The organism is Staphylococcus marylandisciuri (genome assembly GCF_025519785.1).
Lineage (GTDB): Bacteria > Bacillota > Bacilli > Staphylococcales > Staphylococcaceae > Staphylococcus > Staphylococcus marylandisciuri.
In genome coordinates, this window is record NZ_JAOPKZ010000016.1 from 1 (window position 1) to 57671 (window position 57671).

Annotated in this window: 59 protein-coding genes (1 of these 59 running past the window's edge); 41 read left to right on the forward strand and 18 right to left on the reverse strand. The window is 36.8% G+C overall.

The window, feature by feature from the left end:
* Nucleotides 1-354 precede the first annotated feature (354 nt).
* From N9R04_RS09640 to N9R04_RS09665, 6 genes are all read left to right on the forward strand, one after another.
* Nucleotides 355-1014, forward strand: a complete 660-nt coding sequence (locus N9R04_RS09640; RefSeq protein ID WP_262856551.1) for a uracil-DNA glycosylase — start codon at nucleotides 355-357, stop codon at nucleotides 1012-1014.
* Between the two features lie 2 nt (nucleotides 1015-1016).
* Nucleotides 1017-1412, forward strand: coding sequence for a DUF5327 family protein (locus N9R04_RS09645; RefSeq protein ID WP_262856552.1), 396 nt, complete (start codon nucleotides 1017-1019; stop codon nucleotides 1410-1412).
* A gap of 23 nt (nucleotides 1413-1435) precedes the next feature.
* A complete protein-coding gene (locus N9R04_RS09650) occupies nucleotides 1436-1798 on the forward strand; it encodes a DUF423 domain-containing protein (protein ID WP_262856622.1) in 363 nt (120 codons plus the stop codon).
* A gap of 68 nt (nucleotides 1799-1866) precedes the next feature.
* Complete coding sequence (locus N9R04_RS09655) at nucleotides 1867-3354, forward strand: APC family permease (RefSeq protein WP_262856553.1); 1488 nt, start codon at nucleotides 1867-1869, stop codon at nucleotides 3352-3354.
* Nucleotides 3355-3534: 180 nt separating this feature from the next.
* The gene (locus tag N9R04_RS09660) at nucleotides 3535-3999 is read left to right on the forward strand and encodes a MarR family winged helix-turn-helix transcriptional regulator (protein WP_262856554.1); all 465 of its coding nucleotides are present in this window, start codon (nucleotides 3535-3537) and stop codon (nucleotides 3997-3999) included.
* A 212-nt stretch (nucleotides 4000-4211) separates the two neighbouring features.
* Nucleotides 4212-5606, forward strand: a complete 1395-nt coding sequence (locus N9R04_RS09665) for a DHA2 family efflux MFS transporter permease subunit (RefSeq protein ID WP_262856555.1) — start codon at nucleotides 4212-4214, stop codon at nucleotides 5604-5606.
* Between the two features lie 808 nt (nucleotides 5607-6414).
* On the opposite strand, the gene N9R04_RS09670 is transcribed toward N9R04_RS09665, so the two are convergent.
* The 3 genes from N9R04_RS09670 to hemQ form a co-directional block, all read right to left on the reverse strand.
* Nucleotides 6415-6867, reverse strand: a complete 453-nt coding sequence (locus N9R04_RS09670) for a threonine/serine exporter family protein (protein WP_262856556.1) — start codon at nucleotides 6865-6867, stop codon at nucleotides 6415-6417.
* Nucleotides 6868-6882: 15 nt separating this feature from the next.
* Nucleotides 6883-7653: a threonine/serine exporter family protein gene (locus N9R04_RS09675; RefSeq protein ID WP_262856557.1), complete on the reverse strand. Its 771-nt coding sequence runs from the start codon at nucleotides 7651-7653 to the stop codon at nucleotides 6883-6885.
* 596 nt (nucleotides 7654-8249) lie between these two features.
* Nucleotides 8250-8999: a hydrogen peroxide-dependent heme synthase gene (hemQ, locus tag N9R04_RS09680; protein WP_262856558.1), complete on the reverse strand. Its 750-nt coding sequence runs from the start codon at nucleotides 8997-8999 to the stop codon at nucleotides 8250-8252.
* A gap of 195 nt (nucleotides 9000-9194) precedes the next feature.
* On the opposite strand from hemQ, the gene pta reads away from it, so the two are divergent.
* The 15 genes from pta to N9R04_RS09755 all read left to right on the forward strand — a co-directional run bounded on the left by pta (nucleotide 9195) and on the right by N9R04_RS09755 (nucleotide 24086).
* Nucleotides 9195-10181, forward strand: a complete 987-nt coding sequence (pta, locus tag N9R04_RS09685) for a phosphate acetyltransferase (protein ID WP_262856559.1) — start codon at nucleotides 9195-9197, stop codon at nucleotides 10179-10181.
* Nucleotides 10181-11014, forward strand: a complete 834-nt coding sequence (locus N9R04_RS09690) for a lipoate--protein ligase family protein (protein ID WP_262856560.1) — start codon at nucleotides 10181-10183, stop codon at nucleotides 11012-11014. Before pta ends, N9R04_RS09690 begins: the two co-directional genes overlap by 1 nt.
* 624 nt (nucleotides 11015-11638) lie before the next feature.
* Nucleotides 11639-12562: a mevalonate kinase gene (gene mvk / locus N9R04_RS09695; protein WP_262856561.1), complete on the forward strand. Its 924-nt coding sequence runs from the start codon at nucleotides 11639-11641 to the stop codon at nucleotides 12560-12562.
* Between the two features lie 3 nt (nucleotides 12563-12565).
* Nucleotides 12566-13549 (forward strand): diphosphomevalonate decarboxylase, encoded by a 984-nt coding sequence (gene mvaD / locus N9R04_RS09700; RefSeq protein WP_262856562.1) that lies wholly within the window; start codon nucleotides 12566-12568, stop codon nucleotides 13547-13549.
* A gap of 12 nt (nucleotides 13550-13561) precedes the next feature.
* Nucleotides 13562-14638, forward strand: coding sequence for a phosphomevalonate kinase (locus N9R04_RS09705; protein ID WP_262856563.1), 1077 nt, complete (start codon nucleotides 13562-13564; stop codon nucleotides 14636-14638).
* A 184-nt stretch (nucleotides 14639-14822) separates the two neighbouring features.
* A complete protein-coding gene (locus N9R04_RS09710) occupies nucleotides 14823-15170 on the forward strand; it encodes a YuzB family protein (RefSeq protein ID WP_262856564.1) in 348 nt (115 codons plus the stop codon).
* Nucleotides 15171-15501: 331 nt separating this feature from the next.
* Nucleotides 15502-16440 carry an aldo/keto reductase gene (locus N9R04_RS09715; RefSeq protein ID WP_262856565.1) on the forward strand — a complete coding sequence of 313 codons (939 nt, stop codon included), beginning with the start codon at nucleotides 15502-15504 and terminating at the stop codon, nucleotides 16438-16440.
* A 98-nt stretch (nucleotides 16441-16538) separates the two neighbouring features.
* Entirely contained in the window at nucleotides 16539-17084 is a 546-nt protein-coding gene (locus N9R04_RS09720; RefSeq protein WP_262856566.1) for a flavodoxin family protein, read from the forward strand.
* A 417-nt stretch (nucleotides 17085-17501) separates the two neighbouring features.
* Nucleotides 17502-17978, forward strand: coding sequence for a GNAT family N-acetyltransferase (locus tag N9R04_RS09725; RefSeq protein ID WP_262856567.1), 477 nt, complete (start codon nucleotides 17502-17504; stop codon nucleotides 17976-17978).
* A gap of 22 nt (nucleotides 17979-18000) precedes the next feature.
* Nucleotides 18001-19299, forward strand: a complete 1299-nt coding sequence (locus N9R04_RS09730) for an HD domain-containing protein (RefSeq protein ID WP_262856568.1) — start codon at nucleotides 18001-18003, stop codon at nucleotides 19297-19299.
* 215 nt (nucleotides 19300-19514) lie between these two features.
* Nucleotides 19515-20030, forward strand: coding sequence for a YwhD family protein (locus N9R04_RS09735; protein WP_262856569.1), 516 nt, complete (start codon nucleotides 19515-19517; stop codon nucleotides 20028-20030).
* Between the two features lie 155 nt (nucleotides 20031-20185).
* On the forward strand, nucleotides 20186-20599 hold the full coding sequence (locus tag N9R04_RS09740; RefSeq protein ID WP_262856570.1) for a YwiB family protein: 414 nt from the start codon (nucleotides 20186-20188) through the stop codon (nucleotides 20597-20599).
* A complete protein-coding gene (gene argS / locus N9R04_RS09745; RefSeq protein WP_262856571.1) occupies nucleotides 20600-22261 on the forward strand; it encodes an arginine--tRNA ligase in 1662 nt (553 codons plus the stop codon).
* Nucleotides 22262-22503: 242 nt separating this feature from the next.
* Nucleotides 22504-23139, forward strand: coding sequence for an endonuclease III domain-containing protein (locus N9R04_RS09750; protein WP_262856572.1), 636 nt, complete (start codon nucleotides 22504-22506; stop codon nucleotides 23137-23139).
* Between the two features lie 62 nt (nucleotides 23140-23201).
* Nucleotides 23202-24086: an ABC transporter substrate-binding protein gene (locus N9R04_RS09755; RefSeq protein WP_262856573.1), complete on the forward strand. Its 885-nt coding sequence runs from the start codon at nucleotides 23202-23204 to the stop codon at nucleotides 24084-24086.
* A 618-nt stretch (nucleotides 24087-24704) separates the two neighbouring features.
* On the opposite strand, the gene N9R04_RS09760 is transcribed toward N9R04_RS09755, so the two are convergent.
* Both N9R04_RS09760 and N9R04_RS09765 read right to left on the reverse strand, forming a co-directional pair.
* Nucleotides 24705-24875 carry a helix-turn-helix transcriptional regulator gene (locus N9R04_RS09760; protein ID WP_306439864.1) on the reverse strand — a complete coding sequence of 57 codons (171 nt, stop codon included), beginning with the start codon at nucleotides 24873-24875 and terminating at the stop codon, nucleotides 24705-24707.
* Nucleotides 24876-24897: 22 nt separating this feature from the next.
* On the reverse strand, nucleotides 24898-25242 hold the full coding sequence (locus N9R04_RS09765) for a hypothetical protein (RefSeq protein ID WP_262856576.1): 345 nt from the start codon (nucleotides 25240-25242) through the stop codon (nucleotides 24898-24900).
* Nucleotides 25243-25457: 215 nt separating this feature from the next.
* On the opposite strand from N9R04_RS09765, the gene N9R04_RS09770 reads away from it, so the two are divergent.
* The 5 genes from N9R04_RS09770 to N9R04_RS09790 all read left to right on the forward strand — a co-directional run bounded on the left by N9R04_RS09770 (nucleotide 25458) and on the right by N9R04_RS09790 (nucleotide 29974).
* Nucleotides 25458-26417, forward strand: coding sequence for a FecCD family ABC transporter permease (locus N9R04_RS09770; RefSeq protein WP_262856577.1), 960 nt, complete (start codon nucleotides 25458-25460; stop codon nucleotides 26415-26417).
* Between the two features lie 145 nt (nucleotides 26418-26562).
* The gene (locus N9R04_RS09775) at nucleotides 26563-27255 is read left to right on the forward strand and encodes an HAD family hydrolase (protein WP_262856578.1); all 693 of its coding nucleotides are present in this window, start codon (nucleotides 26563-26565) and stop codon (nucleotides 27253-27255) included.
* A gap of 6 nt (nucleotides 27256-27261) precedes the next feature.
* A complete protein-coding gene (locus tag N9R04_RS09780; RefSeq protein ID WP_262856579.1) occupies nucleotides 27262-28062 on the forward strand; it encodes an alpha/beta fold hydrolase in 801 nt (266 codons plus the stop codon).
* 290 nt (nucleotides 28063-28352) lie between these two features.
* Nucleotides 28353-28859 carry an SA0570 family protein gene (locus tag N9R04_RS09785; RefSeq protein WP_262856580.1) on the forward strand — a complete coding sequence of 169 codons (507 nt, stop codon included), beginning with the start codon at nucleotides 28353-28355 and terminating at the stop codon, nucleotides 28857-28859.
* A gap of 404 nt (nucleotides 28860-29263) precedes the next feature.
* On the forward strand, nucleotides 29264-29974 hold the full coding sequence (locus N9R04_RS09790) for a hypothetical protein (RefSeq protein ID WP_262856581.1): 711 nt from the start codon (nucleotides 29264-29266) through the stop codon (nucleotides 29972-29974).
* 474 nt (nucleotides 29975-30448) lie between these two features.
* On the opposite strand, the gene sarA is transcribed toward N9R04_RS09790, so the two are convergent.
* From sarA to sroA, 5 genes are all read right to left on the reverse strand, one after another.
* The gene (gene sarA, locus N9R04_RS09795) at nucleotides 30449-30823 is read right to left on the reverse strand and encodes a global transcriptional regulator SarA (RefSeq protein WP_262856582.1); all 375 of its coding nucleotides are present in this window, start codon (nucleotides 30821-30823) and stop codon (nucleotides 30449-30451) included.
* Between the two features lie 356 nt (nucleotides 30824-31179).
* Nucleotides 31180-32112 carry an efflux RND transporter periplasmic adaptor subunit gene (locus N9R04_RS09800; RefSeq protein WP_262856584.1) on the reverse strand — a complete coding sequence of 311 codons (933 nt, stop codon included), beginning with the start codon at nucleotides 32110-32112 and terminating at the stop codon, nucleotides 31180-31182.
* 278 nt (nucleotides 32113-32390) lie between these two features.
* Nucleotides 32391-33320: a DMT family transporter gene (locus N9R04_RS09805; protein WP_262856585.1), complete on the reverse strand. Its 930-nt coding sequence runs from the start codon at nucleotides 33318-33320 to the stop codon at nucleotides 32391-32393.
* Between the two features lie 408 nt (nucleotides 33321-33728).
* The gene (locus N9R04_RS09810; RefSeq protein ID WP_262856586.1) at nucleotides 33729-33953 is read right to left on the reverse strand and encodes a DUF2922 family protein; all 225 of its coding nucleotides are present in this window, start codon (nucleotides 33951-33953) and stop codon (nucleotides 33729-33731) included.
* Between the two features lie 12 nt (nucleotides 33954-33965).
* Nucleotides 33966-34163, reverse strand: coding sequence for a sigS mRNA-stabilizing protein SroA (gene sroA / locus N9R04_RS09815; protein ID WP_262856587.1), 198 nt, complete (start codon nucleotides 34161-34163; stop codon nucleotides 33966-33968).
* Between the two features lie 141 nt (nucleotides 34164-34304).
* On the opposite strand from sroA, the gene N9R04_RS09820 reads away from it, so the two are divergent.
* The 9 genes from N9R04_RS09820 (at nucleotide 34305) to N9R04_RS09860 (ending at nucleotide 43338) form a co-directional block, all read left to right on the forward strand.
* Complete coding sequence (locus N9R04_RS09820) at nucleotides 34305-34862, forward strand: tyrosine-type recombinase/integrase (RefSeq protein ID WP_262856588.1); 558 nt, start codon at nucleotides 34305-34307, stop codon at nucleotides 34860-34862.
* Between the two features lie 19 nt (nucleotides 34863-34881).
* On the forward strand, nucleotides 34882-37278 hold the full coding sequence (locus N9R04_RS09825; protein ID WP_262856589.1) for a DUF4040 family protein: 2397 nt from the start codon (nucleotides 34882-34884) through the stop codon (nucleotides 37276-37278).
* The gene (mnhB2, locus tag N9R04_RS09830; RefSeq protein WP_262856590.1) at nucleotides 37265-37690 is read left to right on the forward strand and encodes a Na+/H+ antiporter Mnh2 subunit B; all 426 of its coding nucleotides are present in this window, start codon (nucleotides 37265-37267) and stop codon (nucleotides 37688-37690) included. The genes N9R04_RS09825 and mnhB2 overlap by 14 nt, the downstream gene beginning before the upstream one ends.
* A complete protein-coding gene (gene mnhC2, locus N9R04_RS09835) occupies nucleotides 37687-38037 on the forward strand; it encodes a Na+/H+ antiporter Mnh2 subunit C (protein WP_262856591.1) in 351 nt (116 codons plus the stop codon). The genes mnhB2 and mnhC2 overlap by 4 nt, the downstream gene beginning before the upstream one ends.
* Nucleotides 38030-39532 carry a Na+/H+ antiporter Mnh2 subunit D gene (gene mnhD2 / locus N9R04_RS09840; RefSeq protein ID WP_262856592.1) on the forward strand — a complete coding sequence of 501 codons (1503 nt, stop codon included), beginning with the start codon at nucleotides 38030-38032 and terminating at the stop codon, nucleotides 39530-39532. The genes mnhC2 and mnhD2 overlap by 8 nt, the downstream gene beginning before the upstream one ends.
* Nucleotides 39529-40011, forward strand: coding sequence for a Na+/H+ antiporter Mnh2 subunit E (gene mnhE2, locus N9R04_RS09845; protein WP_262856593.1), 483 nt, complete (start codon nucleotides 39529-39531; stop codon nucleotides 40009-40011). The genes mnhD2 and mnhE2 overlap by 4 nt, the downstream gene beginning before the upstream one ends.
* Nucleotides 40008-40310, forward strand: a complete 303-nt coding sequence (locus N9R04_RS09850; protein WP_262856595.1) for a monovalent cation/H+ antiporter complex subunit F — start codon at nucleotides 40008-40010, stop codon at nucleotides 40308-40310. Before mnhE2 ends, N9R04_RS09850 begins: the two co-directional genes overlap by 4 nt.
* On the forward strand, nucleotides 40285-40743 hold the full coding sequence (locus N9R04_RS09855; RefSeq protein WP_262856596.1) for a Na+/H+ antiporter subunit G: 459 nt from the start codon (nucleotides 40285-40287) through the stop codon (nucleotides 40741-40743). The genes N9R04_RS09850 and N9R04_RS09855 overlap by 26 nt, the downstream gene beginning before the upstream one ends.
* 546 nt (nucleotides 40744-41289) lie before the next feature.
* Nucleotides 41290-43338, forward strand: a complete 2049-nt coding sequence (locus N9R04_RS09860) for a cation:proton antiporter (protein WP_262856598.1) — start codon at nucleotides 41290-41292, stop codon at nucleotides 43336-43338.
* Between the two features lie 383 nt (nucleotides 43339-43721).
* Here N9R04_RS09860 and mntC read toward each other — a convergent pair whose 3' ends face one another.
* Genes mntC through N9R04_RS09875 form a run of 3 tightly spaced genes read right to left on the reverse strand, consistent with a single transcriptional unit; the run spans nucleotide 43722 to nucleotide 46215 of the window.
* Nucleotides 43722-44663: a manganese ABC transporter substrate-binding lipoprotein MntC gene (mntC, locus tag N9R04_RS09865; protein ID WP_262856599.1), complete on the reverse strand. Its 942-nt coding sequence runs from the start codon at nucleotides 44661-44663 to the stop codon at nucleotides 43722-43724.
* The gene (locus N9R04_RS09870) at nucleotides 44660-45493 is read right to left on the reverse strand and encodes a metal ABC transporter permease (protein ID WP_262856600.1); all 834 of its coding nucleotides are present in this window, start codon (nucleotides 45491-45493) and stop codon (nucleotides 44660-44662) included. Before N9R04_RS09870 ends, mntC begins: the two co-directional genes overlap by 4 nt.
* A gap of 14 nt (nucleotides 45494-45507) precedes the next feature.
* Nucleotides 45508-46215: a metal ABC transporter ATP-binding protein gene (locus N9R04_RS09875; protein ID WP_262856601.1), complete on the reverse strand. Its 708-nt coding sequence runs from the start codon at nucleotides 46213-46215 to the stop codon at nucleotides 45508-45510.
* Between the two features lie 120 nt (nucleotides 46216-46335).
* Here N9R04_RS09875 and N9R04_RS09880 point away from each other — a divergent pair, with 120 nt between their 5' ends.
* The gene (locus N9R04_RS09880; protein WP_262856602.1) at nucleotides 46336-46980 is read left to right on the forward strand and encodes a metal-dependent transcriptional regulator; all 645 of its coding nucleotides are present in this window, start codon (nucleotides 46336-46338) and stop codon (nucleotides 46978-46980) included.
* 73 nt (nucleotides 46981-47053) lie between these two features.
* Here the strand turns inward: N9R04_RS09880 and N9R04_RS09885 are convergent, their stop codons facing one another.
* Complete coding sequence (locus N9R04_RS09885) at nucleotides 47054-47797, reverse strand: M50 family metallopeptidase (RefSeq protein WP_262856603.1); 744 nt, start codon at nucleotides 47795-47797, stop codon at nucleotides 47054-47056.
* 608 nt (nucleotides 47798-48405) lie between these two features.
* On the opposite strand from N9R04_RS09885, the gene tarA reads away from it, so the two are divergent.
* Nucleotides 48406-49155 (forward strand): N-acetylglucosaminyldiphosphoundecaprenol N-acetyl-beta-D-mannosaminyltransferase TarA, encoded by a 750-nt coding sequence (tarA, locus tag N9R04_RS09890; RefSeq protein ID WP_262856604.1) that lies wholly within the window; start codon nucleotides 48406-48408, stop codon nucleotides 49153-49155.
* Nucleotides 49156-49436: 281 nt separating this feature from the next.
* Here tarA and N9R04_RS09895 read toward each other — a convergent pair whose 3' ends face one another.
* The 3 genes from N9R04_RS09895 to tagH all read right to left on the reverse strand — a co-directional run bounded on the left by N9R04_RS09895 (nucleotide 49437) and on the right by tagH (nucleotide 52326).
* Complete coding sequence (locus N9R04_RS09895; protein WP_262856605.1) at nucleotides 49437-50471, reverse strand: NAD-dependent formate dehydrogenase; 1035 nt, start codon at nucleotides 50469-50471, stop codon at nucleotides 49437-49439.
* 271 nt (nucleotides 50472-50742) lie between these two features.
* A complete protein-coding gene (locus tag N9R04_RS09900) occupies nucleotides 50743-51111 on the reverse strand; it encodes a Na-translocating system protein MpsC family protein (protein WP_262856606.1) in 369 nt (122 codons plus the stop codon).
* 420 nt (nucleotides 51112-51531) lie between these two features.
* A complete protein-coding gene (gene tagH, locus N9R04_RS09905; protein WP_262856607.1) occupies nucleotides 51532-52326 on the reverse strand; it encodes a teichoic acids export ABC transporter ATP-binding subunit TagH in 795 nt (264 codons plus the stop codon).
* Nucleotides 52327-52962: 636 nt separating this feature from the next.
* On the opposite strand from tagH, the gene N9R04_RS09910 reads away from it, so the two are divergent.
* The 4 genes from N9R04_RS09910 (at nucleotide 52963) to tagD (ending at nucleotide 57178) form a co-directional block, all read left to right on the forward strand.
* Nucleotides 52963-53763 carry an ABC transporter permease gene (locus N9R04_RS09910; RefSeq protein WP_262856608.1) on the forward strand — a complete coding sequence of 267 codons (801 nt, stop codon included), beginning with the start codon at nucleotides 52963-52965 and terminating at the stop codon, nucleotides 53761-53763.
* Between the two features lie 106 nt (nucleotides 53764-53869).
* Complete coding sequence (tarB, locus tag N9R04_RS09915; protein WP_262856609.1) at nucleotides 53870-54961, forward strand: teichoic acid glycerol-phosphate primase TarB; 1092 nt, start codon at nucleotides 53870-53872, stop codon at nucleotides 54959-54961.
* Nucleotides 54961-56019, forward strand: coding sequence for a glycosyltransferase family 2 protein (locus N9R04_RS09920; protein ID WP_262856610.1), 1059 nt, complete (start codon nucleotides 54961-54963; stop codon nucleotides 56017-56019). Before tarB ends, N9R04_RS09920 begins: the two co-directional genes overlap by 1 nt.
* Nucleotides 56020-56779: 760 nt before the next feature.
* Nucleotides 56780-57178 (forward strand): glycerol-3-phosphate cytidylyltransferase, encoded by a 399-nt coding sequence (tagD, locus tag N9R04_RS09925; protein ID WP_262856611.1) that lies wholly within the window; start codon nucleotides 56780-56782, stop codon nucleotides 57176-57178.
* A gap of 82 nt (nucleotides 57179-57260) precedes the next feature.
* Here tagD and pbp4 read toward each other — a convergent pair whose 3' ends face one another.
* A protein-coding gene (gene pbp4, locus N9R04_RS09930; protein ID WP_262856612.1) for a penicillin-binding protein PBP4 crosses the window boundary here: on the reverse strand, nucleotides 57261-57671 show its end. 882 nt of this gene lie beyond the right edge of the window; 411 of the gene's 1293 nt are visible here — the last part of the coding sequence; the start codon falls outside the window, past its right edge; its stop codon occupies nucleotides 57261-57263.

Sequence of the window (57671 nt, forward strand, 5' to 3'; positions counted from 1 at the left end):
TTGACTACGGATTTAAAATCCAAGAGACCGCACGATCTACTTCTCTCTTTAACTATAAAAAATAGCTATGAAAAAATCTATCGTCATAGATTTCTTCATAGCTAATCTTAGTATGTTTTCTCTCTAGTTAAAGACCATTATGTCCCAGTTTCTCTGTGTTGGGGCCCCTCCTCAACCCTAAACGCTTGTGTCTCCGATCTTAGGGAGGAAGCTAAATTCTAAGCGTTTAGGTCTTTAGAATTGTGTTAACTACACTGGTAGCAATGGCCTATATAAATGTTACATAGTTCCTATAGTGATGAGTAACGTTAAAGTTATGGATGTGTTACGATAATGCTTGAGGTGAATATACTTATGGAATGGGCAGATGTATTTCATAACATTACGTCGCGACATGATTTTAAAGCTATGCATGACTTTTTAGAGAAAGAATATACTACAGAAATCGTCTATCCTGATAGGAAGAATATATATCAAGCATTTGAATTAACGCCATTTAACAACGTGAAGGTTGTTATACTAGGCCAGGATCCATACCATGGCCCGAATCAAGCACACGGTTTAGCGTTCTCAGTCCAACCTCATGCTAAATTTCCACCTTCATTACGGAATATGTACCAAGAATTAGAGACAGATATTGGTTGTAAAAGGCAGTCGCCTCATCTACAAGATTGGGCAAGAGAAGGCGTCTTATTACTCAATACGGTATTGACAGTAAGGAAGGGCGAGGCACACTCCCATAAAGATATTGGATGGGAGACCTTTACCAATGAAATTATAAAAGCTGTTTCAGACCATCTAGAGAATGTAGTGTTTATACTTTGGGGTAAGCCTGCACAACAGAAGATCAAATTGATAGATACTGCGAAGCATCTTATAATTAAATCACCACACCCTAGTCCGCTCTCGGCGTATAGAGGTTTCTTTGGTTCGAAACCTTATTCGAAAGCAAATGAGTACTTACAGGCACATGGCATAGAACCTGTTAATTGGTGTGAAAGTAAAGGAAGTTAAATATGAACAAAGATAAGTTAATTCAATTGATTGAAGACGAATTGTTAGAAGCGGAAGAAGCAGAGGCTGAGCATGAATTTGAGAAGCACATGTATGCCATACATGCATTGACTTCGTTGTATGCGAATGAGAAAACGAGACACTATAAAATGCAGAACCATCAGCACTCTCAATATAATGATAAGCAACCTATATACCAGACATCATTAGATGACAAACATCACTTTACGCTTTCACAACGATCTTCAACAACAAACGATGTGACTATAGATGAAATTAAAGCTATGGGAGGTAAAGTGCCTGAACAAATGAAGTCAACTTCAGATACAGGTTTACCCTCTAATAAAATGGTTACTGATGATGAAATAGGAAATGGTGACTCTATATTTGATTTTTAATTCAATGAGGTGAGAGAAAAATGATGAAAGTTTTTATTATATTGGGTGCGTTGAATACATTGATTGCTGTTGCGACAGGTGCATTTGGCGCGCATGGTTTAGAAGGCAAGCTATCAGATAAATATATGTCAGTATGGGAAAAGGCCACTACTTACCAGATGTATCACGGTCTAGGTTTAATTGCCATCGGGATCATTAGTGGTACCACGAATATTCACGTTAATTGGGCTGGATGGTTAATGTTCTTTGGTATCGTGTTCTTTAGTGGATCGCTTTATGTGTTAGCGCTAACTCAAATTCGCATTTTGGGAGCGATTACTCCACTTGGAGGTATACTATTCATTTTAGGTTGGTTATTGTTAGTTGTAGCTACTTTTAAACTATAAAATAATTTTATTCGTGTTAGAAAAGCTTGCCTTTTGGGTATAATACATCTCATGAGGTGAGTTTTTTTATGTCTGAGAGAAACAATAAAGTTGATAGAGGTAACTTAAAGCAAAATTTAACGGAGCGATTCGTTTGGGCAATTGCTTACGGTTCTTGTATCGGTTGGGGCGCCTTTATCTTACCTGGTGATTGGATTAAACAATCAGGCGCTATACCTGCTGCTATCGGTATAGTTATCGGAGCTTTACTCTTGATTATAATTGGAGTGAGCTATGGCGCTCTTGTAGAACGTTTTCCAGTTTCCGGGGGTGCATTTGCCTTCAGTTTCCTAGGATTTGGAAGATATGTGAGTTTCTTCTCTTCTTGGTTTCTAACGCTCGGCTATATATGTGTAGCTGCATTGAATGCAACCGCATTTAGCCTGTTGATCAAGTTTTTATTTCCAAATGCTTTGAAAACGGGTAAATTGTATACGATTGCTGGGTGGAATGTTTACATAACGGAAATCATCATCGCTTCCGTTCTACTTATTATATTTATGTTTATAGCCATTTTTGGTGCAAGTGTTTCCGGGTCTTTACAATATTATTTTTGTGTCGCATTAGTTGTAACAGTGATTCTGCTTTTTGTAGGGTCATTTTTCAGTAATAACTTTTCATTAGAGAATTTAAAACCTATTGCAAATACACATAAAGGTTGGTTCTGGTCTATCATAAGTATTGTAGCGATTTCTCCTTGGGCTTATGTTGGTTTTGATAACATCCCTCAAACTGCTGAGGAGTTTAGTTTTTCACCTAAAAAATCGTTTAAATTAATTACTTTTAGCTTACTTGCGGCAGCTTTAACTTATGTAGTCATGTTGCTATATACTGGTTGGTTAAGTACGACTAACAATGGTGTAAATGGACAATTATGGGTAACGGGTGCTGAGACGCAAGAAGCATTTGGCTATATCGGATTAGCTATACTCTCAATTGCTATAATAATGGGTATATTTACTGGACTTAACGGTTTCTTAATGAGTTCAAGTCGTCTATTGTTCTCTATGGGTCGCTCTGGGATTATGCCGGAAGTATTTAGCAAGATCCATCCTAAATACAAGACCCCATATGTTGCTATCATATTCCTAGTGCTGATGACACTTATTACTCCGTGGCTTGGACGTACAGCTTTACAGTGGATTGTCGATATGTCTTCAACAGGAGTTTCAATCGCATATTTTGTGACTTGTCTTTCAGCAGCTAGGCTTTTTAGTTATGACGAACAGAGTAAGACGTATTCACCAGTTTATAAGACTATAGCGATCATCGGTACAGTCATATCCTTTATATTCTTGGGATTATTACTTATACCAGGTACGCCAGCTTCACTATCAATGCCATCTTATATTGCGCTTTTAGCTTGGTTAATCCTAGGACTTATCTTCTTCTTTGTACGGCTACCTAAGTTGAGACGAATCGATAATGATACATTAAGTCGTCTCATTTTAAATAAGAGTGAAGATGAAGTTGCAGACTTAGTGAATGAAAGTAGTACTAATAAATCTAGTAAATAGAGATAAAGTTAAAGAGGCGTGGAGCAGTTCGTATATAGCTTCATGTCTCTTTTTTTTACAATTTGGTAGAGGCTGTTCAAATCTGTAGTTGAGATGTGCTGGTTCTGTTATTATTTGAGTTGGTAATCTAGTAAAATGAATGACGATAAATGATACAGGAAAATTTGGGAGGGTTAAATGATGCTTCAAGGTCAGAAATTAATGAGAGATTTACGCGTTGTGTTTAATAAACTCGCCTGGTTAAACAAACAAGAAATGGAAGAGCAGCTGAAAGGTTATTCCCCTTCTGAAGTACACTGCTTAGAAGCTATCAAGGATGTCAATAATCCTAACGTTCGTAAACTTTCTCAAAGGTTATTTATGACACGCGGCGCAGTGAGTAAACTGACGAAAAAGTTATTGCACAAGCAGTTGATCGAGCGTTATCGTGACCCTAACAATAAGAAAGAGATCTATTACACATTGACGGAAGCAGGAGAAAGGGTTGAAGCTATCCACAGCCAACTCCATGAAAAGTATCAAGCACGTGATTTAAAGGTTTTTGAAGAAATGTCAGAGGCTGAACTTGAAGCTATTTTTCGGTTTATAGAGAGGTATAATGCCCATTTAGATACTGAAATTAAAAAAGAAGGGGTTGAGACATAAAGTTTCTGGACTCTGGGAAACCGCTTAACGGCGTCCTAAAAACAGGGTTGTAGACAAAAACGTTCACGGTTCGGGAGCGGGACAGAAATCTAATTTGAATAAAAAGATTTCTGTCCCACTCCCAATTTATTAACTAAATATTGTTGACAAGGAAACAATATTTACGTAATATCATTTCCTGGAAAATATTTTTGTCAATATGGGGGTCTACAATGAGTTCAAACCATACACATATTCCTCGTCAAACGATGCTTGCTGCTTGGGCTATTGCATTCGCAGCTATTGCGCCGATGTTGGATTCTACGATGATCAATATAGCAGTTAACCAACTTACTCGTACGTTTAATACTCAATTATCTACGATTCAATGGGGGATAACTGGTTACGTTCTTGCATTGGCTATCGGCGTCCCATTAGCTGGGTGGTTGATGAATCGTTTCAACAGTAAATGTGTCTTTATAAGTAATGTTATTCTTTTTGGCGTAACTTCACTTCTGGCTGGAATAAGTTGGAATGTCATAAGTTTTATAATTTTTCGAGCCTTTCAAGGATTCACAGCGGGTATTATTACTACACTTATGACCACTTTACTAGTTAAAGTAGCTGGTAAAGAACATATTGGTAAGGTAATGGCAATCGTCAGTACTCCGATGATACTAGGACCTATTTTAGGCCCTGTGCTAGGGGGTATAGTTATCCACTTACTCAATTGGCACTATCTATTCTTCATTAACATCCTTATCACCATTATTGTAGTTCCTATTATGATTAAAGTACTACCTCGTTTCGCACCGTTCAAGCCCGACAGTCAGTTTGATTGGCTTGGTATAAGCTTGATTGCGGTGATAAGTTTATTGTTTATTTACGGTATCTCAACTGCATCTCATCACGGGTCGATATTAAATCCTATAACGATGGCTTGTCTTATCTTAGACTTAATATGTATTCTTGTTTACTATCTTTACAGCCGCTATAAAGGTGAGGAAGTAATAATTCCATTGAGTCTATTTCATAATAAGCAATTTTCTTTAGCAGGGATAGGGTTGTTTTTAGCGAACATAGCTATTTTAGGACCGATGATAATCTTTCCACTCTTCTTCCAACATTTTAAATACTATACAGAAATTGAAGCAGCCTTAGCTCTAATGCCTCAAGGTATAGGGATGCTAGTTACACGACCTCTGATAGGTAAATGGATAGATCAATTTGGCGCTAAACCTATCATACTATTGAGTACGTTATTTACCTTTATTGCTACGTTACCATTCGTTTTTGTAGGTCCGACTACCTCGATAGCTTGGCTTAGCCTTTTTCTCTTTGTAAGAGGGTTATTCGTAGGAGGGTTAATGCTGCCGTTGACTACTCATGCTTATACTGATTTAGACGAGGCGCAATTACCTCAAGCAGGTGTAGGTATCAATATCATTGAAAATATCGGTTCTAGTTTTGGTTCTGCAATTATGGCAACCACTGTTGCAACTGTTATAACACATTTTGGAACTACAATAACCTCTCAATTAGCGGCATACCATATGGCTTTTTTAACATCAATTATCATACTCTTAATTATATTCCTACCAAGCTTGTTTTTAGAAGTAAAAAAGTAGGGATAAGTTAGCGGAAAGAGGTTGATTTACCACGAGTCTAGTCATTTAAGCAAGTAGGAAAGTTTAAAAAATGAACCGACTCGAAAGAGAGGAATACTCAAAGATAAAAAGGGGTTAAACGGATTGGATAGATTCAAAATTTAAGACAGAAAGACGTCTATTTGTATTTCAAAAAATTAAAATTAAAGAGAGCATTTGAGACATAATTACCTCTGCAACGAAAAAGGGAGCGAGACATAATGGTCTTTGACTAGAGAGAAAGAGGCTGGGACATAAATCCCAGCCTCTTTCAGCATCTTGGCAGTAGATGACTGATTTGAAAAAGCGCTTGTATCAAGCTTTTTTCAATTCTAGTCATCTTTGCCGGGGCGAAACTCCGAAATCTTTTTTATTCAAATTAGATTTCTGTCCCGCTCCCAAATGAGTAGCCTAATGTGCTATTTGTGTTCTTATATTTACTGCTATAAGGGTGAAACTCATTTCTCATTTACCTTATACTGTCCTCGATTCGCCATTCGATTGAACCTGAACACAGTCTTCATTAGTACGACAACAGGTGCTACTGCAACATTGTCGTCTTTGAATTAAACTTCATACACTGATTTCGAAGTAGACAATGTAGTCACTTCGATAGGCATTCTTTTCAACACAAGTCGCTTACGGGTTTGATGGAATAAATTCTTTTTATTGATATTTTTCAACTATAATATTCACTTATCGTGATAAATCACTGCTGAACTGTAGAGAGTGAAATAGCCAAAAACGAATTGATTCTAGTCGTACACTCAACCAACAAGTCGGTTGTAGATTATATCTTTTTACGAGTACGAACGAATCCTGAAACGACCAATTTCGATATTTGGTCAGCAAATAACAAACCTAATGCGATAGCGCCAGCAATTAAAGTAACCTCAAGCATAGTGTTAATAGCTTTGCCGAAATTGACCAATATAAGATTCTTAGTCGCATCATACGCTAAGCCACCAGGTACGAGAGGAATAATACCTGGTACCATAAATATAATGACAGGTTCTTTTTTATAACGTGCCATCACATGACTGACTAGACCGAGCACTAGGCTTCCAAAGAAACTTGCATAAATCGTATGAAGTTCAAAGCCATTATAGAGAATTACATAAACCATCCATCCGCATGCACCCACAAAGCCAGCCGTAAAGTATAGACGTCTCGGAGCATCGAAGATAACACAGAAAAAAAGTGATGCTAAATAACTAAAGATAAAATTTAATAACCAAAACATATCTACACTCCTAACTTAGAAAATAATTAGTACCGAACCGACGCCTGCACCGATACCAAAAGCGGTAACGAGTGCTTCCAATGATTTAGTCGTAAAGGTCAACATGTGGCCACCAAATAAATCTTGAATTGCATTAGTGATGAGCACTCCTGGAACAATAGGCATGACCGCGGCGATGATGATCTCGGGTATTGAGCCTCCTGGCATCAAATAGTGACCAAAGACAGCGACTAATCCAATCACCAGTGAACCTATAAATTCCGGTATGAATTTAGAATGCAGTTTGCGATCAAGTATTTCTACGACAAAGTAGCCCACAGCGCCCGCTACTAGAGCTGTAATAACATCGATAAAGTGTCCTCCTTGTAGATAGAGAAAGCTTACAGCGATGATAGCTGCTGCAATAAACTTGAATATTAAATCATGTGGGATACTTTGTTCGTTATAGATATATTTTAATTCTTTATATGCTTCTTCAAGAGAGAGATCGCCTTGAGTAATTCGTCGAGACACTTCGTTCGTGCGCGAAATTCGAAATAGGTTGGTATCTCTTGATTTAATTCGAAATATCCTTGGATATGTTTCGTTGTGTAACATAAAGTTGATAACTGTGTTTGTAACGAAACTGTTGCTTTCTGTATAACCAGCACTTGCCGCAATACGGCTCATCGTATCTTCTACCCGCGTACCCTCAGCGCCTGATTCTAGAAGGATTTGACCTGCTAATACTGCAACGTCTTTGACTAAGGATTCCTCTTTATTTGAATTGGGTTGTTTAATATCCATTTGCATCACCATTATTTATGTAATGTCAGAGATGTGTAGTTTAAAAAGATTACTAAGTTGAATTAAAGATATAACATACGCATCTCATTTAATTGTAGCTACACTATGACTTATAGAGTTCACTTTAAATTATTCTTATTGTAACACGTAATAAACATTTATCGTTATATTGTGTAACAACTTTTTTATACTAGGTAAAAGTGTTTATAAGGAATGGTTGCCTATAGTATTAGTTTTAAAATGTTTTGAAAATTTCAAAGGGGTTATTATATTATTAGTTAACTGTTTGGGATATTGGGTAGCGACAATATTAAGCAGTTAATCGCTGAATTAGTAGTGGGTAAAGTTCTCCTAAACACTACAAATCGGTGTGCTATACATCATAGTACACCGATTTTTTTATTATAGGTTAAAGAGACTCTACAAGGGCAGGACAAATTGAAGGCAGCCTTGCAGAGTCTCTCAACACTATACTAAGAGGGAGCGGGACTCCGAAATCTTTTTATTCAAATTAGATTTCTGTCCCGCTCCCTGTTTTCTAATATAATACTACGTATGATATGACTTCTAGGAAAATTGTTCGAATTTAATTGAACCTATAGCGATAAGAAATTGGTAAGATCTTCTTTTTTGATGATGGTACCTACAAAGAAGCTTCCGAAATCCCCGTATCGTGCTGTCGTTTCGTCAAAACGCATTTCGTAGACAATCTTTTTAAACTCTAATGGGTCATCAGCGAATAACGTTACGCCCCATTCATGATCGTCGAAACCAACTGAACCAGTAATGAATTGTTTGATCTTACCTGCATATTTACGACCAATCTTACCATGGGCGTACATTAATTCTTGGCGTTTCTCTAGAGGTAACATATACCAGTTATATGTCTCATTTCGACGCTTATCCATTGGATAGAAACAAATATAATCTGCATGTGGTAACTCTGGGTATAAGCGCGGTTTAATATGAGGGTTCTCATACGGATCTTCATCTGATTTGCCATGCAGATAATTCCCTAGTTCAATTACAGAGACGTAAGAATACGTTGGAATGAGATAATCAGCAATCTTGAGCTTATTGAATTCGTTTTCCACTTCGTTTAAATCTTTCATTTCTGGGCGAAGAACCCATAAAAGAATATCTGCTTTCTGACCAGTGATGTTATAGAAAGCATGGTCACCAGCTTTTTGTTCTCTAGCAGATTCATGTTTAGTTAAAAAAGATTGAAGTTCTTGAATGAGTTCAATTCGGTCTTCCTCTTGTACTAAGCGAAATGTAGTCCAATCTATTGCATAGAATAAGTGTAAGCTATACCAACCATCTAGTGTTTCTGGTGCTTGAGGCATAGATGATCACTCCTTTAATAATGTTATCCGTTTCATCCACAAATTCTACCATATATTAATGCTTATACATAAATAACTGTATAGATTAATTCTGACAATCATATGAACAAATAAGTAACGTGGCATTTTAATAATAACTTGAGTATAATAGTATACAAAGATATATGTGATTAATTCACGAAGGGGGATATTCTTATGAGTTTATTAAATGTATTACAAGATAAGTTAACTGGAAAGAATGTGAAGATTGTATTACCTGAAGGTAGTGATGAGCGTGTGTTAACGGCTGCGGTTAAACTACAAGAAACTGACTATGTAACGCCTATTGTATTAGGCAATGTTGACGAAGTTAAAAGTTTAGCTGCTGATAAAGGTTTTGACATTTCAAATATCGAACTTATCGACCCAGAAACAAGTGAATTAAGAGATGAGCTAGTGGAAGCATTTGTTGAACGTCGTAATGGCAAAGCGACTAGAGAAGATGCAGAACAACAATTAAATGATGTAAATTACTTTGGTACGATGCTTGTTTATACAGGTAAAGCGGCTGGACTTGTTAGTGGTGCAGCACATTCTACAGGAGATACAGTGCGACCTGCATTACAAATTATTAAAACTAAAGAAGGCGTCTCAAAAACGTCTGGTATCTTCTTTATGATTAAAGACGATAAGCAGTATATCTTCGGTGATTGCGCGATAAATCCAACTTTAGAAGCTCAAGATTTAGCAGAAATTGCAATAGAAAGTGCGAAATCTGCGAAATCGTTTGGCATGGAGCCTCGGATTGCAATGTTAAGTTTCTCAACTAAGGGTTCAGCGAAGTCAGACGAGGTTGAAAAGGTATCAAAAGCGGTGGAATTAGCTCAAGCCAAACTGAAATCTGAAAACTTAGAAGACGTGATAATTGATGGTGAATTCCAATTTGATGCTGCCATCTTACCAGAGGTGGCTAAGAAGAAAGCGCCCGATGCACAATTACAAGGGGATGCCAACGTGTTTGTGTTCCCAAGCCTTGAAGCTGGAAATATAGGTTACAAGATCGCCCAACGTCTAGGGGGATACGATGCAGTTGGACCGGTATTACAAGGGCTTAATTCACCGGTAAATGACTTGTCTCGTGGTTGCTCTACTGAAGACGTTTACAACCTTTCAATTATCACTGCAGCTCAGTCCTTGCAATAATGGATTTAGCTAGTAAATACTTTAATGAGGTTGAGTGGCGCTATATTGATCATTCCACCGGATTAGCACCTATGCAGTCCTTCGCTTTTGACGATACTTTTTCAGAAAGCGTAGGAAAGGGTTTATCTTGTAACGTAGTTCGTACTTGGATTCATCAACACACTGTTATTCTCGGGATCCATGATTCACGCTTGCCTTTTCTTCACGAAGGTATACGTTTCTTAACTGATGAACAAGGGTTTAATGCTATCGTCCGTAATTCTGGAGGGCTAGGCGTTGTTCTTGATCAAGGTATCCTTAACATTTCGCTCATTTTCAAAGGTAAGACAGAAACGACGATTGATGAAGCTTTCACGGTGATGTTTCTGTTAATAGCTAAAATGTTTGAGGATGAAGATGTAGAGATTGAAACACATGAAATTAAGCACTCTTATTGTCCTGGCAAGTTCGATTTAAGCATCGGAGGTAGAAAGTTTGCAGGCATCTCTCAACGTCGTGTACGAGGTGGGATTGCTGTACAAGTCTATCTATGCGTGGAAGGCTCTGGTAGTGAACGGGCAGAAATGATGCGCCAATTCTATCAACGCGCATTACAAGGACAATCAACTAAATTTGTATATCCTGAGATTTATCCTGAATGTATGGCATCACTCGAGGAGTTATTTGGGCATGCGTTAACTGTACAGGATGTGATGTTTCAATTGTTATATGCCTTGAAAGATCTAGGGAGTACGCTTAATATGAACCCGATTACTGATGAAGAGTGGCAACGTTATGACGGTTACTTCGAGAAGATGGTTCAACGGAATGATAAGATGAATCGACGTGTTTAAAGTTAAGTATGTTAAATGGCAAGTTCTAACACCCGTAAATACTTTGAGGCTAAGTGTTTACGGGCTTTTTGTAATGATGTGATATCAAACTTTGAAACCTTAAGTTGAATATTTAATCAGCGCCTTCGTATGTATTCTATCATCTCTTAGACGAAATCTATTTTAGCAAAAAGTTTGCCAGAAACTTACTTAAGATACCGTCATCTTATGATGAATTTAGCAATTTAAACTTTTTCGCTTTGCTTAAATTTAAATCGCGTTTTATAATGATTACGTAATATCGATATTTAGTAGCTGGTCTTAAATTTTTGCAAAATACGTATAGATTTGTATGCTATTTGGGTAATTAAGACTTAAGACGGATAAAATTGTTGCAGAATTGTGAAATACTTAAATTTCATTTATACAACTAATCATAGACGCGTTAAGTTAAATATATAAAGGATACGCTCTGTCTTAAACATACATACCAAAGTTATTTTACATATTATTAGTAGGAATGAGGAAATAACATATAAGGCATTCTACTGCTGCTAATATGTGGGATACACACTTAAATTGAACACAATTAGGCGTTGTAACTCGTACATAGGGATTAATTGTGAAAGTTAAAGGTGATTAATTATGGCACAATATGGACGTGGGGAAGCGAATGGTAAGGTAATCTTGATCGGAGAACATGCGGTAACATTTGGGCAGCCTGCCATCGCTATGCCATTTACTACTGGAAAAGTTAAAGCAACGATAGAGACATTAGATGAGAATTCGCCTTCTTATATTGTTAGTGAGGTATATGAGGGAGACTTAGACTATGCACCCGAACACATTAAAGCAGTTGTAACGCGTTTTATTGAAAAATATAATGTTAAACACTCTATCAAGGTTTCATTTGAAACAAATTTGCCTCCCTCTCGCGGATTAGGTTCGAGCGCTGCTATGGCGGTAGCATTTGTACGCGCGAGTTATGATTACTTAAAGCGACCTCTATCTGATGAGTTGCTCATTGAAGAAGCTAATTGGGCAGAACGTATTGCACATGGGAAACCAAGTGGTATTGATACCCAAACGATTGTTTCAAATCAACCTGTGTGGTTTAAACAAGGAAAGGTCACACGTTTAAAACCACTAGAAATCGATGCTTATCTAACAGTTATTGATACTGGTGTTAAAGGCTCAACTAAGCAAGCTGTTGAAGATGTACATCGGCTTTGCGAGAGAGATTCATATTATATGGAATGTGTGAAGTCGTTAGGTGAGTTGACGTACCAAGCTTCAGAGGCGATAGAACATCATGATTTCAAAAGTTTAGCCCATGTTTTTAACGCTGGACAAGAATATCTTCGTGAACTCACTGTGAGTCATGATAAGATAGAAATGTTGTTAGAAGCGAGTCGCCAACACGGCGCCACTGCTGGTAAATTAACTGGAGGTGGTCGCGGTGGGAGTATGATAATACTTTCAGAAAGCAGAGAAATTGCCGAAAAAATTGCTAAAAGTGCGGAGCGATTAGGCGCACATCACACGTGGGTTGAGTACTTAGGGGGTTAAATTTTGAGTAAAAGTGGTAAAGCACGCGCACATACAAATATTGCACTAATCAAATATTGGGGTAAAAGAAACGAAGAATATATTATCCCTATGAACAATAGTTTATCTGTGGCGTTAGATCGTTTTTACACAGAAACTCAAGTTACCTTCAGTACTGAGTATCAACGCGATCGTTTAGTACTTAATGGTAATGAGGTAGACGAGAAAGAAACTGCTAAAGTTAATAAATTTATGGATGTCGTTCGGCAGCTAGCAGAAACTAACTTGTACGCTTTGATCGAAAGTGAGAATTTTGTCCCGACAGCAGCGGGCTTAGCTTCTTCGGCGAGCGCATACTCGGCTTTGGCGGCTGCATGTAATGAAGCTTTAGACCTAGGTCTGTCTTCTAAAGATCTTTCTCGTTTAGCGCGACGTGGGTCAGGGTCTGCTTCTCGAAGTGTATTTGGTGGTTTCGTTGAATGGGAAAGAGGAGAAGATGATGCTACCTCTTATAGTCATCCAGTAGAGGCAGATGACTGGGAAGATGAGCTAGCAATGATCTTTGTCGTTATCAATGACCAATCTAAAAGTGTTTCTAGTCGAGCAGGTATGTCATTAACTCGCGAGACTTCAAGGTTTTATCAATACTGGTTAGACCATGTTGAAGAAGATATCAACGAAGTGAAAAAAGCGATATCAACGAAAGACTTTCAACATTTAGGAGAAGTCATTGAAGCAAATGGATTGCGCATGCACGCTACTAATTTAGGCGCCCAACCTCCATTCTCATACCTCGTGCCTGAAAGCTACGAGGCAATGCGTATTGTCCATGAGTGCCGCGAGCTAGGTTACCCATGTTATTTTACTATGGATGCAGGTCCCAATGTGAAGATACTCGTCGAAAAACTTAACGCTGATAAGGTAATAGAACAACTGAGGAAACACTTTAATGAGAGCCAAATTATTATGAGTGAGATTACGCGTTCTGGAGTTGAAATTATTGAGTAAGGAAGAGATGTTATGATTCAAACGAAAGCCCCAGGTAAACTTTATATTGCAGGTGAGTATGCAGTTACTGAACCTGGTTATAAATCGATACTTATAGCGGTAGATCGCTTCGTCACAGCTACAATTGAAGACTCTGCAACTGCTCAAGGCTCTATTCATTCCAAAGCGCTACATCATGAACCAGTTAACTTTAAAAGGAATGAAGATCAAATCATTGTTTCCGACCTTAATGCTGCACATCAGCTAAAGTATGTGATTACAGCAATCGAAGTATTCGAACAATACGCGCGTAGTAAAAATATGAACTTAAAGCACTTTCATCTAACTATCGATAGTAATCTCGATGATGCTTCTGGCCACAAATATGGTTTAGGCTCTAGTGCAGCAGTGTTAGTATCGGTCGTTAAAGCATTAAATGAGTTCTATCAACTTAATTTATCAAACCTATTTATTTATAAGCTTGCTGTAATAGCCAATATGAAATTACAAAGCCTTAGTTCTTGTGGTGACATTGCGGTAAGCGTTTATACAGGTTGGTTAGCATATAGTACCTTTGACCATGAATGGGTTAAGCAACAAATAGAAGAAACTTCAGTAAACGAAGTCTTGAAGAAGAATTGGCCAGGGCTACACATAGAGCCACTCCAAGCACCTGAAAATATGGAAATTCTAATTGGTTGGACAGGATCACCTGCTTCGTCACCCCATCTGGTCAGTGAGGTGAAAAGATTAAAGTCTGATCCATCATTCTATGGTCGTTTTCTGGAACAATCGCATTCTTGCGTTGAGAAATTAATTCATGCTTTCAAGACCAATCATCTTAAAGGCGTTCAACAAATGATACGTCTAAATCGAACTATCATTCAACAGATGGACGCTGAAGCAACGATAGATATTGAGACTCAAACTTTAAAGCTTCTTTGTGAAATAGGAGAGAAGCATGGTGGTGCTTCTAAGACATCAGGAGCGGGTGGCGGTGATTGTGGTATTACTATAATTAATCATGAGTGTGATAAGCAAGCTATTTATTCAGAATGGCTAGCTCACGGCGTTAAACCCCTTGAATTTAATATTTATCACGGTCAATAGTCAATGCTGTCACTACAGTTTAAAGAGCTTATAACGTGTACCCCATAAGCAGGATCCTTTGATTCTCCTTCAAGGGGTTATTTTAATGATGTTAGACAAGCTCGTATACCCCTTGAAATTATTTAGAAAAAGAGTAAAATGATTAGAGCTATTAATAAGAAATGGAATAGTGAGGTGAGAGAGTGTGCAGAATAAATTTCAAATCTGTGATGATTGCCAGGCAGTCAATTGGCGTTCTTTGGAGAAAAAGTTAAAGAAACTAGATTCAGAAGCAGAAATAGAGATTGGTTGTCAATCTTATTGTGGTCCAGGCAGACGTAAGACATTTGCGTTCGTTAACAATAGACCTCTCGCCGCACACTCTGAAGATGAGCTGATGTCTAAAGTAGAAAAACAGCTTCAAAAGCCTCGTGATCCAGAAGAAGAGGAGCGTTTACGCAAAAGAAATGAAGAGCGTAAGCGACGAAAAGAAGAACAAGATCGTAAGTTGAAAGAGAAGTTAGCCCAACGAAAAGCGAGTATAACTAAATAATAGATCTTTCTTTAGAAGAGGTCAGGCAATGTGCTTGAGATTAAGACAGAACCGTCTACCGCGCAGATCCTTTATGTGTAATACGTGAGGAGTCGTTCTGTTACTTATCTAACTTTAGTGAGACGAGAATACCGTTTCTTAAAGGACAAGCGCTCTATGTCTGTGCCTCTTCTTTGTGTCTATAGGCTCAGATAATAAAGCTTCAAGTTATCTTATCAAATTACACGAGAGGTAATAAGTCAATTCAAAGTGCGTACTAGATATCCTGATACTACATCTATGATTAAAAGTACAACAATTAGGCAATAAATAAATTAAAGGAGATGAGAGTATGACAGATAAAGTGAGACTAGGTAAATCAGATGTCTACGTGCATCCTATAGCATTAGGTACCAACGCTGTAGGAGGACATAATCTATATAATAATTTAGACGAAGAACAAGGCAAAGAAGTAGTACGCACTGCAATACGTAACGGTCTCACACTACTTGATACAGCGTTTATCTACGGGCCACGGCGTTCAGAAGAGCTCGTGGGTGAGACAGTCAAAGAATTTCCGCGTGAAGATTATGCTATCGCTACTAAAGGTGCGCATTACTTCGATAATGAAGGGAATGAGCATTACTCTAATGATCCTCAATTTCTTAAACAACAAGTTGAAGATAGTTTAGAACGACTTCAAGAGGATTACATAGACTTATATTACATTCATTTTCCTGACGATAAGACACCTAAAGACGAGGCAGTTGCAGCTTTAAAAGAACTTAAAGACGAAGGTAAGATAAAAGCTATCGGCGTATCTAACTTTAGCTTAGAACAGTTAAAAGAGGCTAATAAAAATGGTGACGTCGATGTTGTTCAATTGGAATATAATCTCTTAAATCGTCAAAATGAGGCTTATTTTGACTATGCTAAAGAGAACAATATTACCTTTATTCCTTATTTCCCTCTAGCTTCTGGTTTATTAGCTGGGAAATATGACGAGAATAGTACCTTTGATGATTTGCGTGCAAAGAATCCTGATTTCCAAGGAGAGCGCTTTAAAGAAAACCTCGAGAAGGTAGAACAGTTACGAGGGATTGCAGACAATCATAATGTAGGAATAGCTCATGTGGTGCTTGCGTTCTACTTAACTCTACCGTCAATAGATGTCATTATTCCTGGGGCTAAAAAATCTACTCAAGTAGTAGATAATCTAAAGACTTTAGAAGTTAAACTTTCGGAAGAAGAAATTCGGCGAATCGATGAGTTATTTCCGGTAAACAAATAAAATATAACCGCTAGAATGTCTTGCCTTATATAAATTGAGACATCTTGATAAGTGAAAGTATATTTATATGAGATAGCAGAGTGGAAGGGGGATAACAAATGATTACTGTATTATTTGGGGGGAGTCGACCAGAAGGTAATACCGCTTTATTAACTAAGAAAGCTTTAGAAGGGCAAGACTATAAATGGATTGATTTAACAGAATATCAGTTTAATCCTATACGGGATGTAAGACACAATGAAACCGCGATCCGAGGTTATACAGATGATTACCAGACGATTATTGATCAAATGCTAGCGAGTGATATAGTCATATTTGCCTCACCGATTTATTGGTATAGTGTTTCTGCATCATTGAAAGCATTTATTGATCATTGGTCTGAAACGCTAGAAGATCCTGATTATGGAGACTTTAAAGAGCGACTTGCTCGCATTGAATTTCGTCTCATATTAGTTGGCGGAGATTGTCCTCAAGTTAAAGGCAAGCCGTGCTTGAAGCAAATTGAGTATACCTTAGAATATTTAGGAGCTAGGTTAGAAAGTTACATCGTAGGTACAGCGGAAAGACCTGGTGATATATTAAAAGATCGCTACGCATTGGAAGACGTGGACAAGTGGAAAGAGGAATTTAAATCATTAAGTTAAACGATAGATTAAAGTAACTTAAGGATAACTATTTACTTCTAAGTGGAGTATAGAAGATGAGAATGATATAAAGTTAGTTAATTAAAACATGGCAATTTCTATTGTACTAACATAGAGGTTGTCATGTTTATTTTACGTAGGTTAAGTTTATTCTGTGTTCTACGTGGACGCTCATACGATTATACTGCTGAACTCCGCCCACTTTTCGTGAGAAATGCTAACGTACAAATGATGTCATTGTAGGGCAGAAGAGCTTGTTTATGACTCATTCACTTCATTTACATATTATATAGGGAGCGGGACAGAAATCTTTTAATTCAAATTAGATTTCTGTCCCGCTCCCATTATATAGAGAAGAGTAAATTTGTGATATAATAATTCTATTCATATTTTTAAGTTCAAGGAGCGTGTGATGATATGCCTCAAGTAAGAAAGGCGACCGAAGCCGATGTAGTAGGGATCAGAGATGTAGCAACAAAAGCTTGGTATAGCACGTACTTAAATATTTATGCGGTTTCTACAGTTAATGAGTTATTAGCTGCTTCTTATAACGAACAAAATTTATTAAATCGTCTTAAAGACCAATTGTTTCTTGTCATTGAAGAAAATGATGAGATCATTGCTTTCTCAAATTTTATTTACGGAAAAGAATTATATCTATCTGCTCATTACGTTTGTCCAGGTAAACAGAATAAAGGATTTGGTGGAGCGTTACTTCAAGCAGGTCTAGACATTTATCAAGATCAGTACGAAGAACTTTACGTAGAAGTTGATCGCCGTAATGAGAGTGCTGTGCGTTTCTACAAAAATAACGGGTTTGAACACTTACGTTCATATGACCAAGTGATGTATGGTGAGATCATGGAACTTGCCTTATTACGCAAATCTCTTTAACAGTTACTAAAGGAGGGCCACATTGACACAATCGACGTATGCATATAAGCAATTGCCAGAAGAAAAGGTATTCAAAGATCCAATCCATCGTTATATACATGTAAAAGACCAGCTTATTTGGGATTTAATTAAGACGAAAGAATTTCAGCGCTTGCGCCGTATTAAACAGCTTGGAACGCTTTACTTATCATTCCATACTGCTGAACATAGTAGATTCGGGCATTCATTAGGTGTTTACGAGATAGTGAGACGATTAATCGATGAGTCATTTAATGGGCGTGAAGAGTGGGACGACGATGATCGCCCTTTAGCACTTTGTGCGGCCTTGTTACACGACTTAGGTCACGGCCCTTTCTCTCATAGTTTCGAAAATATATTTGGAACAGACCACGAAGCGTTCACTCAAGCAATTATTACCGGAAAGACCGAGGTCAATGAAGTGTTAAAGCGGGTACATCCTGATTTCCCGCAAGAAGTGGCAAACGTGATTAAGAAAAAACATCATAATAAATTAGTTATTTCAATGATTTCATCGCAGATTGATGCTGACCGAATGGATTACTTGCAGCGTGATGCGTACTTTACAGGCGTAACATATGGGCAATTCGATATGGAACGCATTCTGCGCTTAATGCGTCCGTCTAAAGATGAAGTATTGATTAAAGAAAGTGGTATGCACGCAGTCGAAAGCTTTATTATGAGTCGTTACCAGATGTATTGGCAAATATACTTTCACCCAGTAAGTCGCGGTGGCGAAGTATTACTAAACAATTGTTTACGTCGAGCAAAGCAGCTTTATCAAGAAGGCTATGACTTTAAGATGACCCCTATAGATTTTATTCCTTTCTTTGAAAATGAGGTAACCATACAACAATATGTTGATTTAGATGAAGCGGTAGTAGTCTATTATTTGAAAAAGTGGATAGAAGAAGATGATGAAATTCTAAGTGATTTATCAAGACGCTTCATAAATCGTGATCTGTTTAAATATATGCCTTTTGATGGTTCAATTATTACAATCACTGAACTTACAGATTTGTTTGTGCAAGGTGGTATAGACCCCAATTACTACTTCGTGAGTGAATCTTTCTCAGATTTACCTTATGACTATGATCGACCAGGCTCTAACCGTCAGCCTATACATTTATTACGGAGAAATGGTAAAATACGCGAGATAAGTAGCCAATCTCTAGTGATTTCAAGCATTACCGGTATTAATCGACAAGATTATAAACTTTATTATCCAAAAGAATTGATAGCAAATATTGAAGACGATCAAGTGCGAAACGCGATCATCGGCCTTTTAAATGAATTAAATTAAACAGTTGATAACACGAAAGACCTCGGTTAATATAGCACGTGAAAGATGACGATGGGTTCGCTTTATCATTGATATAGAGTCAAGCAATGACTTTTATCAGTAAAGGGCAATAGAGCGTTCAAATCAATGAATCGCTAATTACGGAATGATAATTGAATAGGTCTTTTTAAACTATGAATAAATAAGCATATAACCTAAGTGGAGGTGACAATCCTATGGCAGATAAAAAAGGTTTTAAATTTAATATTATAAAAAATGATCCTTTAGATGGTCATAAAGGTACGAATATCGGTTCAATTAGCTTAGATAATGTGGCGCCCGTCTTTATTGACGAAGAGAATAAAGAAGCCTTTATCGATATTGGTGGTATGCATGCTCGTGCAGAAGTTGAAAAAGGTGTTAAGTGGATCAATGACAAAGAGACCGTTGAAGGAGACGAAGCTAAATCGTATTGGCTGTGTTGGGTTACAACTGAACGCAGTGAACAAGGGCCTTACTATGCAGGCTTAACTGCTTGTTACTTGCTGGTAAATAAGAGTATCCGACGAGGATATAAAAGCATGCCTGAACATGTCAATATGATGGATAAGTCAATGAAACACCAAATTGTAATCGATCAAATAGGTGATGAGAACAAAGCGATATTACAAGCTTTCTTACAAGAACATAATCCTGAAATGTGGGAGAACTCACCAACTGAATTCCATCAGGCTTTTAAGTCGAGCGAATAGAGCACATTTGTAAAATGAGGGTCTAGGTATGAGATTAGAAAGCAGAAACTATGAGGCTTAAGTTCAAAGAGAATGAAGATAAATTCAATATTTAGACAACCGTCAAAGTTTAATTACTCAAAACAATACATTTTAAATAGCAAGGGTGACTGAGGATGGAGAAGACTGTTCACATCCAAACACATCAAGTTGTTAAACAATTTGGTAATAAAGATAAATTTGAAACGACTACTGAAGGGACATGGCATAAAAAAGGGTCAGAATATATTCGCTACCAGGAAAATGTCGAACGAGCTCAGGTTAATGTCACCGTAAAGATCGACAGGGATAGCGTTAAAATTATACGTAAAGGTGATATCAATATGAAACTTCACTTTATCGAAGGTGAAGAGACGACGACGCTATATGATGTGAGCGCAGGCCGTGTCCCTCTACGTGTAACTACACAATCTATTAAGCACTACGTTCACCCAACAGGTGGGAAACTTAAAATACAATATCAGTTATTTCAAGCAGAGGAAAAAATGGGGACATATCAATTTGAAATTCAGTATAAGGAGACAGAATAAATGAATATTATTGATCAAGTGAAACTGACACTGATTGAGGAAATATCTACTAGTATTAACAAAGCTGGATTAGCTGAAGAAATACCGGATATCAAAGTGGAAATCCCGAAAGACGTTAAAAATGGAGATTATTCTACTAATATTGCGATGGTCTTAACTAAAATCGCTAAACGTAATCCGCGTGAAATTGCTCAAGAGATCGTTAATAACCTTAATACTTCACGTGCGCACATCAAAGAAATAGATATTGCAGGTCCAGGATTTATTAACTTTTATTTAGATAATAGTTATTTAACTAAAGTAATTCCAGAAGCTTTAAATAAAGGCGAACAATTTGGCCGTGTAGAAGAACCTAAAGAGAAAAGTATTTTATTAGAATACGTTTCAGCAAATCCAACAGGTGACTTACATATTGGTCATGCACGTAATGCGGCAGTGGGGGACACGTTAGCTAACATCTTAGACGCGGCTGGATATGATGTAACGCGTGAATATTATGTTAACGATGCAGGTAACCAAATTACAAATTTAGCCCGTTCTATTGAAACGCGCTTTTATGAAGCGTTAGGTGACCATTCACATGAGATGCCTAAAGATGGATATCGAGGAAAAGATATTCAAGAAATAGGTAAAGATTTAGCTGAGAAGCAACCTGAACTTAAAGATTTAGATGATGAAACACGATTAAAAATGTTGAGAAAGCTAGGCGTGGATTATGAAATGGAGAAGCTACGTACAGATTTAGCAGAATTCAACATTCACTTCGACAATTGGTTCAGTGAAACGTCTCTTTATGAGAAAGATGACATTCGGGCGGTATTAAGCAAAATGAGAGAGTTAGGATATACGTATGAGGCAGAAGGAGCTACTTGGTTACGCACCTCAGACTTTAAAGATGATAAAGATCGTGTGCTAATTAAACAAGATGGTACATACACTTACTTCTTGCCCGATATAGCTTATCACTATGATAAAATCGAACGCGGCAACGATATTCTAATTGATTTATTTGGAGCTGACCATCACGGTTATATCAATCGTCTTAAAGCATCAATGGAGACATTTGGGGTAGATAGTGATCGGTTAGAAATCCAAATTATGCAGTTGGTACGACTTATGCAAGATGGCGAGGAAGTGAAGATGAGTAAACGTACGGGCAATGCGATTACTTTACGCGATATCATGGATGAAGTAGGAAGGGACGCTGCTCGTTACTTCTTGACTATGCGCAGTCCCGATACTCATTTTGATTTCGACATGGAACTCGCTAAAGAACAATCGCAAGATAATCCTGTATATTATGCTCAATACGCACATGCACGAATCAGCTCTATATTAGATCAAGCAGAAGCTCGCGATATTCAACCATCTACGAACGCTGACTTTTCAACTATTAAGAACGAGAAAGCGATAGACTTATTGAAAAAAGTGGCAGAATTCGAACCTACAATTCAAAGTGCAGCCGAACATAGAGCGCCACACCGTATCACTAACTATATACAAGATCTAGCCGCTCATTTCCATAAATTCTATAACGCACAAAAAGTATTGACAGAGGATCAATCCCAGACAGAAGCTTACGTCTCTTTATGTAAAGCGGTTAAGATTACTTTAGCTAATGCTTTACATCTTGTTGGTGTTACAGCGCCAGAAGAAATGTAATAGTCTTTCAGCTCGTTATGGGTTAAATATTCAACAAGGTTCTAATAGTAATTTCAATTTAAGCGCTATTTAGTCAAGATGAAATATACTTTGATATTCTTGGCTAGATTAGCGTCTTATTTTATACTTTTCAAAATAGATGTGTAGCTATGAGTGACGAGTTTAGCATCAAGAAGAGCGTTAGTATAGTCAGAGATTTGAGTAATTAAGTCTGTGATAAAAGCGATAATGGAGGAAGGCTCATGTTAACCACAGAAGAACTGTATCAATTGTTATATCATCACATGGGACCGCAATATTGGTGGCCGGCAGACAGCAAGATAGAAATAATTATTGGAGCTATTCTGGTTCAAAATACAAATTGGAGAAATGCTGAATATGCCATAGAACGATTACAGCAAGAAACTAATTTAGATCCTCAGCGCATTTCGGAGTTGCCTCTTGAGTTGTTGCAGGAATATATACGTTCGAGTGGTTTCTATAAGAATAAGGGACGCGCTATTCACGGTATCTTTCAATGGTTAGAAATGTACGATTACAATTACGAAGTGATTAAGTCTAAGTTCGGTGACAGTCTCCGTAAGCAACTATTATCTTTAAGGGGGATTGGAGAGGAAACAGCAGATGTATTACTAGTGTACATATTCGAAGAAATTGAGTTTATCCCAGATAGCTATACGCGCCGCATTTATCAAAAGCTTGGATATAAAGATACCAACACTTATAGCCAACTTAAAAGACAGATTCGGTTACCGGGTTACTTTACAAATCAAGATGCTAATGAGTTTCACGCATTACTTGATAATTTCGGGAAAAATTACTTTAACGTGAAGTCAGATCGTCGCTATACTTTTTTAGATGAATATTTTATTGAATAATAATTAACCTTTCAACTTACTTTAATTTTGTTATGATAAGAATTAAATTAGGAGGGGACGCTATGAAGTTAAAAAGATTAATGATGGTGTTAATGGTGGGAATGGTAATTGTTGCCTTAACCGCTTGTGGGCATTCGAAGGAATCCACTTCTCATTCTCATACTGATCACCAAACTAAATACCATCGCATTATCTCATTGATGCCAAGTAATACTGAAATACTGTATCGATTAGGTTTGGGCAAAGATGTAATCGGCGTGTCGACGGCAGATGATTATCCTAAAGCAGTCAAACATAAGAAGAAGTTTGATTCAATGAAGTTAAATAAAGAAGCACTACTTAAAGCGAAACCGGATTTAATCCTCGCTCATGAATCACAACAGACTTCTAATAAAGAGACATTAGATTCTTTGAAGAAAAGTGGAGTCAAAGTCGTCTACGTCAAAGATGCCCAATCTATACAACAGATGTATGACTCCTTTAAACAAGTAGGTCGAGTAACTGGTAAAGATAAACAGGCAGAAGAATTAGTGACAACTACTAAGAAAAAGATACATAAGGTAGTAGCTTCAGTGCCGGAGCATAAGAAAGAGCAACGTGTGTTCATGGAGGTTTCATCTGAACCTGAAATATATACAGCAGGCAAGCATACATTCTTCAATGATATGTTGAAAAAGTTACATGCACAAAATTGTTTTAGTGATTTAAAGGGTTGGCAAAAAGTGAGCAAGGAACAGATCATACGTCAAAATCCAGATATCATAGTTGGCACAACAGGTCAATCTAATAAGGACTTTCGTAAAATGATCGATAAACAAGGAGGTATGGATAAAACTACTGCGGTCAAAGAGGGCAACGTGCAGTCTGTTAACGGCGACCAAATTTCACGACCGGGACCTCGCATTGATGAAGGACTTAAAGAATTAAGAGATGCACTATATCAATGAGGTCGGAGATAGGCGCGTAAAGAATTGATCAGAATCGGGACATGAGGCTGGGACATAATGTAATGTCTCAGCCTTTTTCAGCATCTTTGCCGGGGCGGGACCACGAAATCTTTTTATTCAAATTAGATTTCTGTCCCGCTCCCGAATCGTGAGCGTTGCTGTCGACAATGCTGCTTGTGGGACTCCATTAAGCGGTTTCAGAGAACACAGAAACCTTATGTCTCAACCTCATGCGATAGGGACATTATACTCTGCTTATAACTAAAAGGAAATAAGTGTGAATTTGCCACAATTTGCTAGTACTCTATTTGAGCTTGCCTAAGTGCTTTTTCTATCGCATTAGGAGAGCAAAAACCATCTCAGCAACTTTCAAAGCAACACCAATAAAGGTTGACTCGAATTCTAACCTAGTCGTTTACTGCGCCTTCATATCAGTTTCAATGATTAAATGGAGGGGAGTAATTCTATCTCAGCAGCGTAAGCGTTAGATCGATTTGTAGTCAAGACCCAGCATAGTCATCAAGTGAAGTAGTTATCTAGGATGATTTATCATATCATTGCTTTTGCTATGCGGGGTCATTTTATTTTTGGAGATAAAACCGTGCTTGAGTTTACTACTTAGGATGTAAAAAGCTCATCGACGGTGATATTAAATACTTTAGCGAGTTTAAATGCTAGTGAAAGCGTTGGATCATATTTATTATTCTCAATAGCGTTAATAGTCTGGCGGGAAACATTTACCTTTTTGCTTAATTTTTCTTGTGAAATTCCCTCTTTTGTTCGATACATTTTGAGTTTGTTACGCACGATATCAATCCTTGATAGTATACTTTCGCTTAGTTGAGATAAAGCTTCCGATAAAGGAAACGAGAGCACATATTAAAAAGACGAGTTCCAAGTGATGAGTGGCAAAGCTTTTCAACGGGCCGGCTCTATGGTGTAGATCAAATAGATTCAATATGGTAAGAAGCATAAATGCATAGACGAGTGTAACAAAACTTTTAGCTAACATTTCAGTGAACATATGTTGTTGTCTTTCGTCTAAAGGATTGTACTTTGTCTTAACATCTGAAACGTTCGAAGGAAGATACTTATTCATTAGAACAGTTAAGAAAACTGAGAAACAGAAAATGATAATTAAGCTTATTATCTCCATAGAGTTACCTCCTCAAGTCAAATGAATTTGACACAGTTAAGCTAACATATACTACTTAGATATGTCAAAAGGGTTTTACATGTTTATCATTCTAATTTTTTCATTCTCATTCACTTTCCTCTTGGGATCCTTTACAATTAGCGATAAGTCATAGAATATAACGTCCATCACTTCGATAGCATATCGCTTTTACTACAAGTTTGGAGGTATACTAGATGCGGAGATTACGATCGATCATCATTTGGTGTTTCGTACTTTTAATAAGTATCGCTTTAAGCCTCTTCTGGGACATCGGGGGATTACATGATACTTTAACTCGTACGATTCTCTGGCAAGTGCGCGTACCTAAAGTTGCTGAAGCAATGCTTGCTGGCATGGGTTTAACCCTTGCTGGTCAACTCTTTCAAATATTACTTAACAATCCACTAGCTGATAGTTTTACTTTAGGTTTAGCGAGCGGTGCCACTTTCGGTTCAGGCCTAGCAGTTGCAGTAGGTGTAAGCTTTATATTTATCCCTATATTTTCAATGACTAGTAGTTTGCTTACCTTAGTACTTGTCTTATTACTTACGCGATTAATAACATATGGTCACCCTAATAGAATACTTATTCTAGCCGGTATTATGATTGGCGCGTTGTTTAATGCTTTTCTATATATCGTGGTCATTTTAAATGAAACTAAAACGAGCAATATAGTCAATTACATGTTCGGCGGATTCTCTCAAGCTGAATACACTAAAGTGAGCTATATAGGTGTTGTGCTTATATTAGGAATTACTATGGTGCGTCTATTGTTGCCTCAACTTAAGCTGCTACAACTTGATGATAGACACGCTATTTCACTTGGCTTAAAGGTAAAACGAGTAACATATTTGACCCTTATTATCGCTTCAATTATTACTGCAGTTATAGTGGCTTATGTCGGTATTATCGGCTTTATAGGAATGGTGGTCCCTCAGCTCATACGACGTTTTTATACTCAGAGTTCGCTCGGATTTCAAATAGTACTTAATTTACTCGTAGGCGGCAGTGTGATGGTACTGGCAGATTGGCTCGGAACAACGGTGATCTATCCTGTTCAAATACCAGCTAGTATTATTCTAGCGTTGTTTAGTATTCCGGTGCTCTTCTACCTTATGATTGTCAGCGAAAGATCTAATCGATATCGTGTTTAGCAGAGGATGAGAGAACAATATAGGGTTGTAATGGTTATCTAAAATTCTTCACTCATTTTAAAAAATCCATTACCAAACCATGTTATAGTAGGATTAAAGAGATAATGCCCATCTATTCAACTTTGAAAAGAGGAAGGTAGTACTTATGGATTTAACTAAGATTAAAGCTGTTGTGTTTGACTTGGAAGGCACATTGTTAGACCGGCGCAAGTCACGCGATAAATTTATAGAAGAGCAATACGAACGCTTTCATGATTATTTCGTTCGAGTTCAGCTCGCTGACTTTAAGAATAAATTTATAGCGCTTGATGATGATGAAGATCATGATAAACCAGAATTATACAAGGCGATAATTAAAGACTTTCATATAGATCGTTTAAGTTGGAAAGACTTATTCCATGATTTCGAGATGCATTTCTATCGTTACGTGTTTCCTTATTACGACACTCTGTATACGCTTGAACGTTTAGCTGAGAAGGATTATCTGACAGGCGTCATCGCGAATGGTAAATCAAAGATTAAAGCATACCGCTTACATGCATTGGGTATAGAGCATGTGATTAATTATTTATCTACCTCCCAAACAGTTGGATTTCGTAAGCCGCATCCCAAAATCTTTGAAGATATGTTAGATCAATTAGGGACAGAACCAGAAGAGACGATGTATGTTGGAGATGATGCGTTAAACGATGTAGCGCCTGCACGTGCGATGGGCATGGTGAGTGTATGGTTTAAAGAAGAGGATGCTGAGCTCGAACCACTGCCTGAGGAAGTAGATTATACAATTACTACTCTAGAAGAATTATTAAGTATTTTATCTATTGAAGAGAAAGGATAATGTATTATGGAATTATTCAAGACGCATGATGATGTAACAATTAATTACAGAACGAGTGGTGAAGGTAATGCGATATTGCTTTTACATACTGCTTTTGACAACTTTACAGTCTTTAATGAGCTAGAAAAAAGATTGCAGAAAGACTATCAAGTTGTGCTGATGGATTTAAGGGGACATGGCTACTCAGATAGACTAACTTCTATCCGTTTTGAGGACTATATTCCTGATATTAAAGCATTGCTAGATAAACTTTATATTGATGAGTGTGCGATTATAGGCCATGAGTTAGGAGGTTCGGTAGCTGTAGCGTTTGCTGCTGAATATCCAGAAACAGTGACTTCTCTGAATTTAGTTAATCCCACTATATTAGAAGATGACCTTCCATCAGAGCGTTTATACCGCCATTACGCTTTTAAAATTCGGAATTGGGATGAAGATAAACGAGAGAAATTCTTAGATAAACATTTATATTATTCTAAGAAAGAAGGCAAAAAGTTTGCTAAACAAATTAGTGACACAAATAGTCTAAATACTGAGAGTGAAAATAAAGCCGTAAGAAATTCCTTTATAAACACTAATATGCGTCACTATTTAGCTAAGATTACGACGCCTACTTTGGTCATTGCTGGGCAACATGGGGAACGCACAACGATTGTGGAGGCGAAAGAAGTGGCTGACTACCTACCAAACGCTCAATTTGAAGTTTTTGAGAAGTCTGGTTTATATCCGTTTGCTGAAGAGAAAGACCAGTTTCTGAAGATTGCATTAAAATTCATCCAAGCCCATGAATCTGAGCTTGTCAATTAAGGTGTTAACCCAATGCGGTCTGAAGAGTGACGTAGTCAATGGCGTAGAGTGTATACGTGAAGTTGCTATAATGATAATTAAAAAGTTTAGCAATACATTATGTTCATAAGGCGTGAATTATAACAGTAATTGTGTACCGCTTAACTGGTTTTATTATTAAAAATGGCAGTAATGTCGCTAAGATTACAATTAAGTGTAAACATTTTGTAATATCATTGTTAATTTAGTAATATTTGTGGTAAACTCAAAATAAGCACACGATAGATATTATCTAATAAAGGAGAGTGCTTATGAAAAAACTGATTGCAGCGACTTTAGTTACTGGATTAGCATTTTCATCTGTTTCCTCAGTGAATGCACAAGCAGCGTCAGGTAACTCTATGGATAATGTGAAACAAATTGAACATGGTGAAACGACACTTGAAGGTGCTACTTTAGGCGATTCTATTCAAACTGTGTTAAAAGAAAATAAGAGTCCTATATACTCTAAGAGTGCAGATGGTAAGGAACATATTTATGAGTTTCATAAAAAAGATGGTGTGCTTGTTGTGACTACAGATGGTAAAAAAGATAAAGGTCACATTAAAAGAGTATCAATGAGTTACAACGATACTGATGGACCATCTTATAAAGCAGTCAAAGAAAGTGTAGGCAAAGATGCTTCAGCTCGCGCACATTACAATAAGGTGACTGGCAACTTTGGTTATATTCAAAACGACAATGCGTCTTACCAATTCAGTTCACAATCACCGAGCGATAAGAATATAAGGCTTTATCGCATCGATATAGGTGAATAATTGTTACAATTTAGCGATCGATAATTAAGAATCTTCCTATAAGGTAATTAGTATAAATTAGTTGTTGAGTTTGATACACTGTTATCACAATATAAGTGGGAGCGGGACTACGAAATCTTTTTATTCCAATTAGATTTCTGTCCCGCTCCCACTTCTTTTATTTATGTCTTTCGCCTCATCGTTTGCCTAAGCCCGTGCGCTAAAAAAGAAAAAGGCAGTTCTGTAGTACAATTGAGTGTGTTATAGTAGGGGAGTAATAAATTGCACGACTAGCTTTCATTAAATTATCTATAGTTGCTTGAAATGATTAAAACTTCTCGCAGCTTTGATCGATTATGAGAAGATTGTACAACAGCCATCTCTTTAGAATATTACAGGTAAGAGATAAATTAAAGGAGTAAGTTATGCGAGCTAATGACAAAGTTCTTGTAGAAAATATTAATGATTACTTCACTCATAAAGGTTTGTCACCTAATTTAATTGATGACATAAAACTTAAGATTAAAAGAGACTTTAATAAATCTGAAGCAGTAGATAAAGACTATATAGATTATCGAGGAAAATCTCCAGCAGAAATTATATTAGTCATACAACGTAATTTATTTACTCTACAATTAAATCCAGTTATATTCTTTATTTTAAACTTTATTCTTATTTCATTTTTATACGATAAACAATACGTGCCCTTCCAAGCAGCATCAGGGATCACTTTATTTTACTGTTTAGTTGTCTTGCCCCTCTCAATCATCATCTATGGCAGCATAGTTAGAAAAAATTATTTATATAGCAATAAGGTTGAAAGGTATATCGGACTACTGATAGGCGTAGTTGCCATTGCTTTAGTATTCTTACATGCCTTTCACTTTGACTTTAATATTTATGTTGTTACACGTTATGGTCATCAGTTTATCTTTTATGTCGGCATATTGTTTAGTATCTTCGGTGTTTATTATCGTAGATTAGAATTTACTGGTATTGGATTGCTATTGTGTCAAAAGACTATCGATGCTATGATTCAAAACGCCTTATTTGCTCAGTTTGGTTCAATTATTATTTGGTTTTTACTATTAATTGTGATTATTTATTACACGATTCGTGTCTCTTCGCGTAAATAATCTATAAGACTGAGAAGAGGAGGCCTCGTCTGTGCAACACAAAGAGGTTGAGATATAACGTTTCAATGTTCTCTGAAACCGCTTAATGGAGTCCCACAAGCAGCATTGTCGACAGGAACGCTTACGATTCGGGAGCGGGACAGAAATCTAGTTTGAATAAAAAGAATTCGTAGTCCCGCCCCGGCAAGGATGACTAGAATTGAAAAAGCTTGATACAAGCGCATTTTCAAATCAGTCATCTACTGCCAAGATGCTGAAAGAGGTTGAGACATTACATTATGTCCCGGTTTCTCTTTGTTGGGGGCCGCCTGCTCAAATCCTTAACGCTTTAGTTTCGAGCTCATGTTTCACAGACTGCAACCGTCTCAGTTTTGATAGTAAATATTTGATATAGCGGGAATATTGCGATAAAAAATCATCAATTTATCGTCACGATAAATTGATGATTTTATTTGTATTTATAATAGTATGAAATTAAACTTCATTTTGATCGTTAGCTTCTTGAATGCGATTGTTTACGCGAGATAATAATTCATTAGTTTTTTCACGTTGTTTAGAATTCACTAAGATAAGTACTGTTCTCTCATCGTGTTCGTTACGTTTCTTATCAAAGTAATCTTCTTGAGCTAAATTCTTAACAGCTTTTACCACTTGAGGTTGTTTATAATTTAAGTGATTAATGATATCTTTAAGATAGTACTCTTCACTTTCGTGTTCACTGATATAAGTGAGTACAGCAAATTCTTCAAAACTAACTGAAAATTCACGCTTGATAATTCCTTTAAGTCTATCTGCGTAAGTTACCATCGCTAAAAGCTCAAAACAATCATTAATTTTACTAACTGCCATGTTGATTCCTCCTCATTTGCCTGCCCATTAGGTATGATAATATATGTTGTGTTGTAATAATACTTGATAAGTGAATAATAGCAAAATAACATCCGTATAAAGTATCACATAATATTAGGAACATATATTGTCTACACTATTATTTAATTTATTATAACTAAATAAATTTAGAAAGTAAACAAAAATCTATATGTGAAACACAATAGGTTTTTCCCTTTAAATTCCTTTTTAAACAATGTAATATTAAGAAAAATTATTTAATTAAATACTTTCTTACTTTCATTACTAGATAAATAATTAACAAGGAAGTACTAAATTTAAATGAAAAATAAACTAAAAGAACACCTTTTTATTTATTATGACACATCTTTAGTGTTTTTGGCTATCTTTTCATTAATATTTAAACCTTCTGTAACAATTATTTTATTTTTCTCATCGGTTTTATTATATTTAATTTTTCGCTCAATGAAGCGGTTTTTACGTTTAACTAAAACTGAGTGATCATTGTATAAGGCAGTTCTTGGAATTTTTATCAGATTAGTAGGGATTTCGATTTTAAAATGAGTTCCTATGGGATATTTATTGTCTGTGGTTAATTGAATATCATAAGTAGAGGTTGAGTTTTGTTTATTGTAATTTGTGGGGATGTAACTGATATCGGTTACTTTACTAGTAAATTTATTGAGATTATTATCTTTTACAATGAGGGACGAGTGTTTGTTGATTAGAGGGAGTTGTGTTTCGTCTAGAGAGGCTCTAATTACTCTTTTATCTGAATATATAGCCAATACGTTCTCTTTCGGTTTGGAAGGATGTTCGTTAGAAATAAGGACTTTGCCATCAATTGGTGCTGTAACAGGAGTGCGTAACTGATCTTGTAACTCATCTATTTCATGTTGTAATGATAGAATCGTATCTTTAGTATCATTAAGTTTTTCTTTAGAGCTAGGGAAGTGATTTAATTTAGAGAGTTTTCTTTGTCTAGCGACGATTTGTTGTTCCACCGAAGGATTATAGTATTCATAAAGCTTATCTCCAGCTTTAACTTTCGTATGGTTATTAATAAACCAATCATGGATGATTCCTTTTGAGTCGTCGAATTTAAGAGTTGAAGTTTGCATAGGTTCTTGTCTGCCAGTAACTTTGAGAGGCTCTGTGGTTTTGATTGTTAAAGTTTCTATGGAAGCTTGGGCCGTTGGATCTTTGTCGATCATAATAAAATAGGCTGCTACGTAAGCGAGTAGGAGTAAAAGGGCGCTAGAAGCGATGAGTATAATCTTTTTAGTCATGGGGTCACCTCTTAGTATTGATGTGAACTCATTATACTATAAACAATAAAGATTGTGTGTAAAATAATATAATTTAACAATAATATAAAAAATGGGAGCGGGGCAGAAATCTAATTTGAATAAAAAGATTTCTGTCCTGCTCCCCAATCGTGCGAGTTTCTGCCGACAATGCTGCTTGTGAGACGCCGTGCCGTTTTCATAGAGTACAGAAACTTTAGGTCTCTACCCCTTCTATATGGGACTGAAGATATAAAACAAACGCTGTAGTTTTATAATTTTTAAAATAAACGCAATAACATAATGCCAACGATAATAGCGATAATGCCTGTAACTTTTCTTAGAGTTACTTTATTTGGTGCTGTACCGAGTAGACCGAAGTGATCAATAATAACACCCATGAGCATTTGACCTAACATCCCGATTATTGTCGTTACTGCGGCGCCTAAATAGGGCATGAGTATGATATTCATAGTAACAAAGATCACGCCAAGGATTCCTCCGATAAAGTATAACGGTTTGAGTGGGCCTAATTGATCGTGATGAGCATCTACTTTTAAACGTCTATGGAATATTAGAGTGAGTATAAATAATGTTATTGTACCCACAGTGAACGAAATTAGTGAGGCAAAGAAAGACGAATGTATAGCTTGCCCAAGCGTGCTATTGATAGTCGTTTGTAATGGGGGACCAAAGCCAAAGATAAACCCTATAAATAACCAGATGTAGAAAGACCAGGGTCGTGAATGATTTCTAGGCAACTGTTTGACGTAGTTCATCAACACGATTCCACATAATAGGAATACGATCCCTACTAATTTGATAAGGGTGAAGGATTCTTTATCTGCGCCAAGCCAACCAAACGTATCAATGGCAACGCTCATGATTATTTGTCCTGTCACAGACATCACAACTGTAAGTGATGCGCCTACCCGCGGCAACAGGAGTAGATTTCCAGTTAAGAATATAACTCCTAAGAGTCCTCCTACGAACCAATAGAAACTGAAGTGAGTGTGTGCATAATGAGAAGGAACGAAAAGGGTTGGATTAAGAATGAGATTAAGTAATATGAGAAATAGCGTTCCAGTGAAAAACGAGATAGTAGAAGCGTAGAACGATGACTGCGTATATAAACTTAAACGTGAATTTATAGAGGTTTGGAAAGGAACAACCATTCCTGCAATAACACCTAAAATGAGCAATAAAAACATATGATCCTACTTTCTAATAATGATGGGTTGATAAGGAGTAGCTATGAAAATGTTTCGTTAGTCTATTTCTTTGAGAGAAGGGATAATTATTGAAACATAGTCTTCTCGACATTTAATCTGCTAAACTTTCCTTACTTGAAGCTTGAGTTGAACGTAATAAGTAAACTAATGATTCTCTCTTGATTAACAATAGTGTTAACTTTATCATAACTCTAATTGATTTGCTATAAAGCTACATCTTTAAACAGCTTAGCATTTATTGGCTCCTCCGTGCGGATTTATATTTTCATTTAGATAAGGCATTTTGCGTAAGCAGATCAACGACAAAGAGAAAGTGAGACAACGAATTTAGGTTTCTGTCTCACTTTCAATCGCTATGATGATCAAGGGGTTAACTTAAACTATATATCATTTATTATCGTTAAAGATTGGACGTGTAGTTCTACTAATAATTTGAGCTGAATGTACCTTCTTAGGAATCTTCTTGCCCGGTCTTAAAATATCTAGCTCTAGCAAGCGTTTCATTATATCACGTAGTTTTGGCTCTGACAGTTGTGATGTAACGTCATTGAGTGCGAATTTACATAATTTGTCTGTTTCGTCATAAAATACTAATTCTAATGTTTCTGTCATCTTTTTTCCTCCTTAATACACATTTGAAGTTGTTGTTAACTCAATCGAATCATATTTTTCTCCTGTAAGTTGTTCGATGATTGCACTAAATTCTTTAATTTGTTGCTGCGTGGCCGATTGATTAAGATTATTAAATCGACGACGTGTAGTGACGGCTTTTCCTTCTGCGTTATGTGTAACTTTTACCAAACTTACTGTAATAGTGTTCATGAGTCTCACCTCCCTTCACTTTATATATCGTCTAACTATATAAAAAAGGGTAAAAATTTTGTGAAAAAAAGTGCGAAAATCTTTTATGTAACTTAAACATGGTTTATCATTATATATGAAACATGATAGGAGGTGCTGTAAATGAATCAAGTTGATCCAATTCGAGATTTAGAATCAATCCAAGCTATGTATGAGGTTTTAAGAAAAAAGTCTGAAAGAGACTATCTGTTATTTAAGTTTGCAATTCACACAGGTGTTAAGCTATCAGAACTATTGAACATGCGTGTAGGCGATGTGCTCAATCCTAACGGCGAAGTGAAAACTTATTGGGTAGAAGGTTTAGCAGAACAAATACATATTATTCTACCTGAGAGATTAAGAGAGGAATTAAAGCATTATATTCAAGAGGCTAATATGGACGAGTCAGATTTGTTATTTCAATCTAACCGTACGCATAAAGGTTTATCTAGACAGCAAGCATATAGAATCGTTCATGCTGCAGCGACGAAGCTCGGTATGCACCATATTGGTCTCACTACATTACGTAAAACTTTTGCATACCATGCCTATCAATCGGGAATATCTATATCAATCATACAAAAATATTTAGGACATCAAACAACATTTGAAACGATGAAATTTATAGGTATTTCAAAGAAAACGAGCAAAACAACAATTGCTCTCAACCTCCAACCCTAGATAGAAAGGAAGGGCTGACATGAGCTTAGTTTATTTATTTGGTGCATTGCTTGTGCTCATGATACTTATCTTACTAACATTATCTCATCCGAAGTCTGCACAATTTGCTGGTCACATTGCTTTAATAGGTCCAGTGGTTTCTGCAGTTTATTTCCTATATCAAATTCCACGTGTTTTATCGCAGCAAGTCCTACACTTTAAGTTAACTTGGCTGCGTTCCCTTGATATTAATATAGATTTAAGAATAGATGGATTGAGTTTATTATTTAGCTTACTGATTTCATTTATAGGTGTAGCGGTGTTCTGTTACGCTACTCAGTACTTATCCAACAAGCATGATAACCTACCCCGTTTCTACATATACTTACTCTTATTTATGTTCAGTATGCTTGGTATCGTTACTGCAAATAACACTATATTAATGTACATATGCTGGGAATTAACAAGTATTTCATCATTTTTACTTATATCATACTGGTATGACCGTGAAGCAAGTCAATTCGGAGCTATTATCTCATTTATGATAACCGTATTAGGCGGACTAGCTTTGTTAACAGGTTTTATTATGATTTATACAATAACAGGGACTAATAGTATTTCAGAAATAATGGAACAGCGTCACCGCCTTGCAGAAAGTCCATTATTCCTGCCAATAGTCGTGATGTTATTGCTAGGGGCTTTTACTAAATCAGCACAATTTCCATTTCATGTATGGCTACCTAAAGCAATGGAAGCTCCTACTCCAGTGAGTGCTTATCTCCATTCAGCAACCATGGTTAAAGCAGGCATCTTCTTACTCATAAGATTTATCCCCGTACTTGGCTTAAGTCAGATGTATATTTACGCCGTAACGTTTATTGGTTTGATCACTATGATATTCGGGTCGGTGAATGCTTTACGTCAATATGATTTAAAAGCTATACTCGCTTATTCTACTATTAGTCAACTCGGTATGATTGTTTCGATGATAGGCTTAGGTGCCGGTTATGCGCAACATACTAATGATGAGTTAACTGTCGTATATGTATACATTTTATTTACAGGTTTATTTCACTTGATTAATCATGCTCTTTATAAAGGGGCTTTATTCATGGGTGTAGGGCTTATTGATCACGAGACCGGTACACGTGATATACGTAAACTAAGTGGTTTACGTCATTTTCTACCGCTCACTCATATAGTCATGCTGTTAAGTGCGTTATCTATGGGGGGCGTACCTTTATTGAACGGTTTCTTAAGTAAAGAGATGTTTTTTGATGGATTACTTCGCGCACAACATCTACCGCAGTTTAGCGGTTATATAGGTTTCGCTGTGGTCGCATTAGGTGTTGTGGCAAGTGTATTTACTTTCATTTATTCTCTTTATATGGTTAAAAGTGTTTTTTGGGGAGAATTCTCTAAGGAAAGGCTTCCGATTTCAAGACCTAAAGAGCCCATCCTATTTGCATTGCCATCAATCATCTTAACCCTCATGTTACCTGTGATCTTTGTCATACCTAATGTCTTAACACATTTCGTATTAGTACCCGCTTTACAGGGTCTCTCAGGAGAAGGCGGAATTGCCAAGAAAGCACCAATTATTTCACAATGGCACGGTTTTAACTTGCCCTTATTACTCAGTGCTATAGTGATTGTGGTAGGGGTAATAGCTGTGTTTAAAGTGAAGTGGCTTCAGTTTGGTCGTTTTGAAAAAGGGGCTTCTCTGACTAAAGTTTATTCACGTCTTTATCATGAATTTGAAATTCATTCGAGCTCTAGCATACGCGGTTTAATGAATAATCGACTCAACCATTATATCGTCTGGACGCTTTTATTCTTTGGAGTCATCGTTACATATAGCATCTGTCGTGTTGGCTTCCCGAAGGTTCATCAAATTCATGTGAGCGACTTTGGTCCGCTTGAGATACTCACTTTGATTGTAGTATTTATACTCGGTGTTGCACTAATATTTATTAGACAAAGACTTACAATGGTTATCCTGAACGGTATTATTGGCTACTGTGTAACTATCTTTTTCATTTTAATGAAAGCACCTGATCTTGCATTGACTCAATTAGTGGTTGAGACAATCACAACTATACTCTTTATCGTTAGTTTCTCTCGCTTACCTAACGTGCCTAGAGGACGAGGTAATAGAAAGAGGGAATTACTAAAAATTGTTGTGTCTCTCATAATGGCTATAGTTGTGGTGATGTTGGTGTTCATCGCACAACAAGGAAATCACATGGCAACCATTTCTACATTTTATGAAAAGGCCGATGAGCTTACAGGTGGCAAAAATATCGTAAACGCGATTTTAGGCGATTTTCGTGCATTTGATACATTATTTGAAGGTCTAGTATTAATCATTACCGGACTTGGAATTTATACTCTATTAAACTTTAAAGATCGGAGGGGACAAGATGAGAGAGAATGATGTAGTTCTTCGTACAGTAACAAAGATAGTGGTTTTTATACTATTGACATTCGGCTTCTATTTGTTTCTCGCTGGGCACGATAGTCCTGGTGGTGGGTTTATAGGAGGACTTATATTTAGTTCGGCTTTTTTACTCATGTTCTTAGCGTTTGATGTCAAACAAGTACTCGTATCCCTACCGATTGATTTTCGAATCTTTATGATTATAGGTGCATTATTGTCTATTGCTACTGCAGTAAGTCCGATATTTTTTGGCAAACCTTTCTTGTATCAAACTTCTTTTACGGCGCATTTCCCTTTACTAGGTGAGTTACATCTAACTACAGTAACTTTATTTGAAGCGGGTGTGTTACTCACAGTTGTAGGAGTGGTAGTTACTGTGATGTTATCAATGAGTGGTGGTCGTTCATGAATCTTATATTATTATTAGTGATAGGTTTCTTAGTTTTCATAGGTACTTACATGGTCTTATCGGTAAACTTAATACGTATAGTTATTGGTATTTCTATCTATACTCACGCTGGTAATTTAATTGTGATGAGTATGGGGCATTATGGGCCGCATATGTCTGAACCGTTGATAGAGAAAGGCACCCAACATTTTGTTGATCCACTTCTACAAGCTATCGTTCTTACGGCTATCGTTATTGGCTTCGGAATGACCGCCTTCTTATTGGTTCTTGTCTATCGGACATATAGGGTAACGAAAGAAGTAGAAATCGATGTATTGAGGAAGGAGAGTGAGGGCGAGAATGAATAATTTACTCATCTTACCGTTATTGCTTCCTGTTGTTTGTGCCCTTATTCTCGTTTTTACACGTAAACAGAGCCTCATTTCTCGTATACTTTCTATCGGTACGATGCTAATTTCGACTGTAATTTCGCTAGCTTTACTGATATATGTAATGAAACATGGTCCTGTAGTCCTTGACTTCGGTGGATGGCGCGCACCCTTTGGGATACAGTTTGTGGGAGATCCACTTAGTTTAGTATTGGTTACGTCATCTAGTGTTGTAGTGACTTTAATTATTGCCTACGGTTTTGGTAGAGCCGAAAAACGTGCTATTCGTTACTACTTACCAAGCTTCATCTTATTCTTAACTGCCGGCGTAGTAGGATCCTTTCTTACTGCAGATTTATTCAATCTCTATGTCATGTTCGAAGTTATGTTGCTTGCCTCTTTTGTACTTGTGACGTTGGGCCAATCAGTAGAGCAACTTCGCGCAGCTATCATTTATGTGGTATTAAATATTATCGGTTCTTGGCTACTGCTTGTCGGCATTGGGTTACTTTACAAGTTAACCGGAACTTTAAATTATGCACTTGTAGCGCATCGCTTAAGTCAAATGGAGGATCATCAATCCACTGTAATTATTTCAATGATTTTCTTAGTAGCTTTTAGCTCTAAAGCAGCGCTAGTTCTCTTCATGTGGCTTCCTAAAGCATACTCGGTATTGAATACAGAACTGGCTGCACTTTTTGCCGCCTTGATGACTAAGGTAGGCGCCTACGCTTTAATTCGCTTCTTTACCTTAATGTTTAACGACTACACTGAAATCACCCATAAACTACTTGTCTTCTTAGCATGTATTACTATGATAATCGGTGCTTTTGGTGTCATTGCTTATACCGATATTAAGAAAGTGGCAGCATATCAAGTCATATTGTCTATAGGTTTTATTATTTTAGGTTTAGGTACTTACACTTTCTCGGGTGTAAACGGTGCAATATTTTACTTAATCAATGATATTATCGTTAAGACGTTATTGTTCTTTATCATCGGTTCTCTTATCTATTTGACCGGCAGACGTCATTATAAATATTGTCATGGTTTAGCTAAGCGAGAACCGTTTTTTGGCGTAGCGTTTATCATCATGATTTTTGCTATTGGAGGAGTGCCTCCTTTTAGCGGTTTTCCTGGTAAAGTTTATATTTTCAAAGGTGCTATAGAGAACGGTAATTATATCGGCTTAACGTTAATGATAGTTACGAGTTTAATAGCCATGTATAGCTTGTTTAGAATTTACTTTGTGATGTATTCAGGTAATGATAAAAAAGGGGATAAGGTTACTTTTAATCGATTACAAGGTTATCGTAAATGGCTGATCGGTTTGTTAGTTGCCGGTGTATTAGCTATGGGCATAGCAGCACCTATGATATTCAAGGTAACCTCTCAAGCAACTCATCTTAATGTTGATGAGGGGGCCTATCTTAAGGCGACAAACCCGCACTTACTGAAGGAGGAAAAGAGATGAAACAAGTAGTATTAAATGTGGTTATAGCATTTCTTTGGGTATTGTTTCAAGATGAAGAATCGTTTAAGCTATCCACTTTCTTTGGAGGCTACTTGATAGGTATTCTCGTTATCTATATTCTTCATCGCTTCTTTGGAGAGGAGTTTTACTTAAAAAAAGTGTGGGTTGCGTTTAAATTTCTTGTGATTTATTTATACCAGCTTACAACCTCAAGTATTTCTACAATTAACTATATCCTATTTAAAACGAATAAGATGAATCCAGGTATGGTCACTTACGAAACAGCTTTAAAGCATGATTGGGAAATTGCTTTTCTCACCATCTTGATCATTATCACACCTGGTTCTACGGTGATTCGAATTTCTGATACTAAGAAGAAATTTTTTATTCATGCAATCGATGTCTCAGAGGATGAGAAAGCAACATTGTTGAGAAGTATACGCCAGTATGAGGATCTAATATTGGAGGTGGCACGATGATTGAAGCGTTCACTCAAGTATTTATTACGAGCGCGATGGTTATCTTCGGTGTCGCTCTGTTACTCAGTTTATTCCGTTTGATTAAGGGACCTACGACAGGAGATAGAGTAGTCGCATTTGACGCAGGGAGCGCTATCCTAATGTGCATTGTAGGAGTAGTCAGCGTGCTTTATGAAACATTTTCATTTTTAGATTCAATTTTATTAATAGCTATAATTTCTTTCGTCAGTACGGTCTCAATTTCGAGATTTATTGAAGGGGGGCACGTCTTCAATGCATCAAATAAACGAAATCATTAACTTAATTGCAGCTATACTACTCTTTTTAGGAAGTGTTATTGCTTTGATAAGCTCTATAGGTTTGATTAAGTTTCAAGATGTCTTTTTGCGTAGTCACGCTGCAACCAAAAGCTCAACGCTCGCAGTTCTGCTTACGATCGTCGGTGTTATCGTTTTCTTTATTTCAAAGCAAGGATACTTCAGTGTGCGCTTAGTACTTGCCCTCGTCTTCATCAACCTGACCTCCCCGGTAGGCGGCCATCTCATTTCACGCGCAGCTTATCGTACGGGAGCCTTTATGTATCGGAAAAAGGAAGGGCCGAGACAAGCTGATCTCTTGTTGAGTTCTAAAGAACATAATACATTTGAGGAACTAAAAAGACGTGCTAAAGAACGTGAAGCGAGACGTCAACATTTATATCGTAAAGAACACGAAGATTTTGATGATCGTTAGCATAACGCCTCACTTCAAGATGGCTAAGTTATTAAATTATTAAAGCAATGCGCATACGACGTAAGAGTGAATGGTTGTCTGATAAGAAGTAAAGTACAAGTCACCCCACTCTTTCTATGAGGAGGCTGGGACATAATGTAATGTCCCAGACCCTTTTAGCATCTTGGCAGTAGATGACTGATTTGAAAATGCGTTTGTATCAAGCTTTTTTCAATTCTAGTCATCCTTGCCGGGGCGGGACGACGAAATCTTTTTATTCAAATTAGATTTCTGTCCCGCTCCCTTTCTATGAGGGGAGATATGAAATCAATTCATCTTAATTTAACTGCTATCACTTAATTTTGGTGCAACACATTTAAGTTCGTTAATATTTAGTGGTAGAATAATAGGTGATTGTAATTGTCTGAAATCCTACAGTATTTTCTCAAAGCATACAGAACTAGGACGTTTATACACATGCTTTTACAGATATGAATTATGGAAATATTCTGTGTTTCGACCTCGACAATTATAAAGTTAAACTTTAAAACGAAAAGAGGTGAAACCGTGCAAATTTTTGAAACTATACTATTTTTTCTTACACTCGTAATAATTAGTTCTTTAGTACATACATATTTGCCTAAAGTTCCTCTTGCTTTTATTCAAATTATCTTAGGTATGTTACTCTATCTTACTCCTATACCCGTTGAATTTCACTTTGATAGTGAACTGTTCATGCTTACTCTCATCGCGCCTCTCTTATTCGTGGAAGGAGTCCACGTCTCACGGGTCCATCTTAGGAGATATATCAAACCAGTATTGATGATGGCATTAGGGTTAGTAGTTACAACAGTCATTGTAGTAGGGCTTTTCGTTCATTGGATTTGGCCAGAGCTACCGATGGCTGCAGCTTTCGCTTTAGCTGCCATCCTTTGTCCGACTGACGCAGTGGCAGTTCAGGCTATTACCAAAGGAAAAGTATTACCGAAAGGTGCAATGACTATACTTGAAGGTGAATCTTTACTTAATGATGCGGCTGGGATTATATCATTTAAAATTGCGGTTGCAGCTTTAATCACAGGGGCATTCTCGATATTCAATGCTATAGAACAATTTCTCATTTCTTCTATTGGTGGCTTTATTATTGGCCTCATTATTGGTGTCTTACTCGTGCGCTTCCGAATTACGCTTACGCACCGAGGTATAGAGAATGTTAATATGTTCACGTTTATTCAATTACTCACTCCATTCGTAACATATTTAGTAGCTGAAATGATACATGCTTCTGGAATTATTGCTGCAGTAGTGGCGGGACTTGTACATGGTTTCGAACGCGATCGTATCGCCCAAGCAAGAACGCAACTTCAGATGAGCTACAACCATACATGGAATATATTAAGCTACGCACTTAACGGTTTTGTGTTTTCTATATTGGGTTTTCTCGTCCCAGAAGTAGTTGAAAAGATTGTTAAGCACGAGCCCCATAACCTCATATTTTTGATTATTGTTACGGCCTTGATTGCATTAGCGGTTTACCTATTTAGATTTATATGGGTTTATGTTCTATATCCTTATTTCTATTTACCTATCAGTCCCTTTCAAAAGATTATGGCTCAGAATGATGATAATTATAACCCGGCAGAAACACCTCCGAAACGAAGTATGTATGCCTTTATAATGACGCTATGTGGCGTTCATGGAACGATTTCTTTAGCGATCGCCTTGACATTACCTTATGTCCTAGCTGATAACCATCAATTCTCTTTCCGTGATGATCTACTTTTCATAGCTTCAGGCATGGTCCTTATCAGCTTGGTTATGGCACAGATAGTCTTGCCGCTGATTACGCCAAGCGCGAAGAAACCCGTAATTAAAGGTATGAATTTTAAACAAGCGCGTATATATATTTTAGAAAATGTAATTGATATACTCAGTAAAAGAGCTACTGCTGAAACAAGTTATCGTTACGGTAATGTAATCAAAGAATATCACGATAAATTGGCATTTCTAAAAACTGTAGAAAATGAAGATGAAAATTCTAAAGAACTCCAACGTCTGCAAAAGATTGCCTTTGATGTTGAGAATGAGACGTTAAACAAACTGGTAGAAAACGGTGACATAACTTCTAACGTCTTAGATAACTACTTACGTTATGCTGAACGTACACAAGTATACAAGCAAGCTTCATTAATCCAAAGAATGATAGTAGGCATACGAGGATATTTATTGAAAAAACGTATTCGCAAACGCATGCGAACTAATGCAGCTTCTTCACTTTCTATAGCTGATAATTTAATTGAAATCTCTAATGTCATGCGCACAGTACATTATCACGTGGTAAGACGATTGAGCAAAGAAACTAGTGAGGATAATAAATTGGAAGTGGGTATGGTATGTGATGCCTATCTGGTACGTATCGATAATCTAACACCGGATAATTTCTTTAATCCTAATAGCGAAAATTCAATTATTAAGATCAAATTGTTAGCTTTAAAAGAACAACGTCGATTATTAAGCCAGCTGACGGACGAAGAAGAAATTAGCGAAGCTACCGCTTTAAAAATTCGAGAGGCTATTAACTATGATGAAATGATAATTGTAGATAGTCTAACTTAAGTATTACAAGTTTCATCTTTAAACATTGACATACGATGGTACTCATAGCTATTTCAAGAGGGATAGTATTCTTGGAAAAAATGGCTCTCTATTAAATAGGACCTGTAACTCAATTACCGTTCCTATTTAGTAGAGAGCTTCTTTTTGACAGAGTAGATAATGAAATACTCCAACGATGGGGGAGGATTTGAACCATCGTTGGAGTTTGAGAGATTATCTAGGCTTGAATACCACCATATCGTACGTCATATATATTAGGAGGATACGTACGATATGGGACTATTCACCTCTAGAAGAAGTAGAGGTGGAAAGCCCATAATTACCTTTAAGGAGAGGGCCATGCTCATTCGATGAGACGTAACGAGCTATGGCCCGGATTTCAATCATTGTTGTTTAGCCATACTGCCATGGACGGTATCGATGTTTGATTTCATCATCTTATAGTAAGAATCACCTCGACTTCCTTTTTTACCTATAGAATCTGTGAAAACCTTACCGTATATAGCTCTATTAGTTTCTTCACTTAAACTTTCCATACTTTTTGTATCTACACTAGTTTCGACTAATAAGTTCTTGACTTTATTATTTTTAACAAATTTAATTGCTTGTTCCATTTGTTTAGGCGTTCCTTGTTTTTCTGTGTTAATTTCCCAAATATAGCCGGCATTAATATGATATTCTTGAGCAAAATATTTAAATGCGCCTTCACTGGTAATCATGTTGCGTCGATCTTTAGGGATATCTCTAAATTTTTTGTGACTTTCTTTGTTTAGTTTATCTAACTTCTCTTTATATTTATCACCTTTTTCTTGATAATCAGATTTATGATCTTTGTCGAAATTTATCAGTGTATTTTGGATCGTAACGACATATTTGATACCGTTAGTGAGGCTTAGCCATGCGTGTGGATCGCGATTGATATCTTTATGCGCCGCGCCCTTTAAGTAATTGGGTTTGACTTTATTTGAAACAGCTACTACAGATTTATCTTTTTCAGATTTACCTGCTTGAGCAAGTGCTTTTCTAAACCAGCCATTTCCTGTTTCTAAGTTCAATCCATTGTATAAAATGACGTCGGCATCGGTAAGCGCTTTAATATCCTTAGGTTTTACTTCATACTCATGGGGATCTTGCCCAACAGGCACGATACTATGTACTTCTACATGATCGCCTCCTATTTCTTTGACCATATCAAATAAGATAGAATTGGTCGTAACCACTTTAAGTTTATGGTCTTTATCATGGTGGGACTCTTTGCTACTGTCACCTCCACAAGCACCTAAGAATAATGCTGCGATAAGTAGCAATGTAATTATCTTTCTCATGAGACGCTTCCTTTCTTTATTGGTAAATTCACTTTATGGATAGCAAAAATAATTATATAAATTATAAAAGCACAGATAACGATTGTAGCGCCGCTTGGAATGTTGTAAATATAACTGAAATAGAGTCCAACTATCGAACTTACAATACTTATTAAACTAGCTAGAATCATCATACTATGTAACTTCTTGCAGATAAGAAATGCAGCAGAAGCAGGGGTGATGAGCAGGGCAACAACTAGAATGATGCCTACAGTTTGAATACATACTACTGTCACCAACGAGAGGAGCAGCATTACAAAATAATGAATCAATGTCGTGTTTAAACCGCTCATTCTACTAAATGTCGAATCGAATGTAGAAATCTTGAGTGGTCGATAAAAAATAATGATGAGCGCTAGGACGATTATACTGACGATGAGTGTAGACCAGAATGTCGTGTGTGTGATTGCAAGTATATCACCGAATAATATGAGATATAAATCGGTAGCGCTATGTATAAGGCTAATAATGATCACACCGCTTGCTAGGAAAGCAGTAAAACTGATACCTATAGCAGCGTCTGATTTAGTCTTACTTCTATCTGAAATTAAACCTATAAAGCCACTTGCTAACATCCCCGTGATCATCGCTCCTAGAAACATAGGTATGTGAAAGACGAAAGAGAGTGCTACTCCTGGCAAGACAGCATGACTCATCGCGTCTCCCATAAGTGACAGCCCACGTAAGACAATAATACTGCCGACTGTTCCACAAACGATACCGACTACTATTGAAACGATAAGCGCGCGCTTTAGAAATTGATAATCGAACAAATGTTGTAGGAAATCCATGGTAGTTCTCCTCTCTAACCTGCTTGATTAAGGAATATATCATTGAGTATTTCAGGGTCTGTAGCTTTATCGCTCGGGCCAAAGTAGCGTAAGCGCTTGTTGAGCAACATTATTCTGTCAAAATAATCCCCAGCTTTCGAAAAGTCGTGATGAACAATTAATACAAGTTTGTTCTCTAATTTAAGTTGGCGAATCTTCTTAATAATGAGTTGCTCGCTGAGGAAGTCTATACCCACGAAAGGCTCATCTAAGAGGTAAAGTGCACTATCAGACATGAGTGCACGGGCGATAAGTACACGTTGCATTTGTCCACCACTCAGTTGAGAAAGTTGTCGTTTCCTTAACGAACTAATCTCTAAATCCTCTAGTAGTAATTCAAGTTTCGCTTTAACCTTAGGTGTTATCCATTTGAACCATCCTATGTCTTGGTAAGCGCCTGAAATGATAACTTCTTCTACATTAATAGGGAAGTCTATGTCAATATGCGCTTTTTGAGGGATATATGTAATTTGTTTAAGTTGACTCGTTGTTGATTTATGACGCAGTTGCGTCCTTCCAGTAGCTTTGAATTCACCAATTAATGATTTAATAAGTGATGATTTTCCTGCGCCATTAGGTCCCATAATGCCAATGATTTCACCCTTAAGAGGAATGGAAAAGTTAATGTGTTGTAATACATGTTTATTTCCCAAACGGAGGTTTAAATCTTCTACTTCTAACATTTTTAACTCCCTTAATAAATATTTTAGGTTAACCTAATTTATTTTATGATATACTACGAACTTTTAGCGTGTCAAGTTATTTCATGATACAATAAAGTGAAGATATTGAGAGGTGAAAGCATGCTAACTGAAGAGAAAGAAGATTACCTGAAAGCGATATTGTCACATCACGGTGATACGCAATATGTAACGAATAAGGTCTTGTCTCAGTACTTAGATATTAAGCCCCCTTCAGTCAGTGAAATGTTAAATCGGTTAGAGAAATCAAATTTTGTCGAAACTAAACCTTATAAAGGTGTGCGTTTGACTGAATTAGGGTTGAGTTATACATTAGATATCATTAAACGTCATCGGTTGATTGAGTTATTTTTAATTAAAGTGTTGGATTATAATTGGGAAGAGGTACATCAAGAGGCTGAAATCCTTGAGCATCGTGTCTCCCGTTTATTTGTTGAACGATTAGACAAAGTACTCAGTTATCCTAAGACGTGTCCGCATGGCGGTGTGATTCCTAGGAATAATAATTATAAAGAAATCTATACGCAAAATTTAATCGAGTTTGATGAAGATGAGGTCGTCACAATAGAACGAGTGAGAGATAGAACGGAATTGTTAATTTACTTATCCAGCAAAGACATATCTATAGGGGATCGAATTCATATTGTGAATAAAGATGATACGAATAAAGTGATATTAATACAAAAAGATGATATAACGACGATTCTTAGTTATGATAATGCACGTCATATTTATGTAGAAAAATAAAGCAGGAAACGAGATAATTTTTAAATTGAGAGAAATATCTCGTTTCCTGTTTGTTTATGTAAAGCTATTTTTACTACACAATATATAGGTAAATAACGTATAAAGAATAGCTATTAATAGCAAGCCAAATCAGAGTGAAGAATATGATAGGTATGTGTGTTAACTCACGTAGAGCTGCACCGTCCCAGTCGATAGGTTGGCGACTAAAGGTCAAGCGTAAGATAGTATACGAAGATTGAATGACTTCGCCGAATAACACACCAAGTATAAAGTGTATAGCAAGGCTGATCAAGTTTATTTGAAAGAAATCATACTGGTATTTAAAGATAACGTAAAGTAAACCGATGAGTATAAATAAAGTAACTAAAGGCGCTGTCTTACGTGAAGTTAGAATCAAATAGTATAAAAATATAAAGATGTAGATTATGATAAACAGACTAGGAAAGTGATGTGTTACTGTTACGAGTCCGACAAGTAGCATAATAGGTGGCATGACATATCCACCCAGCGTCGTACTAATTTGACAGAGTCGACTAGAAGAACTCGTTATCGCATAACCTTGTTGTAAGGAGCGCTCACGTTCCTTTGAAGAGACGATTATGACAAGATCTTTCGCTCTGCCGCCACTTATCTTATTGAATAATATATGACCAAACTCGTGTGTGAGCACAGGTATATAGTTAAGATAGATATCGAGCGTTTTAATTACTGGTTTATACCGATAATGGTGTATCAGGATATAAGTGATCGCAATTAGAACTAAGATATAAGTATGTAATTGTATAGAACGAGTTAAAAGTATATGGAGTAAATTCATAAGTGTACCTCAGTATTATTTACTTTTCTGCACTTATTATAGGATATTTTATAGAAAATTACATTTGGACTTTTGTTGTATATATTTTTTTAAAGCGCTAATATAAGATGATAAGGAGGACGGAACAAAAGTGTTTGGGGGCCCCAACAAAGAGAAACTGGTAAACCAGTTTCAACAAGCACAGCGAGTTGGGGTAGGGCCCCAACAAAGAGAAACTGGGACATAATGTAATGTCTCAACCTCTTTCAACATCTCGGCAGTAGATGACTGATTTGAAAATGCGCTTGTATCAAGCTTTTTTCAATTCTAGTCATCCTTGCCGGGGCGGGACTACGAAATCATTTTATTCAAATTAGATTTCTGTCTCGCTCCCGAATCGTGAACGTTTCTGTCGATAATCCTGCTATTAAGACGTCGTTAATCAGTTTCCCAGTGCCCAGAAACTTTATATCTCAACCCCGGTCTTGTTGTGAAAGGTCACTAGCATCTTATTATAATTACGAGTGTATTTAGAACCCAGTTAGCTTTGTTGCAGTTACTTCACAAGTGCATTTTATACAGCTCAAAAATATAGCCTTCGTGAAACGAATATTGAAGGAGTTAGAAGAATGATAAATAAATGTAAGGACCAACGTGTAAATGTGTTAAATCTCTATTTTGATAATGTAACAATGTCACAGATGGAAGAGAACGTGGAACGTTTTTTTGAGGAAGCACGAGATGAAAATCTCTTCATCGTTACCGCCAATCCAGAAATCGCTGATTATGCAACGAATCATGTGCGTTATCAACGTCTCATTAACCAAGCAGATTACGTTGTTCCAGACGGTACAGGAATAGTAATGGGGGCTAAAATGTTAAAGACGCCCTTAAAGGAACGTGTGCCAGGTATTGAATTGATGGAAGCATGTATACGTCTAGCGAATCGTAAGCAGCAACGTGTATATCTCTTAGGTTCCAAAGAAGAAATTGTCCAGCAAGCAACACGACAACTTCAAACGCGGTATCCTAATGTGACCTTTGACTTTCATCACGGTTATATCGATGTCAATGACGCTCAAATAGCTCATGATATCCGACAGTTCAATCCTGATTATATCTTTGTAGGTATGGGTTATCCACGACAAGAAGAATGGATTGAACGTTTTGTAGATCACTTTGAGCGAACAGTCTTGATGGGGGTCGGGGGTTCGTTAGAAGTCTTTAGCGGGAGCAAGAAACGCGCGCCTAAGCTATTTAGAAAATTAAATGTTGAATGGGTTTATCGTTTTCTTATAGATTGGAAACGCGCTGGAAGGTTAAAAAGCATACCTGTGTTTCTCTATAAAGTCATGCAACAGAAATATAATAAGAAGTGAGTAGTACTTTGTGGGGGGAGTACTACTCACTTCTTTTTTAAGCAGTGGCTAAGGCAAGGGGGGTTGCAACGAGCCACTCAGTATTTAAATAGAATGGAGAAGGGGAGGTCGGGACGTAAAGTTCTATGCTCTGAGAAATCAATTAATGGCGTCTCATAATTATAATTGTCGACAGAAACGCTGCTGTCCCGATCGTGTTTATAAATAGGATTAAGAGCGAAAAGGGATAGAATGGCGATCGAGTGGTCTAAAGTCCAGTCTGATTAGTCCACTTGAAAGAATTATTTGTCATTTTTTGCATTGTAACTTGCACTAGAAATACGACCACCAGAAACAATAACATCTTTATCTTGGAAAGGCTCGTCGTTGAAGAAACGAGATAAGATATCTTTGACACCGTCTTCAATACGTTTCTGAGCTTCGAGTGTCATACCAGAGTAGTGTACTGTCATTGCATTGCGTGGCATTGTTCTCCATGGGTGTTCAGCGGGTGCTGGTTGAGGATACCAAACGTCACCTGCGTAGCCTTGAATGTGTTTATCGTTTAAGGCCTCGATTAATGCATCAGTATTGACGATCTTACCACGAGCTGTGTTAACTAAGAAACTACCGTCTTTCATGCTATCTAATACGGCTTTATCGAATAAATTGTCTGTCTCAGGAGTCAATGGAGCATGGATAGTTATAGCATCGCTGGAGCGAACAAGTTCGTCAAAGCTAACAAATTGAGAATGTTCGCTGTCTTTTTGATTAATCGGATCATAATGTTGAATGTTAACGTTAAATGGAGCAAGACGTTCTGCTACGAGTTGACCAATACGTCCGAAGCCGAAGATACCGATCGTTTTATGTTGTAATTCATAAGCGTCATTACCTACTTGAGATAGGTTCCATTCTCCTTCTTGAGATTGACGATGACCTTCTTCATAATTGCGTAAGAGGATGAGTAAGTCCATCACAGCGTGTTCTGCTACGCTTACTGTATTACTGCCTGTCACTTCTACTACACTGACATCGTGCTTGCTTGCTGCGTCTAAATCAACATGGTCAGAACCTACACCAGCTGTGATAGCTAACTTGAGATTAGGTGCTTGTTCTATGCGCTCTTTAGTCATGTACGCAGGATAGAACGGAGCACTGATTACGATGTTCATATCTTCCAAGTGTTTGTCTAAATCTTCTTTTCCGTCTTTTAAAATGACGAGTTCATGTCCTTTATCTTCCAAGAAAGTTTTAAGACCAATAGCCTTATCTGTATTCAGTAGTTGGTTATCTTGTCCTTCTACAGCTTCAGGGAATAATGCAACTATTTTCATAGTATAAACACTCCTTTAAAATATTATAATAAAATTATTTGTAATAGCACTTATAACGTTAAAATGGTTGCGCTCTGAACCAAAAAGTACTCGATACAATTTGGTAAACCACCTCCTTGAATGAGATAAAGTATGTACTTCTTCATCAAAGAGGGAGTAGCCAAATAGCACCGAGTACTTTGTAACCAATCCCTGAAAGTTATGTAATTGTAGTCTTAATGTTATATGAGATAAAGTTAAATAACTCACGACGTAAGCTTTAACTTATCGATTAAGATTCAATGTTTTGGTCAAAGACAAAGATTGAGACAACTTCATCGTTTTCTAAATCGACATCAGTAAATAGTTTGACAAACTTTGCTTCAACTAGCTCCTCCATTTCAATCGGAGGATTTTCTTTATACAGATCTTTTATTTCTTCTGTCCGTCCTTCTTTTAACATACGATGGTAAGCATTATTTCTCAAGTAAAATGTTTCTACCTTACTTAAGCTACCTTTCATGTGTGCCACAGCCCAATTATCTTTAAAAAAGACTGATACGTGTTCAGGTCCCTTACCAATATGTGCTTTGCGATATTTTCGGATGAGATTTGCAAATTGTTGTGTCTTATTAGTAGAGATGTTAATCACCTCGTTCATATGCTTCAAGTCACCTAAGTGAAAGCACTTATCAACTACAGTACATTTAATATCATAAAACTTTTAAAGATAAAAATAAAGTATTTTGTTTAAATTTCATAATCAAGTTTATTCAAAGTAATAAACAATTGTTATACACATTCGTTGTTTTGAATAGTAAATGATGATGTTAGAGCATCAATCTCGGAAGACGATTTATCATATATTCTCAGTTAAAGTGTAGCAACTGTCAGAACTTGAATATGTTCTATCTGATAATTTAAGACATTGCCCAGTCTATGATAGTGTCAACAAAAGTAACTCGGTTTACGCTACACACTTTCGGGCACGAACGGCTTTAACGTGCTGGCTAAAATGTTAAGAGTACACGTCTCTCGCTATTATTAATGAAAGCATGTTGTATCGGTCTCAGTTTGCTCGTTACTTCACTTCAAAACGCGAATTATTGAGCTCATCCTTATATTTTTTTTGCTCAGCTTTGGATAGCTTGCGGAAGTCCTTTAAGAATTTCTCATAATTAGGAAGCACTTTATCTAATTCGCCGAAATCTTTTAACTTCCCGCCTTCAATCCAGGCAATTTTAGTACAAAATTGACGTACTTGGTTCATATTGTGACTCACGAAAAAAATAGTTTTGTTTTGCTCTTTGTATTCATAGATTTTTTCTAAGCATTTTTGAGCAAATGTTTGATCCCCTACTGAGAGCGCTTCATCGATAACGAGAATATCTGGATTTGTTGTAATATTAATTGAGAAACCGAGTTTGGCACGCATACCACTTGAATATTTTTTAACGGGTTGGTATATGAATTCGCCTAATTCGCTAAATTCTATAATATCGGGCGTAAGTCTTTTAATCTCTTTACGAGAGAACCCCATACATAACATTTTAAATTCGATATTTTCTAATCCAGTGAGTTGTCTATTTAACCCGGCATTAATCGCAATGACGCTTACTTCTCCATTGCGAGATACTTTGCCTGACGTAGGCATGAGTGAGCCACCGATCATATTGCTAAGCGTAGATTTACCTGAGCCGTTAATACCTACGAGACCGATAACATCGCCTTCGTATGCTGTTAATGATAGGTCATTTAGGGCGTAGAATGTCTTGTTCTTGTGCTTTGGTATCAAAGCATCTTTCATTCTTTCCTTATTATTACGATAAATACGATATTCTTTTGTCACATGATCGATGGTAACCGAAACGTTCATATTATTGTCCTTCCTTACTTCGAATTAATACAATTATATAGTATATAATAGAGGTTGTTAAACTAATTTATACTCGTAATCTTAACTTTGAAACTAAGATAAATATTTATAAGTTTAGAAGGGAGCGGGACAGAAATCTAATTTGAATAAAAAGATTTCGTAGTCCCGCCCCGGCAAGGATGACTAGAATTGAAAAAAGCTTGACATAAGCGCATTTTCAAATCAGTCATCTACTGCCGAGATGTTTCCAGAGGCTGGGATTTATGTCCCAGCCTCTGGAAACATTGGTGTTGAGCATGGATTGAGTAGGTGCTTGAATTCAACTTAGATTAGAACATTGTCCATAGCACTTTAGTTAAAATCACTAGAGGAATGTCTATCGAAAAATGGGAAATTTACGTTTTAGTTTAAAGATTGTTAAAATGAAAATAATATTATGAGAAATTTTGAACTATAGTTGCTATAATAGAGACTTGTATATGTAGTTAAGTATTCCAATTGACTTAATTGTTATTTCTAACATTTTTGTAGATAGGCTTCTACCATAGATAGCTTAACATGATAAAATCTATGTTAGTTCCAATATATAATGGCCTCTTAATTTAGCGAAAACGATTGAAAGTGTGGTTTAATTCAATGAAAGCAGCGTGGGTAGTACTAAAGGAACATCTTAACAATTTCTATTTAATTAATAGGCTCTCACAATTTCAAGTGAAAATATCAAATAAAAATAATTATTTAGGCATTGCATGGGAAATAATTAACCCTGCGCTTCAAATTGCTGTTTATTGGTTTGTATTTGGTTTGGGTATTAGACAAGGACACCCACAAGAAGGAGTCGCGTTCATTTTCTGGTTGCTTGCCGGAATCAATATGTGGTTCTTTGTCAACCAAGGGATTCTTGAAGGAACTAAGTCTATCGCGATGAAATATAATCAAGTTGCTAAGATGAACTTTCCCTTATCAATTATACCTACCTATATCGTTATGAGTAGGTTCTATGGACACCTTGCTCTATTGGCGATAGTGATCTTGATATGTGCGTTGGGCGGGCATTACCCGAGCGTTTATACATTGCAGTTACTGTTCTTTATCCCTTTATCCCTTGTGTTGACTACAACTATTGCACTCTTCACTTCTACTTTAGGGGTAATCATCAGAGATACGCAACAAATTATCCAAGCGATCATGCGGTTAGTATTCTTTGGTTCCAATATTATTATTAATTTACCTGAAGGGATCGTACTCGATATCATACAGTTCAACCCGATCTATTTCCTAGCTGAAGGTTATCGTGCAGCTATATTACACCATGAGTGGTTCTTTATTAATCACTGGCAACTCACTTTGTATAACCTTGCTATTATCGTATTGCTCTTCATTTTAGGTTCAATATTACATATGAAGTACAGAGACCACTTTGCAGACTTTATGTAATTCTATCATCCTTTGTTAGCTATTTAACTGACAAAGGATTTTTCTATAATTTTTTCAGGTTAGAAGATATAATAGCAACAGATGTATTTGGCGGGGTGATGTTGAAATGCGTTTAATGATTAAGAAACTTTATCTATTAGCGATAACATTATTGAATTTGCTTTATTCTCATAAAAAAGTAAATCAGCAACAAATAGTGATCCTGATGACATTTGCCGAAGATGTCTTGCCTATTTTAGAAAGGTTAAACGCGCGAGGCTATCAAATTACTGTGATTACAAAAGAGAAGCATAAGCAGTTGTTACAAGAATTCAAACATGTTAAATGGCTACCTGCGGGGAACAAGCATGTAATTGAACAGGTTAAGGCGTTGAGCATGGCTAAATTAATAATTATTGATACATATTATCTCATGATGGGAAGTTTGAAGAAGAAGCCAACTCAAACGGTATTGCAGACGTGGCATGCGGCTGGAGCCTTAAAAAATTTCGGTTTTACTGATCATCAAGTCGATTTAAAAAATAAAAAAATGGTGGAGCAATATCGGCGTGTTTATAATGCTACTGATAAATACCTCGTGGGTGGCAACCCGATGATACAATGCTTTGGAGCGGCCTTTGGAGCTAAGCCTCATCAATTTCTTAAAACGGGTTTGCCACGATTGGCGATATATAGACAATTTAATGCTGAAGAGAAAAAGAAAGAATTGAAACGTAAATTAGGTATAAGTAAGAAGGTAGTCGTATATTTACCGACGTATAGGGAGCATAAGAAAGGTAACCAAACAATTAACACCCAAGCTTTTGAAAAATTGTTGCCGAATTATGTGTTATTAAAGAAATTACATCCTGCAGTAGCAGATGAACAGCAAACTAACTTAGATGTCCAAACTCTCATACTTATTGCTGATGTCATTATCACAGATTATAGCTCACTTGCTATTGAAGCGAGTATAGTTAATAAACCTACGCTCTTCTACGTGTACGACGAGAAAGAATATGAACGTGTACGCGGGTTAAATATGTATTATAAAAACATACCTAGAGAGTTTAAAGCTTATGACGAAGGAGAGTTGTTGCGTAAATTAGCTTCAGAAACCATCCCGTGGACACCACTGTTTGAATCTTGGCATGAATATACATCCCAAGATTCATTGAAGAAAGTAGTAGAATATATTGAAGGATTGATGGTGAAATAATGAAATTATCGATCATTATACCGATATTTAATGCTGAACATACTATAGAGAGAGCAATACGATCTATTGATACGGAGGTATCTCATGAGATTATTTGTGTAAATGATGGGTCTACGGACGACTCGTTACAAGTTATAAATAAGATCGCACGTGAGAACCTTAATATCAAGGTTATAAATCAAGATAATCAAGGCGCTGCAGCTGCTCGCAATCACGGTCTTGAACAGATGACTGGAGATGTCTTTATGTTCTTAGATGCTGACGATGAATTTTTAACATGTCGTATTGATCACATGTTGAAATATTATGAGAAACATGAAGACGTAGAAATAGTTATAGGTCAAATGGCACGTGAAGAACATGGAACATGGGTTCCGATACCGACACATCAAGCAATTCGTGAAGAAAAAGTTGTAAATTTGAGCGAGTACCCTGAGATAATGCAATCTATTGGCCCAGGTGCTAAACTATTTAGTCAGCGATTTAAAGATTTAAGGTTTGATACTGATGTGACGTTTTGTGAAGAGCATACGTTTATTGTGCAAGCATTTAAAAAAGCAAGAGATATTCAAATCATACCTAACTTAATTTATGGTTATAATCTTGAAGCCAATTCTGTCACTGCGAGTCGAGTAGGGCGCTTTGAAGAATATTTACACGATGCGCAAACTGTTCGTTCACGTGTGATGGAAATATTAAGATTGCCGGCTGAAAAGCTCTATTATAGTTACAGAATGGATCATCTAATAGTAAGTTATTTGATTCAAAATTATTTAACTGAACATCGTCAACTTACCCGTAGCATAGTTGAAAAGGTTATACACTATATCAAACACATGAATTCTACTGATTATGATGGCGGCGCTTTATTTAGAATTGTAGATGCGGTGGAACAAGCAGGTACGGGTTGGACTAAAGATATATATAGTATCTGGAGAGAGGGATTGATCAATACAGGTATCGGCAGACCACACTACTATATTTTTAAAGCCAAGGTATTACCTAAAAAAGTTAAATTCTCTTCCAAACAAAAAGCAAAGAAAATATTAAAAAGATGACGGCACAAAAGCGTTAAGGATTTGAACAGGGGGCCCCAACAAAGAGAAACTGATTCATCAGTTTCACCAAGCAATGCAAGTTGGGGTGGGGCCCCAACACAGAGAAACTGGTACATAAAGGAATTTGACTAGAGAGAAAGAGGCTGGGACATAATGTAATGTCTCAGCTTCTTTCAGCATCTTGGCAGTAGATGACTGATTTGAAAATGCGCTTGTATCAAGCTTTTTTCAATTCTAGTCATCCTTGCCGGGGCGGGACTACGAAATCTTTTTTGTTCAAATTAGATTTCTGTCCCGCTCCCTTCAACATCTCGGCAGTAGATGACTGATTTGAAAATGCGCTTGTATCAAGCTTTTTTCAATTCTAGTCATCCTTGCCGGGGCGGGACTACGAAATCTTTTTTGTTCAAATTAGATTTCTGTCCCACTCCCTTCAACATCTCGGCAGTAGATGGCTGATTTGAAAACGCGCTTGTATCAAGCTTTTTTCAATTCTAGTCATCCTTGCCGGGGCGGGACTACGAAAAATTTTTATTCAAATTAGATTTCTGCCCCGCTCCCGAATCGTGCGAGTTTCTGTCGACAATCTTGCTTTTAGGGCGCCATTGCTCGGTTTCCCAGAGCACAGAAACTTTATCTCTCCACCTTATTACTAACTTTCACAGTTCACCCGAGTCTAACGTGCTGTAATAATATGATTATCATAATTAAAATCTACATGTTATACTTTAGAGACATAAATTGCTTAAGGAGTGGGATTATGAGACGTGTTATTACATATGGTACATATGACCTTCTACACTATGGCCATATTGAGTTACTGAGAAGAGCACGCGAGATGGGTGATTATCTCATCGTTGCTTTATCGACTGATGAATTTAACCGTATTAAAAACAAAAAATCTTACTACAACTTTGAACAACGCAAAATGATGTTAGAATCAATACGGTATGTTGATCTCGTTATTCCTGAAAATGGTTGGGGTCAAAAAGAAAAAGATGTCGATCGTTATGAGGTAGATACATTTGTAATGGGTCACGATTGGGAAGGGGAATTTGATTTCCTTAAGGATAAATGTGACGTGATTTATCTCAAACGTACTGAAGGTATCTCCACAACTCAAATTAAAAAAGAACTTTATGGAGATGAAGCTAAATAAGATATTAATAGACCCCAGAGACGAGCTGAAAATGACACAAGTAGGCGAGGCACTGGGGTCTTTTTAATTTTTGGTTTCAACATTAATGCTTTAGCTTGCGCTTAATATAAGTGAGGAATAAATATATTAATACGATGAGCGTGATGAGCACTAAGCTCATTACAACCGCAAAAATGAGGGGATGTTCTTCCCAAGTGGATTTGGCAACGGTAGTAGCCTCATGTAATATAGGTTTCTTCACTTCTGCTGTTGGTGGGCCATAATCATCATTTATAAACTCGCGTTTATAATCAAGAAAAACATGGCCGTCTTCAACTTTAAACTGATACTTATCGTCGGATAGATCGTTAGGTACCACGTCATATAAATCTTTGGAAACATAATATTTACGTCCATTTATAGTGTGATTACCCTTTTTGAGAACTCTCTTATATTTATAGTTATCATATGAAAGGTCTAACAACGCATTGCCCATCATATTCCGCTGCTTTTC

Bases quoted from the DNA above. Each gene is read 5' to 3' on its own strand.
- N9R04_RS09640 (WP_262856551.1), top strand. From the start codon at position 355: ATGGAATGGGCAGATGTATTTCATAACATTACGTCGCGACATGATTTT.
- N9R04_RS09645 (WP_262856552.1), top strand. From the start codon at position 1,017: ATGAACAAAGATAAGTTAATTCAATTGATTGAAGACGAATTGTTAGAA.
- N9R04_RS09650 (WP_262856622.1), top strand. From the start codon at position 1,436: ATGAAAGTTTTTATTATATTGGGTGCGTTGAATACATTGATTGCTGTT.
- N9R04_RS09655 (WP_262856553.1), top strand. From the start codon at position 1,867: ATGTCTGAGAGAAACAATAAAGTTGATAGAGGTAACTTAAAGCAAAAT.
- N9R04_RS09660 (WP_262856554.1), top strand. From the start codon at position 3,535: ATGCTTCAAGGTCAGAAATTAATGAGAGATTTACGCGTTGTGTTTAAT.
- N9R04_RS09665 (WP_262856555.1), top strand. From the start codon at position 4,212: ATGAGTTCAAACCATACACATATTCCTCGTCAAACGATGCTTGCTGCT.
- N9R04_RS09670 (WP_262856556.1), bottom strand. From the start codon at position 6,867: ATGTTTTGGTTATTAAATTTTATCTTTAGTTATTTAGCATCACTTTTT.
- N9R04_RS09675 (WP_262856557.1), bottom strand. From the start codon at position 7,653: ATGGATATTAAACAACCCAATTCAAATAAAGAGGAATCCTTAGTCAAA.
- hemQ (WP_262856558.1), bottom strand. From the start codon at position 8,999: ATGCCTCAAGCACCAGAAACACTAGATGGTTGGTATAGCTTACACTTA.
- pta (WP_262856559.1), top strand. From the start codon at position 9,195: ATGAGTTTATTAAATGTATTACAAGATAAGTTAACTGGAAAGAATGTG.
- N9R04_RS09690 (WP_262856560.1), top strand. From the start codon at position 10,181: ATGGATTTAGCTAGTAAATACTTTAATGAGGTTGAGTGGCGCTATATT.
- mvk (WP_262856561.1), top strand. From the start codon at position 11,639: ATGGCACAATATGGACGTGGGGAAGCGAATGGTAAGGTAATCTTGATC.
- N9R04_RS09705 (WP_262856563.1), top strand. From the start codon at position 13,562: ATGATTCAAACGAAAGCCCCAGGTAAACTTTATATTGCAGGTGAGTAT.
- N9R04_RS09715 (WP_262856565.1), top strand. From the start codon at position 15,502: ATGACAGATAAAGTGAGACTAGGTAAATCAGATGTCTACGTGCATCCT.
- N9R04_RS09720 (WP_262856566.1), top strand. From the start codon at position 16,539: ATGATTACTGTATTATTTGGGGGGAGTCGACCAGAAGGTAATACCGCT.
- N9R04_RS09725 (WP_262856567.1), top strand. From the start codon at position 17,502: ATGCCTCAAGTAAGAAAGGCGACCGAAGCCGATGTAGTAGGGATCAGA.
- N9R04_RS09735 (WP_262856569.1), top strand. From the start codon at position 19,515: ATGGCAGATAAAAAAGGTTTTAAATTTAATATTATAAAAAATGATCCT.
- N9R04_RS09740 (WP_262856570.1), top strand. From the start codon at position 20,186: ATGGAGAAGACTGTTCACATCCAAACACATCAAGTTGTTAAACAATTT.
- argS (WP_262856571.1), top strand. From the start codon at position 20,600: ATGAATATTATTGATCAAGTGAAACTGACACTGATTGAGGAAATATCT.
- N9R04_RS09750 (WP_262856572.1), top strand. From the start codon at position 22,504: ATGTTAACCACAGAAGAACTGTATCAATTGTTATATCATCACATGGGA.
- N9R04_RS09755 (WP_262856573.1), top strand. From the start codon at position 23,202: ATGAAGTTAAAAAGATTAATGATGGTGTTAATGGTGGGAATGGTAATT.
- N9R04_RS09760 (WP_306439864.1), bottom strand. From the start codon at position 24,875: ATGTATCGAACAAAAGAGGGAATTTCACAAGAAAAATTAAGCAAAAAG.
- N9R04_RS09765 (WP_262856576.1), bottom strand. From the start codon at position 25,242: ATGGAGATAATAAGCTTAATTATCATTTTCTGTTTCTCAGTTTTCTTA.
- N9R04_RS09770 (WP_262856577.1), top strand. From the start codon at position 25,458: ATGCGGAGATTACGATCGATCATCATTTGGTGTTTCGTACTTTTAATA.
- N9R04_RS09775 (WP_262856578.1), top strand. From the start codon at position 26,563: ATGGATTTAACTAAGATTAAAGCTGTTGTGTTTGACTTGGAAGGCACA.
- N9R04_RS09780 (WP_262856579.1), top strand. From the start codon at position 27,262: ATGGAATTATTCAAGACGCATGATGATGTAACAATTAATTACAGAACG.
- N9R04_RS09785 (WP_262856580.1), top strand. From the start codon at position 28,353: ATGAAAAAACTGATTGCAGCGACTTTAGTTACTGGATTAGCATTTTCA.
- N9R04_RS09790 (WP_262856581.1), top strand. From the start codon at position 29,264: ATGCGAGCTAATGACAAAGTTCTTGTAGAAAATATTAATGATTACTTC.
- sarA (WP_262856582.1), bottom strand. From the start codon at position 30,823: ATGGCAGTTAGTAAAATTAATGATTGTTTTGAGCTTTTAGCGATGGTA.
- N9R04_RS09800 (WP_262856584.1), bottom strand. From the start codon at position 32,112: ATGACTAAAAAGATTATACTCATCGCTTCTAGCGCCCTTTTACTCCTA.
- N9R04_RS09805 (WP_262856585.1), bottom strand. From the start codon at position 33,320: ATGTTTTTATTGCTCATTTTAGGTGTTATTGCAGGAATGGTTGTTCCT.
- N9R04_RS09810 (WP_262856586.1), bottom strand. From the start codon at position 33,953: ATGACAGAAACATTAGAATTAGTATTTTATGACGAAACAGACAAATTA.
- sroA (WP_262856587.1), bottom strand. From the start codon at position 34,163: ATGAACACTATTACAGTAAGTTTGGTAAAAGTTACACATAACGCAGAA.
- N9R04_RS09820 (WP_262856588.1), top strand. From the start codon at position 34,305: ATGAATCAAGTTGATCCAATTCGAGATTTAGAATCAATCCAAGCTATG.
- N9R04_RS09825 (WP_262856589.1), top strand. From the start codon at position 34,882: ATGAGCTTAGTTTATTTATTTGGTGCATTGCTTGTGCTCATGATACTT.
- mnhB2 (WP_262856590.1), top strand. From the start codon at position 37,265: ATGAGAGAGAATGATGTAGTTCTTCGTACAGTAACAAAGATAGTGGTT.
- mnhC2 (WP_262856591.1), top strand. From the start codon at position 37,687: ATGAATCTTATATTATTATTAGTGATAGGTTTCTTAGTTTTCATAGGT.
- mnhD2 (WP_262856592.1), top strand. From the start codon at position 38,030: ATGAATAATTTACTCATCTTACCGTTATTGCTTCCTGTTGTTTGTGCC.
- mnhE2 (WP_262856593.1), top strand. From the start codon at position 39,529: ATGAAACAAGTAGTATTAAATGTGGTTATAGCATTTCTTTGGGTATTG.
- N9R04_RS09850 (WP_262856595.1), top strand. From the start codon at position 40,008: ATGATTGAAGCGTTCACTCAAGTATTTATTACGAGCGCGATGGTTATC.
- N9R04_RS09855 (WP_262856596.1), top strand. From the start codon at position 40,285: ATGCATCAAATAAACGAAATCATTAACTTAATTGCAGCTATACTACTC.
- mntC (WP_262856599.1), bottom strand. From the start codon at position 44,663: ATGAGAAAGATAATTACATTGCTACTTATCGCAGCATTATTCTTAGGT.
- N9R04_RS09870 (WP_262856600.1), bottom strand. From the start codon at position 45,493: ATGGATTTCCTACAACATTTGTTCGATTATCAATTTCTAAAGCGCGCG.
- N9R04_RS09875 (WP_262856601.1), bottom strand. From the start codon at position 46,215: ATGTTAGAAGTAGAAGATTTAAACCTCCGTTTGGGAAATAAACATGTA.
- N9R04_RS09880 (WP_262856602.1), top strand. From the start codon at position 46,336: ATGCTAACTGAAGAGAAAGAAGATTACCTGAAAGCGATATTGTCACAT.
- N9R04_RS09885 (WP_262856603.1), bottom strand. From the start codon at position 47,797: ATGAATTTACTCCATATACTTTTAACTCGTTCTATACAATTACATACT.
- tarA (WP_262856604.1), top strand. From the start codon at position 48,406: ATGATAAATAAATGTAAGGACCAACGTGTAAATGTGTTAAATCTCTAT.
- N9R04_RS09895 (WP_262856605.1), bottom strand. From the start codon at position 50,471: ATGAAAATAGTTGCATTATTCCCTGAAGCTGTAGAAGGACAAGATAAC.
- N9R04_RS09900 (WP_262856606.1), bottom strand. From the start codon at position 51,111: ATGAACGAGGTGATTAACATCTCTACTAATAAGACACAACAATTTGCA.
- tagH (WP_262856607.1), bottom strand. From the start codon at position 52,326: ATGAACGTTTCGGTTACCATCGATCATGTGACAAAAGAATATCGTATT.
- N9R04_RS09910 (WP_262856608.1), top strand. From the start codon at position 52,963: ATGAAAGCAGCGTGGGTAGTACTAAAGGAACATCTTAACAATTTCTAT.
- tarB (WP_262856609.1), top strand. From the start codon at position 53,870: ATGCGTTTAATGATTAAGAAACTTTATCTATTAGCGATAACATTATTG.
- N9R04_RS09920 (WP_262856610.1), top strand. From the start codon at position 54,961: ATGAAATTATCGATCATTATACCGATATTTAATGCTGAACATACTATA.
- tagD (WP_262856611.1), top strand. From the start codon at position 56,780: ATGAGACGTGTTATTACATATGGTACATATGACCTTCTACACTATGGC.